Origin of the sequence: Onishia taeanensis (assembly GCF_013349955.1) — a bacterium.
In the GTDB taxonomy this organism is placed as follows: Bacteria; Pseudomonadota; Gammaproteobacteria; order Pseudomonadales; family Halomonadaceae; genus Onishia; species Onishia taeanensis_B.
In genome coordinates, this window is record NZ_JABVXC010000009.1 from 115076 (window position 1) to 165268 (window position 50193).

Annotated in this window: 41 protein-coding genes (1 of these 41 running past the window's edge); 9 read left to right on the forward strand and 32 right to left on the reverse strand. The window is 63.2% G+C overall.

Annotated elements, in window-relative coordinates:
• The 15 genes from sufD to HUS66_RS11840 all read right to left on the reverse strand — a co-directional run.
• A protein-coding gene (gene sufD, locus HUS66_RS11770) for a Fe-S cluster assembly protein SufD (protein WP_175071099.1) crosses the window boundary here: on the reverse strand, window positions 1–673 show its 5' portion. The gene continues 686 nt to the left of window position 1, outside the view; the window shows 673 of its 1359 coding nt (coding positions 1–673); its start codon is at window positions 671–673; the stop codon falls past the left edge of the window.
• A complete protein-coding gene (gene sufC / locus HUS66_RS11775) occupies window positions 670–1422 on the reverse strand; it encodes a Fe-S cluster assembly ATPase SufC (protein WP_175071100.1) in 753 nt (250 codons plus the stop codon). Before sufC ends, sufD begins: the two co-directional genes overlap by 4 nt.
• Window positions 1423–1504: 82 nt before the next feature.
• Window positions 1505–2947, reverse strand: a complete 1443-nt coding sequence (sufB, locus tag HUS66_RS11780) for a Fe-S cluster assembly protein SufB (protein ID WP_175071101.1) — start codon at window positions 2945–2947, stop codon at window positions 1505–1507.
• A gap of 50 nt (window positions 2948–2997) precedes the next feature.
• Window positions 2998–3465 (reverse strand): SUF system Fe-S cluster assembly regulator, encoded by a 468-nt coding sequence (locus tag HUS66_RS11785; protein ID WP_175071102.1) that lies wholly within the window; start codon window positions 3463–3465, stop codon window positions 2998–3000.
• Between the two features lie 342 nt (window positions 3466–3807).
• Complete coding sequence (locus HUS66_RS11790) at window positions 3808–5103, reverse strand: adenylosuccinate synthase (protein WP_175071103.1); 1296 nt, start codon at window positions 5101–5103, stop codon at window positions 3808–3810.
• A gap of 52 nt (window positions 5104–5155) precedes the next feature.
• Window positions 5156–6337 (reverse strand): ATP phosphoribosyltransferase regulatory subunit, encoded by a 1182-nt coding sequence (locus HUS66_RS11795; protein ID WP_175071104.1) that lies wholly within the window; start codon window positions 6335–6337, stop codon window positions 5156–5158.
• A gap of 273 nt (window positions 6338–6610) precedes the next feature.
• A complete protein-coding gene (hflC, locus tag HUS66_RS11800; protein ID WP_175071105.1) occupies window positions 6611–7495 on the reverse strand; it encodes a protease modulator HflC in 885 nt (294 codons plus the stop codon).
• Window positions 7495–8730 (reverse strand): FtsH protease activity modulator HflK, encoded by a 1236-nt coding sequence (gene hflK, locus HUS66_RS11805; protein WP_175071106.1) that lies wholly within the window; start codon window positions 8728–8730, stop codon window positions 7495–7497. Before hflK ends, hflC begins: the two co-directional genes overlap by 1 nt.
• 158 nt (window positions 8731–8888) lie before the next feature.
• Window positions 8889–10205, reverse strand: coding sequence for a ribosome rescue GTPase HflX (hflX, locus tag HUS66_RS11810; protein WP_175071107.1), 1317 nt, complete (start codon window positions 10203–10205; stop codon window positions 8889–8891).
• Window positions 10206–10219: 14 nt separating this feature from the next.
• A complete protein-coding gene (gene hfq, locus HUS66_RS11815; protein ID WP_136253071.1) occupies window positions 10220–10465 on the reverse strand; it encodes an RNA chaperone Hfq in 246 nt (81 codons plus the stop codon).
• A 124-nt stretch (window positions 10466–10589) separates the two neighbouring features.
• A complete protein-coding gene (gene miaA / locus HUS66_RS11820; RefSeq protein WP_175071108.1) occupies window positions 10590–11543 on the reverse strand; it encodes a tRNA (adenosine(37)-N6)-dimethylallyltransferase MiaA in 954 nt (317 codons plus the stop codon).
• A gap of 8 nt (window positions 11544–11551) precedes the next feature.
• Entirely contained in the window at window positions 11552–13534 is a 1983-nt protein-coding gene (mutL, locus tag HUS66_RS11825) for a DNA mismatch repair endonuclease MutL (RefSeq protein ID WP_175071109.1), read from the reverse strand.
• Between the two features lie 101 nt (window positions 13535–13635).
• The gene (locus HUS66_RS11830) at window positions 13636–15072 is read right to left on the reverse strand and encodes an N-acetylmuramoyl-L-alanine amidase (RefSeq protein WP_175071110.1); all 1437 of its coding nucleotides are present in this window, start codon (window positions 15070–15072) and stop codon (window positions 13636–13638) included.
• A complete protein-coding gene (tsaE, locus tag HUS66_RS11835; protein WP_175071111.1) occupies window positions 15069–15554 on the reverse strand; it encodes a tRNA (adenosine(37)-N6)-threonylcarbamoyltransferase complex ATPase subunit type 1 TsaE in 486 nt (161 codons plus the stop codon). The genes HUS66_RS11830 and tsaE overlap by 4 nt, the downstream gene beginning before the upstream one ends.
• A complete protein-coding gene (locus tag HUS66_RS11840) occupies window positions 15532–17037 on the reverse strand; it encodes an NAD(P)H-hydrate dehydratase (protein WP_175071112.1) in 1506 nt (501 codons plus the stop codon). The genes tsaE and HUS66_RS11840 overlap by 23 nt, the downstream gene beginning before the upstream one ends.
• Window positions 17038–17176: 139 nt before the next feature.
• On the opposite strand from HUS66_RS11840, the gene queG reads away from it, so the two are divergent.
• Entirely contained in the window at window positions 17177–18298 is a 1122-nt protein-coding gene (gene queG, locus HUS66_RS11845) for a tRNA epoxyqueuosine(34) reductase QueG (RefSeq protein ID WP_175071113.1), read from the forward strand.
• A 131-nt stretch (window positions 18299–18429) separates the two neighbouring features.
• Here the strand turns inward: queG and orn are convergent, their stop codons facing one another.
• Complete coding sequence (orn, locus tag HUS66_RS11850) at window positions 18430–19017, reverse strand: oligoribonuclease (RefSeq protein WP_092522396.1); 588 nt, start codon at window positions 19015–19017, stop codon at window positions 18430–18432.
• Window positions 19018–19075: 58 nt separating this feature from the next.
• Between orn and rsgA the strand changes: the two genes are divergently transcribed.
• The 3 genes from rsgA (at window position 19076) to asd (ending at window position 22016) form a co-directional block, all read left to right on the forward strand.
• Window positions 19076–20110 carry a small ribosomal subunit biogenesis GTPase RsgA gene (gene rsgA, locus HUS66_RS11855; protein WP_175071114.1) on the forward strand — a complete coding sequence of 345 codons (1035 nt, stop codon included), beginning with the start codon at window positions 19076–19078 and terminating at the stop codon, window positions 20108–20110.
• A gap of 154 nt (window positions 20111–20264) precedes the next feature.
• Entirely contained in the window at window positions 20265–21095 is an 831-nt protein-coding gene (locus HUS66_RS11860; RefSeq protein ID WP_175071115.1) for a sulfurtransferase, read from the forward strand.
• A gap of 66 nt (window positions 21096–21161) precedes the next feature.
• Complete coding sequence (gene asd / locus HUS66_RS11865) at window positions 21162–22016, forward strand: archaetidylserine decarboxylase (protein WP_282848743.1); 855 nt, start codon at window positions 21162–21164, stop codon at window positions 22014–22016.
• A 131-nt stretch (window positions 22017–22147) separates the two neighbouring features.
• Here the strand turns inward: asd and HUS66_RS11870 are convergent, their stop codons facing one another.
• The 5 genes from HUS66_RS11870 to efp all read right to left on the reverse strand — a co-directional run bounded on the left by HUS66_RS11870 (window position 22148) and on the right by efp (window position 27513).
• Window positions 22148–23443 (reverse strand): cytochrome c, encoded by a 1296-nt coding sequence (locus HUS66_RS11870; protein ID WP_175071116.1) that lies wholly within the window; start codon window positions 23441–23443, stop codon window positions 22148–22150.
• Between the two features lies 1 nt (window position 23444).
• Entirely contained in the window at window positions 23445–25046 is a 1602-nt protein-coding gene (locus HUS66_RS11875) for a GMC family oxidoreductase (RefSeq protein ID WP_175071117.1), read from the reverse strand.
• Window positions 25047–25048: 2 nt separating this feature from the next.
• Window positions 25049–25621, reverse strand: a complete 573-nt coding sequence (locus tag HUS66_RS11880) for a sugar dehydrogenase complex small subunit (protein ID WP_175071118.1) — start codon at window positions 25619–25621, stop codon at window positions 25049–25051.
• Window positions 25622–25767: 146 nt separating this feature from the next.
• Window positions 25768–26742 (reverse strand): EF-P lysine aminoacylase EpmA, encoded by a 975-nt coding sequence (epmA, locus tag HUS66_RS11885; RefSeq protein ID WP_175071119.1) that lies wholly within the window; start codon window positions 26740–26742, stop codon window positions 25768–25770.
• 204 nt (window positions 26743–26946) lie between these two features.
• On the reverse strand, window positions 26947–27513 hold the full coding sequence (gene efp, locus HUS66_RS11890; protein ID WP_092522334.1) for an elongation factor P: 567 nt from the start codon (window positions 27511–27513) through the stop codon (window positions 26947–26949).
• A 97-nt stretch (window positions 27514–27610) separates the two neighbouring features.
• Here efp and epmB point away from each other — a divergent pair, with 97 nt between their 5' ends.
• Window positions 27611–28654 carry an EF-P beta-lysylation protein EpmB gene (gene epmB / locus HUS66_RS11895; protein WP_175071120.1) on the forward strand — a complete coding sequence of 348 codons (1044 nt, stop codon included), beginning with the start codon at window positions 27611–27613 and terminating at the stop codon, window positions 28652–28654.
• Between the two features lie 185 nt (window positions 28655–28839).
• Here the strand turns inward: epmB and leuA are convergent, their stop codons facing one another.
• From leuA to HUS66_RS11910, 3 genes are all read right to left on the reverse strand, one after another.
• Window positions 28840–30546: a 2-isopropylmalate synthase gene (leuA, locus tag HUS66_RS11900; RefSeq protein ID WP_175071121.1), complete on the reverse strand. Its 1707-nt coding sequence runs from the start codon at window positions 30544–30546 to the stop codon at window positions 28840–28842.
• Between the two features lie 353 nt (window positions 30547–30899).
• Window positions 30900–31727 carry an ion transporter gene (locus HUS66_RS11905; protein ID WP_175071122.1) on the reverse strand — a complete coding sequence of 276 codons (828 nt, stop codon included), beginning with the start codon at window positions 31725–31727 and terminating at the stop codon, window positions 30900–30902.
• A 379-nt stretch (window positions 31728–32106) separates the two neighbouring features.
• Window positions 32107–32364, reverse strand: a complete 258-nt coding sequence (locus tag HUS66_RS11910) for a TIGR02647 family protein (protein ID WP_175071123.1) — start codon at window positions 32362–32364, stop codon at window positions 32107–32109.
• Between the two features lie 359 nt (window positions 32365–32723).
• On the opposite strand from HUS66_RS11910, the gene HUS66_RS11915 reads away from it, so the two are divergent.
• Complete coding sequence (locus HUS66_RS11915) at window positions 32724–34049, forward strand: sensor domain-containing diguanylate cyclase (protein WP_175071124.1); 1326 nt, start codon at window positions 32724–32726, stop codon at window positions 34047–34049.
• Window positions 34050–34179: 130 nt separating this feature from the next.
• Here HUS66_RS11915 and serB read toward each other — a convergent pair whose 3' ends face one another.
• The 5 genes from serB to pgi all read right to left on the reverse strand — a co-directional run bounded on the left by serB (window position 34180) and on the right by pgi (window position 42315).
• Entirely contained in the window at window positions 34180–35406 is a 1227-nt protein-coding gene (gene serB / locus HUS66_RS11920; protein ID WP_175071125.1) for a phosphoserine phosphatase SerB, read from the reverse strand.
• A gap of 89 nt (window positions 35407–35495) precedes the next feature.
• Window positions 35496–37754 (reverse strand): DNA topoisomerase IV subunit A, encoded by a 2259-nt coding sequence (gene parC, locus HUS66_RS11925; protein WP_175071126.1) that lies wholly within the window; start codon window positions 37752–37754, stop codon window positions 35496–35498.
• A gap of 188 nt (window positions 37755–37942) precedes the next feature.
• A complete protein-coding gene (parE, locus tag HUS66_RS11930; RefSeq protein WP_175071127.1) occupies window positions 37943–39823 on the reverse strand; it encodes a DNA topoisomerase IV subunit B in 1881 nt (626 codons plus the stop codon).
• Window positions 39824–39878: 55 nt separating this feature from the next.
• Entirely contained in the window at window positions 39879–40529 is a 651-nt protein-coding gene (locus HUS66_RS11935) for a YqiA/YcfP family alpha/beta fold hydrolase (protein WP_175071128.1), read from the reverse strand.
• Between the two features lie 28 nt (window positions 40530–40557).
• On the reverse strand, window positions 40558–42315 hold the full coding sequence (gene pgi, locus HUS66_RS11940; protein ID WP_175071129.1) for a glucose-6-phosphate isomerase: 1758 nt from the start codon (window positions 42313–42315) through the stop codon (window positions 40558–40560).
• 151 nt (window positions 42316–42466) lie between these two features.
• Between pgi and cmoA the strand changes: the two genes are divergently transcribed.
• Window positions 42467–43210 (forward strand): carboxy-S-adenosyl-L-methionine synthase CmoA, encoded by a 744-nt coding sequence (gene cmoA / locus HUS66_RS11945; protein ID WP_175071130.1) that lies wholly within the window; start codon window positions 42467–42469, stop codon window positions 43208–43210.
• On the forward strand, window positions 43211–44203 hold the full coding sequence (gene cmoB / locus HUS66_RS11950) for a tRNA 5-methoxyuridine(34)/uridine 5-oxyacetic acid(34) synthase CmoB (protein ID WP_175071131.1): 993 nt from the start codon (window positions 43211–43213) through the stop codon (window positions 44201–44203).
• A gap of 87 nt (window positions 44204–44290) precedes the next feature.
• Here the strand turns inward: cmoB and HUS66_RS11955 are convergent, their stop codons facing one another.
• Both HUS66_RS11955 and hmpA read right to left on the reverse strand, forming a co-directional pair.
• Window positions 44291–46378, reverse strand: a complete 2088-nt coding sequence (locus HUS66_RS11955) for an LTA synthase family protein (protein WP_175071132.1) — start codon at window positions 46376–46378, stop codon at window positions 44291–44293.
• Window positions 46379–46553: 175 nt separating this feature from the next.
• Entirely contained in the window at window positions 46554–47735 is a 1182-nt protein-coding gene (gene hmpA, locus HUS66_RS11960; RefSeq protein ID WP_175071133.1) for an NO-inducible flavohemoprotein, read from the reverse strand.
• 328 nt (window positions 47736–48063) lie between these two features.
• Here hmpA and norR point away from each other — a divergent pair, with 328 nt between their 5' ends.
• Window positions 48064–49641, forward strand: coding sequence for a nitric oxide reductase transcriptional regulator NorR (gene norR / locus HUS66_RS11965; RefSeq protein ID WP_175071134.1), 1578 nt, complete (start codon window positions 48064–48066; stop codon window positions 49639–49641).
• A gap of 91 nt (window positions 49642–49732) precedes the next feature.
• Here the strand turns inward: norR and HUS66_RS11970 are convergent.
• On the reverse strand, window positions 49733–50193 hold a 461-nt coding region (locus tag HUS66_RS11970; protein WP_425340085.1), incomplete at its 5' end, for an elongation factor 1-alpha C-terminal domain-related protein.

Sequence of the window (50193 nt, forward strand, 5' to 3'; positions counted from 1 at the left end):
CACGCTCCAGCATCACCTCGGAGACCAGGTTAGAGAAGTTGGCAGCCTCTTCCTCGCCCACCTGGTGCTCGATCACGGTGGCCTGACTGCGCGCACCGGCCTCGATCAGCACGCGCGGATGACTCATCAGCGGCGTGGCATTGGCCCGGGACAGGAACTGTACCAGGATCGGCGTCTCGACCACCGAGCCCGGTGCCAGGCGAATCACCGCCCCTTCTTCGGCGAAGGCGGTATTGAGCGCCGTGAACGGCGAGAAGTCGACGCCGGCCAGGCGACCCAGGGCGCCACCCACGGCTTCGTGGTTGTCGGCCAGCGCCTCGGACAGCGGCTCGACGCTGACGCCAGCCGGCAAGGCCGCCAGGTCGGACAGCTCGGGGGCGAAGATGCCGTCGACGAAGGTCAGACGCAGCGCCTCGAGAGGCAGCGTCAGCGCCGCCGCGGTCGCGGGCGACAGCGGTGCCAGGTCCTGCGCATCCTGAGCCAGGGTAAAGTCGCCGCGGGCGATGGTGCGCACATCGGTGTACTTGAAGGCCTCATCACGGCGGGTCGGGAAGCCCAGCGCCTCGAAACGCGCCGCACCAGCCTGACGGCGGGCGGCAATCCAGGTCGGCTCGGCGCCACGGCGCGTGCCGCGTGCGCTCAGTGCATCGAGAAAAGTCTGTTCGTCGCTCATGCCGCGGATTCCTCCAGGACCCATTCGTAGCCGCGCGATTCGAGTTCCAGGGCCAGCTCCTTGCCACCGGTCTTGACGATGCGCCCGTCGACCAGCACATGCACCACGTCCGGCACGATATGATCGAGCAGACGCTGGTAGTGGGTGACCATCAGGATGGCGCGATTGGCGTCACGCAGAGAGTTGACGCCGTCGGCGACCACCTTCATGGCGTCGATATCCAGGCCGGAGTCGATCTCGTCGAGCATCGCGAGCTTGGGCTGGAGCAGCAGCATCTGCAGGATCTCGTTGCGTTTCTTCTCGCCACCGGAGAACCCTTCATTGACGGCGCGCTGCAGGAAGCTCGAGTCCATCTTCATGAACTTGATCTTTTCCCGCACCAGCTTCATGAAGTCCGGCGCCGGCATCTCGTCTTCGCCACGAGCCGCACGCTGAGCGTTGAGCGCCGCCTTGAGCAGGTAGATGTTCTTCACCCCAGGGATCTCGACCGGATACTGGAAGCCGAGTAGCAGGCCGGCACAGGCACGCTCCTCGATATCCATTTCCAGCACGTCCTTGCCTTCGAAGGTGATCGTGCCGCTGGTGACCTCATAGCCGTCCTTGCCGGCGATGACCGCCGACAGGGTCGACTTGCCGGCTCCGTTGGGGCCCATGATGGCATGCACCTCACCAGGTTGGATGGTCAGCGAGAGGCCCTTGAGGATTTCCTTGCCTTCCACCGTGACGTGCAGGTCCTTGACTTCGAGCATGTTGACACCTTGATTCGGTTCGGGCCGCCACGCGGCCTTTAAAGATTCGATGACGAATGACGTATCGCTGGGCATCCGGCACTTAGCCGACGGCACCTTCCAATGTCACGTTGAGCAGCGCTTCGGCTTCAACGGCGAACTCCATCGGCAGCTCCTGGAAGACGTCCTTGCAGAAGCCGTTGACGATCATGCTGACCGCGTCTTCCTCGGAGATACCCCGGCTCTGGCAATAGAACAGCTGGTCCTCGCCGATCTTCGAAGTAGTCGCCTCGTGCTCGACGGTGGCGGAGCTGTTGCCGATCTCCTGATAGGGGAAGGTGTGAGCGCCACACTGATCGCCGATGAGCAGCGAATCACACTGGGTGAAGTTGCGTGCCCCCTTGGCCCGCGGGCCGATCTTGACCAGGCCACGATAGGACTGGTTGCTGCGCCCGGCGGAAATACCCTTGGAAATGATGCTGGAACGGGTGCCCTCGCCGATGTGAATCATCTTGGTGCCGGTATCGGCCTGCTGGCGGCCGTTGGTCACGGCGACCGAGTAAAACTCACCGATGCTGTCACGGCCACGCAGCACGCAGGACGGATACTTCCAGGTAATCGCCGAGCCGGTCTCAACCTGGGTCCAGCTGATCCGCGAGCGGTCACCGCGGCAATCACCGCGCTTGGTCACGAAGTTGTAGATACCGCCCTTGCCGTCTTCGTCCCCCGGGTACCAGTTCTGCACCGTGGAGTACTTGATGTAGGCATCTTCCAGCGCCACCAGCTCGACCACCGCGGCGTGCAGCTGATTCTCGTCACGCTGAGGCGCGGTGCAGCCCTCGAGATAGGAGACCTGGGCCTGCTTCTCGCAGATGATCAGGGTGCGCTCGAACTGCCCCGTGTTGGCGGCGTTGATACGGAAATAGGTGGAAAGCTCCATCGGGCAGGTCACGCCTTCCGGCACGAAGACGAAGGAGCCATCGGTGAAGACGGCCGAGTTGAGCGCCGCGAAGTAGTTGTCGGCGGCGGGCACGACGCTACCCAGATACTGCTTGATCAGTTCCGGGTAATCGCGGATCGCCTCGGAGATCGAACAGAAGATCACCCCGGCTTCGGCCAGCTTGTCCTTGAAGGTAGTGGTCACGGACACCGAGTCGAAGACCGCGTCCACGGCGACGCCGGCCAGTGCGGCCCGCTCGTGCAGCGGAATGCCCAGCTTCTCGTAGGTTTCGAGCAGCTTGGGATCGACCTCGTCGAGACTTTGCGGGCGGTCTTCGTCCTTCTTCGGTGCGCTGTAGTAAGAGATCGCCTGGTAGTCGATAGGTGGATAATCCAGATGCGCCCAGGAAGGAGACGTCATCTTCAACCACTGATGATAGGCCTTGAGACGCCACTCGAGCATCCACTCGGGCTCGCCCTTCTTCTTCGAGATGAAGGCGATGGTGTTCTCATCGAGGCCAGGCGGCATCGTGTCGCTTTCGATGTCAGTCACGAACCCTTGGGTGTATTCGCGACGGACAAGCTGCTCCATTTCTTCACTTGCCATGGTCTGTCTCCTCCCGGGCAATTGGAATCGAGGGATCCGGGCGTTTTACGTTAGCGACCGGCCTCGCTGGCCAGGGTCACGGATTGAATGGGAAGCCTGACCGGCAACTTGATCGGCGTGGTTTCGGCCAGATGCGCCAAAGTCACGCTGTCGAGCAGAGTGCGCACGGCAAGTGACACCCGCTGCCAGTTGTCGGACACCCCGCAGGTAGCGGCCAACTCGCAGTCGCCGTCGTCCTGACTGCACTCGGTCATCGCTACCGGGCCTTCGATCGCGGTAATGATATCGATAGCGCTGATCTCGGAAGCGGGACGCGCCAGCCGATAGCCGCCTTGGGCGCCGCGCTGAGACAGCAACAGCCCCGCGCGAACCAGCATCTTCAGGGTCTTGCTCACCGTTGGGTGCGGCAGCTGAACCGCCTCGGCCAATTCAGCGGCAGCATGCGGCTGCTCCGGATGACGAGCGATCTGCGCCATGACCACGGCGGCGTAATCGGTCAAACGGGACAGTTTCAGCATGGCGGCACTCCTTGTGCGCAATAGCGCGGTGGCGGTCTGCCTGGCGAGGTAGCCTCGGATTGAGGACCATTTTAGTCCTGTATAAGGACGATGTGAAGCCTCCCGCTTGGTATCGGCATGCTTGTCGACGGATCGGCGCACGATCGGCACCGATGGCATCAATAATGACAATTATTATCATTTGGGCAGGCCCCCTCCCCTTCGCCGGAATACCTCACCACTTGGCGCGTCTGACCAACCAGACACACTGACCCGGCAAGCAAGTCCGAAACGCAAACACCCCCGCCAGGAAACCTGGCGGGGGTGTCATCGCTCGATCAGCGCTCGGTAAAGCGCAACCGGTCAGGCGTCGAACGGGTTACGCAGAACGATGGTCTCGTTACGATCCGGCCCGGTAGAGATGATATCGATGGGCGTACCCACCTGCTCTTCCAGGAAGCGGATATAGCCACGGGCATTGTCTGGCAGATCCTCGACGCGCTTGACGCCCAGGGTCGACTCGCTCCAGCCCGGCAGATCGTGGTAGAGCGGCTCGATGGCCTCATAGCCTTCGGAGTCCACCGGCGTGTCCAGCACGTCGCCGTCTTTGCTGCGATAGCCGATGCAGACGCGGATGTTCTCCAGGCCGTCGAGGACGTCGAGCTTGGTCAGGCACAGGCCAGAGACCGAATTGATCTGTACCGCATGGCGCAGGGCCACGGCATCGAACCACCCGCAGCGACGCGCGCGACCGGTGGTCGCACCGAATTCGTGGCCTTTCTCGGCCAGATGACGACCGTGATCATCGAAGAGCTCGGTGGGGAACGGACCGGAGCCGACACGCGTGGTGTAGGCCTTGGTGATACCCAGCACGTAATCGAGATACAGCGGACCGACGCCGGAACCGGTGGCGGTGCCACCAGCCGTGGTGTTGGAGCTGGTTACGAACGGATAGGTACCATGATCGATATCCAGCAGCGAGCCTTGAGCCCCCTCGAAGAGAATGTTCTCGCCGGCCTTGCGGAAATCGTGGACCAGACCCACGGTGTCGCAGACCATCGGGCGCAGGTCTTCGCCCATCTGCATGGCCTCGTCGAGGACTTCCTGGAAGTTGACCGGCTCTTCACCGTGATACTTGGTCAGCACGAAGTTGTGATAGTCCAGCACCTCGCCGAGCTTGGACGCGAATCGCTCACGGTGCTGCAAATCACCCAGACGCAGGCCACGACGTGCGACCTTGTCTTCATAGGCCGGGCCGATACCACGACCGGTGGTGCCGATCTTGGCCACGCCGCGCGCCTTCTCGCGAGCCTGATCCAGGCGCACATGATAGGACAGGATCAGCGGGCAGGCCGGCGACAGACGCAGGCGCTCGCGCACCGGAACCCCCTTGGCTTCCAGCTCGCGGATTTCCTTGATCAGCGCCTCCGGCGACAGCACGACGCCGTTGCCGATTACACAGGTCTTGTCGTCCCGCAGAATACCGGACGGAATCAGGTGCAGGACGGTTTTTTCACCGTCGATGACCAGCGTATGACCGGCATTGTGCCCACCCTGGAAACGCACCACCGCAGCGGCCGATTCGGTCAGCAGGTCGACGACCTTGCCCTTGCCTTCGTCACCCCACTGGGTGCCCAGTACGACTACGTTCTTGCCCATTGCTCTCGTCTCTTGATCAAAGAATCCGTCAATCGAAGCCTCATCGCCGGCCTCAGGCCAGGTGAGACACCTGCCAGTCATCGCCCATGTGCACCAGCTGGCGATCGCAGCGGTGTTCGGCGGGCCCAGTGCGCTGGCCTGGTAGGGCCTGCACCACACGCTCGCCGGCCTCGCGCAGGCCTTGCACCGCCTGGGCCAGGCCCGGGGCATCGTCGGCCGGCGCCCAGATACCGTCGCAGGGAGGCTGCTGCTCGTCCAGCGTCGCCAGTAGCTTGAGGTCCATCGAAAAGCCAGTGGCCGGGCGAGCACGGCCAAAGGCCCGCCCAGTATCGTCATACCGGCCGCCCTTGGCCAACGCCTGGCCATAGCCCGGCACATAGGCGGCGAACATCATGCCGGTGTGGTATTCATAACCGCGCAGCTCGGCAAGATCGATGTAGATATCGAGCTGCGGGTCGGCCGCCGTCACGCCATCGCATAGCGCCGCCAGCTGGTCCAGGGCAGCGCCGACAGGCGCCGGCGCCTCGGCGAAAGCGCTACGTGCCTCGTCGAGCACTTCGCGACCGCCGTGCAGCTCGACCAGCGCAAGGAACATCTCGGCCAGCGCCGGGTCCTTGACGCTTGACTCTACGCAGACAGCAAGCTCGCCCGGCGACTTGAGCTCCAGGGCTGCGAAGATGGCCCGCTCCTCGGCGTGTCCCAATTCGGCGGCCTGCACCAGGCTGCGATAGAGGCCGATATGACCCAGCGCCAGATGGACTTCAGCGGCACCGGCCGCCTTGACGCTACCCAGCGCCAGACGAAGAATTTCCAGGTCCGCCTCGAGACCGGCATGGCCGAACAGCTCGACCCCCACCTGCACCGGGCTGCGGCTTCCTTGGTGCTGGTCGGACTTGGCCCGCAGCACGTTGGTGCAGTAGCAAAGCCGCACGGGGCCCTGGCGCTTCAATGAGTGGGCGTCCATGCGCGCCACCTGAGGCGTGACGTCGGCACTGGCGCCCATCATGCGCCCGGTGAGCTGGTCGGTCAGTTTGAAGGTCTGCAGGTCGAGGTCGGTGCCGGTGCCGGTCAGCAACGAGTCGAGAAACTCGAGGGGGGGCGGCATCACCTGGTCATACCCCCAGCGATGGTAGAGGTCGAGCAACGCCCGACGAAGCTCTTCCATGCGCGCCGCCTGGGGCGGCAACACTTCATCCATGCCGTCGGGGAGCAACCAGCGGTCAGCGATGGTCATGTTGTGTCCTGCCAAGGTTGAATGGCCTATCCGGGCGTCGGCCGGGATCACGAAGCCTTTAAAAGGCCACGACTTCCACGCCCCTAGGGTCGCTTGACCCAAGCAAACGGAGTCGCATGACCCGTGGAAACGCCCACAAAAAAACCGGGCAACGCCCGGTTTATAGATTCTATCACGTTTGCCTGTGTGATGAACCCTGAGCGGGGCGCAGATCGCCCCGCTCGCTGCACTGTGCATGCAGGACCACGCTAGCGTAAGTTCACGCCAGCGTTATCATTCCCCGCCTTGCGGTGACGGGCTCTTCAGATAGCGGAAGAAATCGCTAGATGGGTCGAGCACCATCATGTTTCCGCCGCCGCTGAAGCTCTGGCGATAAGCATCGAGGCTGCGCCAGAAGGAGTAGAACTCCTCGTCCTGCTGGTAGGCATCCGAGTAGATCGCGGCGGCCTCGGCATCGCCCTCACCTCGAAGAGTCTCGGAGCGCGACTGAGCCTGGGCCAACAGTACCTGACGGCGACGATCGGCATTGGCACGAATTCGCTCAGCCTCTTCCTGACCCTGCGCGCGCCATTCCCGGGCCTGACGCTCACGCTCGGAGCGCATGCGTGAATAGACCGCCGACGACACATCTTCGGGCAGGTCGATACGCTTGACGCGAATGTCGCGAATCGCCACACCCAGCTCGTCGCGCATCAGGCTGTCGAGCTCCTGGGTCGGAGTGGTCATCAGATCATCGCGACGCTCGGAGATGATCTGCTGTAGGTTCAAGCGACCGAACTCGTTACGCAGGCTCTCGTCGACACGGGGCTGTATCAGGCGCACGGCCATCATCTCATCCCCGGCGGTGGCCTCGTAGTAGCGGGTCGGGTTGACCACCTGCCACTTCACATAGGAGTCGACGATGACCGCTTTCTGCTCGAGCGTCAGATAGCGGCTGGCATCGGTATCCAGCGTCAGCACACGGGTATCGAAGGTCCGCACCGTCTGGGTGATGGGAATCTTCACGTGCAGGCCAGGCTGGATATTCTCCTCAACGACCTCACCAAAGCGCAGCTTAACGGCGCGCTCGGTCTCATCGACGATGTACAGGCTGTTGCTGGCCAGCCAGGCGACGGCGGCGAGGCCACCGACGATCAGCAGGGAGCGATTATTGATCATTACCGGCCCTCCCTCTGGATACCGCTGGAGCTATTGCTGGAACTTGAACTGCGATTGGACTGCTGGCCCTGGCTGCGCAGGCGCTCCAGCAGCTGAGGATCGACATCCTGGGCATTGGCATCCTGATTGTTCTGGCCGTTTTGCCCCGACTTGCTGTCCGAGCGCAGTTTATCCAACGGCAGGTACATCATTGGGCTCGATTCGGCATCGACCAGCACCTTGTCGGTACGGCCCAAGACCTCGCTCATGGTATCGAGGTAGAGACGCTCGCGCATCACACTCGGTGCCCCCTCGTACTGGGTCAGCAGCGAGTTGAAGCGGTTGGCCTTACCCTGAGCCTCGGCTACGACCGATTCGCGATAGCCCTGGCCCTGTTCGATCAGGCGCTGCGCCTGACCCTGGGCGGCGGGAATGATTGCATTGGCATACGCCATCGCTTCGTTGATGGTGCGCTGGCGATCCTCGCGGGCCCGAATGACGTCATCGAAGGCATCCTGCACGGCATCCGGCGGCGCAGTCGATTCGATGTTGATGGTCTGCAAGAGCAGCCCCGTGCCGTAGCTGTCCAGGTAGGACTGCAGACGGCTGCTGACCGCACTGCCGAGGATCTCACGACCGGAGGTCAGGATATCGATCATCTCGGTACCGCCGACCACATGACGCAGAGCGGAGTCCAGCGCATTCTCGAGGCTCACCTCGGGATTGCGGACATTGAGCACGAAATCACGCGGATTGGAGACCTGATACTGGGCCGAGATCTCGACGGAAACGATGTTCTCGTCCTCGGTCAGCATCGACTGTGTCTGGGTCAACGAACGGACACGCGTCACGTTGACCATGCGCACGTCATCCACCAGCGGCGGATTCCAATGCAGACCCGGCGTGACGATCTCCTGGAACTTGCCGAAACGCAGTACCACGCCACGTTCGGACTGGTCGACCAAATAGAACCCCGAGGCTGCCCATACGGCCAACGCGATCACGATCAGCAGCCCGGGCAGAGCGAAGGTGTTGCGACGCCCGCCACCCGGCTTGCCGCCGCCACCGCTGCGCTTACCGCGACCGCCCAGCAGGCCGTTGATCTTGTCCTGGAATTTCTTCAGGGCTTCATCGAGGTCAGGAGGCCCCTGATTGTTGCCTCCACCTCCATTGTTGCCGCCGCCATTACCACCGCGTCGGCCACCCCCACTCCAGGGGTCATGCTGCTTGCCGCCACCAGGCTCATTCCAAGCCATACGTATTCTCCACTCTGCGTTGACTGCGTCGAGGGCCGAGGTTTTCGCGCCTCGACCCGACATGCGATGGAATCGTCATGTCCTGTTCGGTGCCCCGGCCATCCCGCCGGCAGCGTCAGGCTGCCATCTTGCCCTCAATGACGGGTATCAGAAAACCCTCAAGGCTCCCAGACTGGCTTTTCCTGCTCTTCGGGGGGCAGGTAGGTCTCGGCTTTTTCGCCGAGGCGCGCCATCAGCTGCATGAATTCACGCCTGGGCAGACGGATATCGAGCAGCGAACGCCCCAGCTCATCGAAATGCTCCTCGCGAACGGCTCCCAGCTCATGCAGGCCGGCACGCAGCTTGCCCTGCTCGGGCGAGAGCGCCAGAGAGGTGTCCAGCACGTCCTCGGCGAGGCACTCGGAAAGCGCCTGCTGCAAAAGATCCAGCCCCAGTCCTTTCTGGGCCGATACCCAGACCGACATGGGGCGACCCTCGCCATCGCGCTCGATGCGTGGCGCGCTGTCGAACAGATCGATCTTGTTCATCACCCTCAGACACGGCACCTCATCGGCACCGATTTCCTCGAGCACTTCTTCGACCTGAGCCACGTTGAGCTCACGATCCGGGTCGGCGGCATCGATCACATGCACCAGCAGGCTGGCCTCGGCGGCCTCCTGCAAGGTGGCACGAAAGGCTTCGACCAGCTTGTGCGGCAGGTGGCGGATGAAACCAACGGTATCGGCGAGTACCACCGGCCCCACATCGTCGATCTCGAGCCGGCGCAGGGTCGGGTCGAGCGTCGCAAAGAGTTGGTCGGCGGCATAGACGCTGGACTCGGTCACACTATTGAACAGCGTGGACTTGCCGGCGTTGGTGTAGCCCACCAAGGAAACGCTGGGGATCTCCGCCCTGGCGCGCGCCCGGCGATTCTGCTCACGCTGGGAGCGCACCTTGTCGAGCCGTTTATGGATCGACTTGATACGTCCGCGCAGCAGGCGACGGTCGGTCTCGAGCTGGGTTTCACCCGGCCCGCGCAGGCCGATACCGCCCTTCTGGCGCTCGAGGTGGGTCCAACCACGCACCAGGCGCGTAGACATGTACTCGAGCTGGGCCAGTTCGACTTGCAGCTTGCCTTCATGGGTCCGCGCACGCTGAGCGAAGATATCGAGAATTAACCCGGTGCGATCGAGCACCCGGCATTTCAATGCCTGCTCGACATTACGCTGCTGGGAAGGGCTCAGAGCATGGTTGAAGATCACCAGTTCGGCATGGTGAATCTCGCGCAGCTCCTTGAGTTCCTCGAGCTTGCCACTACCGATGAAGGTGCGGGAATCAGGCCGACTCCGGCTGCCCTGCATCAGGGTAGCCGGCTCGGCACCAGCGGAGCGCACAAGCTCGAGGAATTCACCCGGATCTTCGCGCTCCCTCTCATCCTGGAAGTCTACGTGGACCAGGATCGCCGTCTCTCCGGCGTCGGGACGTTCAAAAAACAATCAATACCTCGTAATCAGCTTTCCTCGGCCGCCGCAGGGTCTTGGGCGGGCAGGCGCACGTTACGCGACGGCACAACCGTCGAGATAGCATGCTTGTATACCATCTGGCTGACGGTATTGCGCAGCAGGATCACGAACTGATCGAAGGATTCGATCTGACCTTGCAGCTTGATACCGTTGACCAAGAAGATCGATACCGGAATGCGCTCCTTGCGCAGGATGTTCAGGTAAGGGTCTTGGAGGGACTGCCCCTTGGACATTTTGCTCTCCCTAATCTGTCTCTTTGATGTCGTTTTTATCGGCCTCGGCGCGGCATATACCACTCCTCGGCTCGAATAGTGTGCGGCTCGAAAAGTGCGAACCAATCCAACCGTCTATCTTACGCTATGTGCTGCACTGGCGCACGAGATTCAGAACTTCTTCGAGCGGGTCTACACTCTGGCTATCGACCCAGTGCAGGTCGGGCCAGCGGCGCAGCCAAGTCAACTGACGCTTGGCCAACTGACGGGTGGCAATCACCCCTCGCTGGCGAAACGCTTCCCAGCCATAGCGACCGTCCAGATGCTCCCAGGCCTGCCGGTAGCCGACGCTCTTCATCGAAGGCAGCCCAGGATGCAGGTCGGCACGCTCACGCAGGGCGGCAACCTCGTCGAGGAAATCGCCCGCCAGCATGGCATCGAAGCGCTCGGCGATGCGCGCGTGAAGCAGGGCACGATCCGTGGGCGCCACGGCGATTGACAGCGTGCGGTAGGGAAAGGTTTCACGGCGCTGCTCATCCCAGAGCTCCGTCATCGCGCGACCGCTGATGCGCTGCACTTCCAGCGCCCGCATCAGCCGCTGGGGATCGTTGACATGGATGCGCTGCGCCGACGCCGGGTCCACCGCGGCTAACGCCTCATGTACGGCGGAAAGTCCGCCCTCGGCGGCCAGTGCCTCAATCTCGGCGCGCACCTCGGGGTCGCTGCTCGGCAGGTTGGCCACCCCTTCGGTGAGGTGCTTGTAATACATCATGGTGCCGCCGACCAGCAGCGGGATACTGCCGGCCTCGCTGATGGCGGCCATCTCGCGCAGGGCATCCTGGCGAAAATCCTCCGCCGAATAGGGGTCGGCCGGGTCGCGAATATCGATCAGCCGGTGCGGCGCCCGGGCTAGCTCCTCGACGCTTGGCTTGGCGGTGCCGATATCCATGCCACGGTAGACCATCGCCGAGTCGACGCTGATCAGCTCGCAGCCCAGGCGCTCGTGCAACTGGATGGCGAGATCGGTCTTGCCGGCGGCGGTAGGGCCCATCAGCAGGATCGCCAGCGGGCGGTGGTCCGCCTCGCCGGCCGTTGTCATGGCGCTCATCATTGCCCCCGCAGGAAACGCTTGTCCAGCTCGTGCATCGACATCTCGAACCAGGTCGGGCGACCGTGATTGCACTGTCCGCTGCGCTCGGTGCGCTCCATGTCCCGCAGCAGGGCGTTCATTTCGGCGATCGACAGCCGCCGGTTGGCGCGTACGCTGCCATGGCAGGCCATGGTCGAGAGCAGCTCGTTGATATGGGCCTCGAGGCGATCCGAACGACCGTACCGCTCGAGATCGCCGAGCATGTCGCGAATCAGCGGCTCCACATCGGCATCGGCGAGCAGGGTCGGCACCTGGCGTACCAGCAGCGTCTCGGGGCCGGCCACGTCCAGCTCGACCCCCAGTCGAGTGAAGGCTTCACGCTCTGATTCGGCGGTGGCCACCTCGGCGGGGCTCGCCGCCAGCGACACAGGTACCAGCAGTGGCTGCGCCTCAATGGCCTCGCCATGCACCTGCGCCTTCATGCGCTCATAGGTGATGCGCTCATGGGCCGCGTGCATGTCCACGACCACCATGCCCCGCTCGGTTTGAGCGAGAATATAGACGCCATGCAGTTGGGCCACGGCATAGCCCATGGGCGGTGCCTGGGTGGCATCATCGCCGGGCATCGGCGGTGCCGGCGCTCGGGCGGCTCTGGTCTCTTCCCGCTCGGCGAGTGCCGTACCGGCGGCCACACCGCCCGGCGGCGTGGCCTGTGGGGTCAAAAGGCTCTCTTCATGATCCGGGTGCAGGGCATGATAGCCGGCCATGAACTCGCGAACCTTGTTGGCGCCGGGGTGGCGCTCGTCGCTTGACGGACGCAGCGCCATTGGCTGCTGCTGCCAGCGGCCGGCATCGCTAGGCTCCCTCGCGCCACCGTCCCCCGGCCCCACCTGAGATACCCCCTGGGCGCCCCCCTGGCCGTCGACCGTAGACGCGGCATTTGCCTCACCTGTCGCTTCACCGACCCCGGCGGCATCGCTGTTGGGGCGCACTTCGCCCAGCGCCCGGTGCAGGCTCGAGAACAGGAAGTCATGCACTAGCCGGCCATCGCGGAAGCGCACCTCATGCTTGGTGGGGTGCACATTGACATCGACCACCGAGGGGTCGAGCTCCAGATAGAGCACGAACACCGGGTGGCGGCCGTGAAAGAGCACGTCGCGATAGGCCTGACGGACCGCATGGGCGACCAGGCGATCGCGTACTACTCGGCCGTTGACGAAGAAATACTGCTGATCGGCCTGGGCGCGGGAATGCGTGGGCAGCCCCACCCAGCCCCACAGCCGCAGGCCGCTGGCCTCGATATCCAGATGCAGGGCGTTTTCCAGAAACTTGTTGCCAAGCAGCGCGCCGATGCGACGCTCCCGTGACGCCCCGTCATCGCCGGGGCGAAGTTGGTGCAGGGTCTTCTGGTTATGCCTAAGCGTCCAGCCAATGTCGAAGCGCGACAGGGCCAGGCGGCGGAAACTTTCTTCGACGTGACCGAACTCGGTCTTTTCGGTACGCAAAAACTTGCGCCGCGCCGGGGTGTTGAAAAACAGGTCGCGCACGATGACCGAGGTACCGCGAGGATGCGGCGCCGGCGTGACCCGGGGCTCCATGCGCCGCCCCTCGGCCACGACTCGCCAGCCCTCGCGCGGGTCGTCGGTGACGTTCGAGGTCAGCTCCAGCCGCGACACCGCGCTGATCGATGCCAGCGCCTCGCCACGAAACCCCAGGCTCGCCACCCCTTCCAGGTCATCCAGAGAGGTGATCTTGCTGGTCGCATGGCGTGCCAGCGCCAGCGGCAGGTCATCCTCGTTGATACCCGATCCATCGTCCCGCACCTTGATCAGACGCGCACCACCCGCCTCGAGCTCCAGCTCGATACGACGGCTGCCGGCATCGATGGCATTCTCGACGAGCTCCTTGATCACCGAAGCCGGGCGCTCGACCACCTCACCGGCGGAAATCTGGTTGGCCAGGCGCGGATCGAGCACCTGGATGGCATGCCTGTCTGTCATAGCCTCTCTTCAGTACGCATATTCAGTACATGTCTTTTAGTACATGTCTTTCAGTATCTGGAATATCTGGAAAGGGTCGCCTTGCACCGCCACCTGGCGGCTCAGGAACGCGGAATGCGCAGCACCTGGCCCACCCGGATATTATCACCGTCGATCTGGTTGACCTGCTTGAGCATGGCAACCGGTACCTGATGGCGGGCAGCGATTTCCGAGAGGGTGTCACCGGGCTGGATGCGGTACTCGTTACTGGCCTGCCCCCGCCCCTGATCGCGTTGCCAGGCCAGCAGGCTGCCCGGTGGCGGGTTACGGGTGAAGTGCGCCTCGATCCCAGAGAAGACGGCTTGTGCCAGCTTGCGTTGGTGCGAAGCGTCACTCAATCGGCGCTCTTCCTGAGGATTCGAGATGAAGCCCGTCTCGACCAATAGCGACGGAATATCCGGCGACTTCAGCACCACGAACCCCGCCTGTTCGACCCGAGGTTTGTGCAGCGGGTTAACCTGTTTGAGGCGATCCAGCACCTGCCCCCCAATGGACAGCGAGTCATTGAGCGTCGCCGTCATGGTCAGGTCGAGCAGCACGCCCTTCAGGACTTCATCCTTGTCACGCAGCGACAGGTTACCGTCGACCCCGCCGATCAGGTCGGCGCGGTTCTCGCTGTTGGCGAGCCATTTGGCGGTCTCGGACGTCGCGCCACGCTGGGACAGCGCAAACACCGAGCTGCCATTGGGCCTGGCACTCGAGAAGGCATCGGCATGAATCGAGACGAAGAAGTCGGCCTTCTGTTCGCGGGCGATGCGAGTGCGCTCTCTGAGGCCGACATAATAGTCACCGTCGCGGATCATCACCGCGCGAAAGCCCGGCGCAGCGTCGATGATGCGCTTCAAGGAGCGGGCGATATCCAGCACAACATCCTTCTCGCGTGTGCCACGGCTGCCGATCGCCCCCGGGTCTTCGCCGCCGTGACCGGCATCCACCGCGATGATGATGTCGCGCTTGGGATGCGGCGCTGCCTTGGCCTGGGCGGTCGCCTGAGGCGGCTGAGCGCCCTGCTCCTGAGCGCGAATCATGTCCTCGATCGGGTCCTTGACGGCGCTCTCACCCGGGTACTCGAGATCCACCACCAGGCGGTGGCCATACTGATCGTTGGGACTCAGGGAAAAATGGCGCGGCTCGATGCGACGCTCGAGGTCCAGCACCACGCGCAGATCGTTACCGCCGCGAACGCCGGTTCGGACCTTACTGATGGCACTGCCGTCGAGGTTCAGCGACGCGCTATCGGTCTGCAACTGGCTATCCGCGAGATCGATCACCAGCCGGTCAGGGTTGTCCAGGGTGAAAACATCCGCTTCGACCGGCGCAGACAGGTCGAACACCAGCCTGGCATGATCGGGTGCCGCCCAGAGACGCATGTTGTCGACGTCGGCGGCCAAGGCAGGCCCCGTCAGAGCGCACCAGCTTATTGCCAGCAGCAGCGCGGTGCTGGCTATAGGCTGCAGATAGCGCCGCCCGACGCCTGAAAGGGTAGCAATCACATTCATGGTGTCGTCGAAACATCCTTGTTGGAGGACCAGGCAACCAGGTGCGCAAGCACCGCCCGGCCTCTCTCAGTGTCGGCATCAAGCGAGGCGCTGCGCCCGGAGGACAACACCGTGAGACGGATGCGCAGATCCGGCGCCGGCAGCCAACCCGAGCCACGGCTCGGCCACTCGATCAGGCTCAACTGGTCATCGCCCAAGAGGTCTCGGGCGCCCATGAATTCGAGCTCTTCGGGATCGCCAAGTCGGTAAAGGTCGAAGTGCTGTATATGGACGTCACCGAGCTCATAGGGTTCGACAAGCGTATAGGTCGGGCTCTTGACCGCCCCCTGATAGCCGTAGGCGCGCAGCACACCGCGCGTCAAGGTGGTCTTGCCAGCCCCCAGCTCACCTTCCAGATGCACCTGCCCACGGCCCTTGAGAGCCACCCCCAGCGCCTCGCCGAAGGCAACCTGAGTCTGTTCATCCGGAAGTATCACGTGCATCGTCTGTCCTGCCATTGATCAATCGTCGCGCATAGGATGCCAGATCACCGGCCAGCAAACCACGCTCCCCGCCGGCCGCCGCGGCCTGGTCAGCGGCGCGGGCGTGCAGCACCACACCAAGCCGTGCAGCCGCGGGCAGAGTAAGCCCCTGGGCGATCAAGGCCCCCAACATACCGGATAGCGCATCCCCCATGCCGCCACTGGCCATGCCTGGGTTGCCAAAGGGACATACCGCCAGGCCCTTGCCATCGGCGACCAGGCTGCCGGAGCCCTTGAGCACCACCACGCCGCCATAGCGATCGACCAGGGCCCGTGCCGCCGCCGGACGGTCGGCCTGAACCTCTGCCCCGCTGCTTTCCAGTAGCCTCGCCGCCTCGCCGGGGTGCGGTGTCAACAGCCAGTCCTCTCGCCTGAGCGAGGGCCAACGACTGACCAGCAGGGTCAAGGCATCGGCGTCCAGCACCATCGGCTTGCCAGCGTCCAGCGCCACCCGCAGCATGGCTTGCCCCCAGGCGCCTACGCCAAGCCCAGGGCCCACGACCAGTACCGTGGCAGCATTCAGAAGCTCGCCCAGATCATTGGCGCTGTAAACGCCATGCACCATGACCTCCGGGCAGGCCGCCAGACTCGCCGTGACGTGCTCAGGAGCAGTGGCAAGGCTCACTTTGCCGGCTCCCAGCCTTGCCACGGTTTGACTCGCCAGCAGCGCTGCCCCACCGAAGCCCGGCGCACCGCCGATCACCAGCACATGGCCGAAATCCCCCTTGTGGCTGTCATGGGCTCGAGGCGGCAGAGCCGTTTCGGCCCCCAACCGCCAGGCCGCCGGTTCGATATCGTCATGATCCAGTGGTGCGACACCCAGCGACTCCAACTGCACCTCACCGCAGCAGGCCGGGCCGGCACCGGTCTGCAAACCCAGTTTATCGGCAATAAGGGTGATGGTCAGACTGGCCCGCACCGCCGAGCCCAGCACCGCGCCGGTGTCCGCCGAGAGCCCGGAGGGAATATCCACCGACAGCACCGGTCGCTGACTTGCATTGATCGCAGCGATGGCCACGGCAAAGGACTCGCGCACCTCACCGGCCAGCCCCGTACCCAGCAACGCATCGACGATCAAATCGCCATCGAGCGCGGACTGAGACTGCCAGGCACTGATGCTGACGCCAGCCTGGCCGGCCATCGCCACTGCCCGGCCCGCATCACCCTTGAGCGACGCCGGGTCGCGCAGGCTATATAGCTGCACCTGGAGACCATCGAGAACCGCTAGCGCGGCGATCACATAGCCGTCGCCGGCATTGTTGCCAGCGCCACACAGCACGCTCAAATACCTGGCCTCAGGCCAGCGCTGTCGCAGCCCGCGATAGGCCGCCATGGCAGCGCGCTGCATCAGCGCAAACCCCTCGATGCCCGCCGCGATGGTGCGCTTGTCCAGCTCTCTTACCTGAGCGGCCCGGTAGAGCGGGCGTCCTGAATCGGTCTGCATGCCTGGCTCCTCAATGACGACTTCCTGAGACTAGTGTAGGGTGTGGGCGCCTGTCGCCCCATAGGCGCTGACGCCGCTCGACTAGCCCCGGTGTTAGCTCCCGGTATTAGCCCTTCATTCAGCCGTGACAAAGGCTCTCATGTCGACCACTGCCTCCTCGCAAGCGCCATCAGCCCCACAGGCGCTATCCGATGCCGATTTGGCCGCACTCGCGGCCAAGATCAAGGTCTGGGGCCGCGAACTGGGCTTTCAGGAGCTCGGTATCACCGATACGGATCTCTCCAGCCACGAGCGCTATCTGGAGCGCTGGCTGGCAGCGGGATATCATGGCGAGATGGGCTTCATGGAGAAGCACGGCACCAAGCGCACCCGCCCGGCAGAGCTGGTGCCCGGCACGCTGCGGGTAATCAGCGCCCGCATGGACTACCTGCCCCCCGAGGTCGAGACCACCAAGGTGCTCGGCAAGCCAGACATCGCCTATGTGTCGCGCTACGCACTGGGCCGTGACTATCACAAGCTGATCAGAAAGCGCTTAGCGACCCTTGCCAAGCGCATCGAAGCCGAAGTGGGCCCCTTCGGTTACCGCGCCTTCGTCGATTCGGCCCCGGTGATGGAGCGGGCCCTGGCGCAGAAGGCCGGGCTTGGCTGGTTCGGCAAGAATGCCATGCTGCTCAACCCAAAGGCGGGCTCGCTGTTCTTCCTCGGCGAGCTCTATACAGACCTGCCGCTGCCGACTGATGAGCCCTTCGAGAGCGAACATTGCGGCAAGTGCTCATCCTGTCGCACCGCCTGCCCTACCGGGGCCATCGTCGAGGACAAGGTCGTCGACTCCCGGCGCTGCATTTCCTACCTGACCATCGAGCTGCACGGCGCCATTCCCGAGCAATACCGGGAGGCGATGGGCAACCGGGTCTACGGCTGCGACGACTGCCAGCTGGTCTGCCCTTTCACCCGCTTCACCCGGGCGAGCCAGGAAGAGGACTTCGCGCCCCGCCATGACCTCGACCGCATCGAACTGACGCGGCTGTTCGCCTGGAGCGAGGAAGAATTCCTGGACAAGACCGCAGGCAGCGCGATTCGCCGCATCGGCTACGAGCGCTGGCTGCGCAACCTGGCCGTGGGGCTCGGCAATGCACCCTGGAGCGAGACCGTGGAGGCCGCACTCAAGGCGCGGCTGGCCTATCCCTCAGACCTGGTGCGCGAGCATGTGCGCTGGGCGCTTGAGCGTCAGCGTGATAAGCGCGCTCAACGCATTATCTAGGCTCTGCGCGAACACTACCTGCACTAAATACCTGCACTCGCTGACTTTGCGCACCACCCCTTGCCACCGCAACCCGAAAGCGCCGCCCTGGGGCGGCGCTGAGTGCTTGCGAGGTATCGCTTGGCTACGGGTTACTCTTCTTCATCCCGTACCAGATTCGGCGGCTGCAAGAAGGTCCGGCGATAGTGGGCAAGCTCGGCGACGGATTCGCGAATATCATCCAGCGCCTGGTGAGTCCCCTTCTTCTCGAATCCGGCAAGAGCGCCCGGATTCCAGCGCTTGGCCAGTTCCTTCAGGGTCGAGGGATCGATGTTGCGATAGTGGAAGAAGGCCAGCAGCTCGGGCATCTCGCGCTCCAGGAAGCGCCGGTCCTGATGCACGCTGTTGCCACACATCGGCGAACTGCCCGGCACCACGTGGGCGGCCAGGAACTCGAGGGTCTGGCGCTCGGCGGCGGCAGTATCGACAGGGCTCTGCTTGACGCGCTCGATCAGCCCCGAGGCGCCATGCGTTTTCTGGTTCCAATCATCCATGCCGTTCAGCAAGGCATCAGGCTGATGAACGGCCAAGGCCGGGCCCTCGGCGATCAGGTTCAGCTCGCTGTCGGTGATCAGGGTGGCGATCTCGATGATGCGCTCACGATTAGGGTCCAGACCGGTCATTTCCAGATCGATCCAGATCAAGAGGTCATTACGCGGCGCACCTTGCTCATCGGCCATGGTGGGGTGTCTCCTGGGTGGGTACAATGAGGGCCATTGTACAGACCCATGGGCCCGCATGAGCAAACGCAAGTTAACCCGCCAGCAGCGCTGGCGCATCGAGAAGATCCAGGCCGAGCGCACCAAGCGTGCCAGTCGCCACGACGTCGATGATAACGCCGCCCTAGGCGCCGGCGAATATGGCCCCGAGCGCGAGGGCCGGGTGATCGCCCACTTCGGTCGCAGCCTCGATGTCGCTGCCGGCGAAGACGGCACCCACACCCGCTGTCACCTGCGCGCCAACCTGGAAAGTCTGGTCACCGGCGACCGGGTGATCTGGCGTCTGGGCGAGGAAGGCAGTGGCGTGGTGGTCGCCCGGCGCGAGCGGGCAAACGTCCTCGAACGCCCGGATGCTCGCGGCTTGCTCAAGCCAGTGGCGGCCAATATCGACCAGATCCTGATCGTCTTTGCCGTCGAACCCGCGCCGCATGCCAACCTGATCGACCGCTACCTGGTCGCCGCCGAGGCCACCGGCATTGCACCGGTGCTGGTGCTCAACAAGATCGACCTGCTGCCTGACGATGGCGGCGAACTCAAGGCATTGCTCGACCGCTATGAAGCGCTGGGCTATCCGGTGGTCGAGGCGACCACCCAGCGCCCGGACGGCCTGGATGCCCTGCATGCCCGACTGACCGAGCGAACCTCGGTGTTCGTCGGCCAGAGTGGGGTCGGCAAGTCCTCGCTGATCGACCGCCTGCTACCCAATGAGGCCTTGCGCATCGGCGCACTGTCCGAGGACTCCCGCAAGGGCACCCACACGACCACCACCGCCCGCCTGTATCGACTGCCCTCGCCTGTCGCGGATGACGGTGGTGAATTGATCGACTCGCCGGGCATTCGCGAATTTGGTCTTGGTCACCTGAGCGAAGACGAGGTCACCCAGGGGTTCATCGAGTTTCGCGACCATCTCGGCCACTGCCGCTTTCGCGACTGTCGCCATCGCCAGGAACCTGGCTGTGCCCTGCTGGCCGCCGTAGAGCGCGGCGACATACAAGCGGCGCGTTTCGACAGCTACCGGCGTATCCTGGCTAGCCTGACGTCCCAAGGCCACTGAAGCGGTCCATCAAAACCGTCCATTGAAACGGACCATTGAAAGAGGCCATTGAGTGTAGAGACAGCAGCGCGGCCTGGGTGCCGCGATATTAGAAACCGGCCCCGCGGCTGTGACATGATCCTGGCATTCCCTAATTCACCATGAGGCGTGACCCATGAGCTCCGAAGACAACCTGCTGCCGTTGATCGTCGAACCCGAGCAACTCGAGGCGCGGCTTGGCCACCCGGATTTATTGATCATCGATGTTGCGTCGAAGGCAGAGAGCTACCTGGAAGGCCATGTGCCCGGCGCGGTCTTTCTCGATTACCAACACCTGCTGTTAGGCAGCGGTGAGGTGCCCAACGACACGCCGAGCGTCGAGCAGCTCTCGGCCCTGTTCTCCTCGCTGGGACTCGATCGCGATACCCATGTGGTGGCCTACGACGATGAAGGCGGCGGCTGGGCCGGACGCCTGCTGTGGACCCTGGAGCTGATCGGCCACAACCGCTATTCCTATCTCAACGGCGGCATTCATGCCTGGCGCCAAGAGGGCCTGGCAACCGAGAGCACCCCTAACGAGCCCAGGCTCAGCGATTATGAGGCCGAGATACGCCACCCCGAGGTGAGCATCGACGCCGAGGGAATCCAAGAACGCCTGAGCGACAGGAATTTCGCCGTCTGGGATGCCCGCTCCCGCGCCGAATATGACGGTGAAAAGGGCCAGAACAAGCACCTGGGCCATATCCCGGGCGCGGTCAACATGGACTGGCTGGATGTCATGGATCGCGACAATGCGCTACGCATCCGCGACTATGCGGAGCTTGTCACCGAGCTCGAAGCCCTGGGCCTGACGCCCGACATGGACATTGTGACCCACTGCCAGAGCCACCACCGCAGCGGCCTTACCTGGCTTGCCGGCAGAGCACTGGGCTTTACCAAGATTCGCGCCTACCCCGGTTCCTGGAAGGACTGGGGCAACCGCGACGACACCCCGATCGAGCACTGACCGATCCCCTTTGCGGACCGGTCGCATCATGATCGACGCCTTATCGAACACCAACGGATACCCTAAGTGACCCGCGACAAGCTGTTTGCCCTTATTCAGTACCCCCTGCCCCACCATCTGATTTCCCGGATGGTGGGCTGGTTTGCCGAGACTCGCCTGAGCTGGCTGAAGAATGCCCTGATCCGCGCCTTCATCAAGCGCTTCAAGGTCGACATGGACGAGGCGGCCGAGCCCGACCCGACCGCCTATGCCTGCTTCAACGACTTCTTCACCCGCGCACTGCGCAAGGGCGCACGCCCGGTGGCCGAAGGGCTGGTATCGCCCGCCGACGGCACCCTATCGCAGTTCGGTCGCATCCATCACGGCACCTTGATTCAGGCCAAGGGCCAGGCCTATTCGCTGACGAGCCTGCTGGGTGGCGACACGCACCTGGCGGCGCCCTTCCGCCAGGGCAGCTTTGCCACCGTCTACCTGTCGCCCAGTGACTATCATCGCGTGCATATGCCGCTGACCGGCACCCTGCGGGAGATGGTCTATGTGCCGGGACGTATTTTCTCGGTCAATCAGGCCACCGCCGACCATGTACCGGGGCTCTTCGCCCGCAACGAGCGGCTGGTGTGCATCTTCGATACCGAAGAAGGGCCGCTGGCCATGGTGCTGGTAGGCGCGATGATCGTTGCGGCCATCGAGACGGTATGGGCCGGACAGATCACTCCGCAGAGCGATCAGGTGCAGAGCATCCGCTTCGATGAACCGATCACCCTACAAAAAGGCGCCGAGATGGGCCGCTTCAAGCTCGGCTCGACCGTCGTGATGTGCTTCGGCCACGAGGCCAGCTTTGACGCTGCCGGGCTCGATTCCAGCGTGCGCATGGGCGAGCGCCTCGGCGAGATTCCCCACCACGCGACTCAGACCTCCTGACGACGCCCCCGTTTAGACTGCCGGGAGTGCCGACACACCCCGACAAAGGGGTAAATCAAAAACGCCCCCGCAGAGGCATCTGCGGGGGCGTTGTCGTATCAGCCGCTGTCAGCGTGGCGAGTGCCAGACGCCTAGTGCTCTGCCTCACGCCACTCGGCGATTCGTTCTGCCGACGGCGCCTGCGCATCCGGATGACCGAACTGCTCGACCAGGTACGCCATCAGGCTTGCCGCCTCATCATTGCTGATGTCCTGATCCAGCGCCGGCATCAGCAATTCACCCTCGTTGGTCTCGCGATGAATGCCGTGCAGCACCACCTGGGTCAGGTTGCCCAGATGCGTAGTGCCCATCACGCTGTTGTTGATCAGCGGCGGATAATGCCCATCCTGGGATCCTTGTCCCGAGGCCCCGTGACAGCTTGCGCAGGCGCCCAGATAGAGCCGCGCCGCCTGGTCTTGCGACGCATCCTCGCTAAGCTCGACACCACGCAGCCTGGCGACATCATCGGCCGGCTGGCCCTGCGCAAAGCGGCTCGGTCCCGGCTCGCTGACCGCCGGCACCGACTTGAGGTAGGTGGCGATGGCCTTTAAGTCACCAGGCTTCAGGAAACGCAGGCTGTGCTCGATGGCTTCGCCCATCGGGCCGGCTGCTTGAGCCTTGCCGGGCACGCTTCCAGACTCGAGATAGGTGACCAGTTGCTCGTCACTCCAGCCACCTACCCCATGGTCCTCGTCACTGGTGATATTGAAAGCATACCAGCCATCCAGCTCGGCGCCGGCGAGGTAGTCCTCAGCCCCGGCCGCATAGCCTTTCTCCTGGAAGGCGATACCACGCGGGGTGTGGCAGGTGCCGCAGTGGCCCAAGCCTTCGACCAGATAGGCCCCACGATTCCACTCATCGCTCTGCGAGTCATCCGGCGTGAAGCCGACCTCGTCCGGGGCAAACATCCAGGCCCAGATATTCAGCGGCCAGCGCATGTTCAACGGCCAGGAAATATCGCTGTCGCGGTTCTCTTGGGCCACCGGCTTGACGCCATGCTGGAAATAGGCGTAAAGCGCCGCGACATCCTCGTCGGTGAGGGTCGAAAAGGACGGATAAGGCATGGCCGGATACAGCTGATGCCCGTCCTTTGCCTCGCCATTGCGCAAGGCGTTGGCGAAGTCTTCCACCGTATAACGGCCGATGCCGGTCTCTTTGTCCGGCGTGATGTTGGTCGAATAGATGGTGCCGACCGGGGTCGACATCGGCAGGCCACCGGCGAAGGGTTCACCCTCCGGCGCCGTATGGCAAGCCGTGCAGTCGCCGGCCTTGGCAAGGTAGGCGCCCTTCTCGACCTGGGCGTCATCGACCGGTTGCTGGGCGTGAGCGGTCGTTACGGCCAGCGCCAGGGGCGGCAGGACGGAGCTCCACTTGGCAAAGCGCGTCATGTCATACCTCCCCTTGCAGACGGTCGGCGATGCGCAGGGCCAGCGCGGCGATGGTCAGGGTGCAGTTCACCGAGCCCACCGTCGGCATGGTGCCGCTGCTGGCGATCGACAGATTCTCGTGATCGTGGCAGCGGCAGTCACCGTCGACCACCGAATCCGTGGGGTCATCGCCCATCAACACGGTGCCGCAGATGTGCTGGTTGTTCGAATAGGCGTCACGGAACTGCACATCGGTGCCCCCCATCAGCTCGGCGATACGGGCGTACTGCTCGCGGGTATGGGCAGCGCTGCGCTTCACGTAATCATCGATGGCGTAGTGGAATTCCGGCTTGGGAATACCCAGCGCATCCTTCTCGCTGCTCGGCACAATGCGGTTTTCGGGGTGCGGCAATAGCTCGTGGAAGCTGTCGAACTGCACATAGCGCGAGGCCCGGTCGCGGATCTCCTGGTCCAGTTCCGGCCCCAGGCGCAGGGTGTCCTCGGCGAGGACTTCGTTGGTCATCGGCGTCGTGCGGGAGATGTTCGACATATGCAGTTTCTTGGCGGCGAAGTCACTACGGAAATCGCCGTCGCGCCAGCTGACGATCGAGGTCATTTCCTGAGGGCCACGACCCGCCCATAGCTTTTCGTTGGCGAAGAAACGCACCCCGGTGCCCGGGTGGTCCATCAGGTTGCGGCCGACCATACCGGACGAATTGCCGATGCCATCCGGGTAGGCGGCACTGGTCGAGATCAGCATCAGCTTGGGAATCTCGATGCCGTTGGCGGCCAACACGAACTCGCTGCCTTCCACACGGTGCTCAACGCCCTGTGGATCCTTGTAATGCACCGCCGTGATGCGGCCTTTATCGCCTGCTTCGATACGATGCACCACCGCCTGATCGATCAACTGGGCGCCGGCACGTTCGGCCTTTTCGACGTGGAAGATGCCGTTGTACATGGCCCCGATCGGGCAGATCGGCATGCAGTTGTTGTTGCCACAGCAGGTCGGCCTGCCGTCGTAGGGCCGGCTGTTACGAGCCACCGGCTCGGTGACCATATTGAAGCCATTGCCGTTGAGCACGGCGGACACCCGCTGATCGTTGTAGGATAGCGGCAACGGTTCCATCGGATAGGGAGCGCTACGCGGCGAGCCCAGGTCGATATCGTTGGGTCCCCAAACGCCAAGTGCTTCCTCGGCGCGCTGATAATAGGGCTCCAGGGTGTCGTAATCGATTGGCCAGTCTCGACCCACGCCATACAGGCTCTTGAGCTTCAGGTCGCTTGGCAGAAAGCGCCAGGCCGCTGCGGCCCAGTGCCAGGTCGTACCGCCGACGGCGCGGATGTATTGGGCGTCGTAGGCCTGCTCACCTTTCTGCACCAGGTAGCCGTTGTCGGGGCTGACCATCGGATGCGGCGCATAATCACTGGACGGATACGGCGCCATGAAGTCCATCTTGTCGGGCTGGTTGCGAAAGCGTTCGACGATCTGCCAGCGCGGCATGCGCGGCCCCGCCTCGAGCATGATCACCGACTTGCCGGCTTCGGCCATACGGTGGGCGATCAGTGCCCCGGCTACGCCGGAGCCGATCACGACGACATCGGCGGATGCTGTTTCAGCCATGCTCAGGCTCCCTGCTTGGTGGTGATCGAGGCGGTCGTTGCGCTGGCGTTCAGGGCCGGGGAGGGTGGTTCTTCGGCCCAATACCCCGGCCGATTGGGGCAGTAACTGCGGATCACCAACACATCGGAAACGGCATCAAACATCAGCGACTGCTGGTAGGTGACCAGTTCGGCCTGCGGCATCTTGCCGACCACGCCCGTGTACCACGCCGACAGCAGACGATTGGCCACGCTGCGATGTGCCGTTGTCAGGCTGATCGTGTCGGCCTGAAAGGCCTCATCCAGGTAAGCAAGATCGTCATCGAGCGTGGCCCAGTGACGTGACAGCACCTCGAAGAGCCGTTTGCCCTGCTCTTCATCGAGACGCGCACGGGTGGTCAGTTGGCGCGACAAGCGCATGAAACGTTCAAAGGCGGCATCAGCCCCATTCCCCTGCTGAGCCAGCGCCAGGCCAGGCATCAGGGGAATGGCGCCGACGCCCAGGGAATGTTTGAGCAGGCTACGGCGACTCAGCGCGAGTCGCGATGCGCGGCCGTCGCTCGAGGCAGGCGGCATATGGCGAGACGAGGTCGTCATCCTGTCGTCCTCTATGAAATGCGGTGGGGAGTGCACGCCGTAAGGCGCATGCGACCAAGGTATTAGTCGTTAGCATGCTATCAGGAGCTGCCAGGAACTTCCATTGCCCTGCTCCACAGCAACTTTACTCCTCCATCGACTCTCGATCAGGCCCCCGGAGTAGCAAACGCCATTACGTCGGCAACGCGACCCTTGCCTAGCGCCAGCTGAATCAGTCGGTCGAGGCCCAGCGCTACCCCACTGCCCGAGGGCATGCCTGAACGCAGTGCCGCCACAAGGCGCTCATCGACATCCACCTCTGGCTTGCCAAGCGCCCGGCGGGCGCTATTGTCCTCATGAAAACGCACCTGCTGTTCGCTGGCGTCGGTCAGCTCGTCATAACCGTTGGCGAGCTCCAGCCCGTGGCGATACACCTCGAAGCGCGAGGCCACCCAGGCACCGTCTTGCGGGTCCTGGTGGCGTCTGGCAAGCGCGGCCTGGCTGGCCGGGTAGTCAATCACCACATCCAGCCCTTCGCGGCCCAGGGTCGGCTCGATGACCAGGCTCATCAGCAGGTCCAGACAGTCATCTCTCTGTGCATCCTCCATGTCGAGCCCGCCTTTTTCACTGGCCATCCTGCGCAGCCCATCGAGGTCTTCTGTGAAGGGGTCGATGGCAAGCCGCTCGCGAAACAGATCGCGATAGCGGTGACGGTGCTGTGGGCCGGGATCATCGGGCAGTACCTCGCGAATCAAGGCATCGGTCTCATCGATCAAGGCGCCAAGCGAGAAGCCCGGGCGATACCACTCAAGCATGGTGAACTCGAGGTTATGGCGGCTTCCCACCTCGCCATCGCGAAAGCTGCGGGCGAGCTGAAAGATCGGCCCGCTGCCGGCCGCCAGCAGCCGCTTCATGTGGAATTCCGGCGAGGTCTGCAGCCATAGGCGCTCTTGACCCGAGGGCATCATCGCCTCGCAGTATAGGGAGTCGAGGTGTACGTCGGTGCTGCCACCATGGCCGAGCACCGGGGTCTCGACTTCGAGTACATGGCGAGCGGCGAAGAAGGCCCGCACCCGCCCCATCAGGCGGGCTCGCTCGCGAAGGGTCGCGATCTCGGCGGTAGGCTGCCAATCAATGCTCATCGATAGTTCTCCGGACAACAAAAGGCCACACCCGAGAGAGTGTGGCCATCGGAGCTGGAAGCTGGAAAACAGCTTGCCACCCAACACTGGAGTCAAGGTTTTTCTTTCCGCTTCAAGCTCTCGGCGAAGCCGGGTCGGGTTTTCTTCCAACCTCCAGGCGCGAAGCGCCGCTCATCCAGCTTCAACCTCCGGTCAAAGCCCGGCTCAAGCGCGGGAGACGTACTCGCCGGAGCGGGTGTCGATCTTCAGCACTTCGCCTTCATTGATGAACAGCGGCACGCGCACCACGGCGCCGGAAGACAGTGTCGCCGGCTTGGAGCCGCCCTGGGCGGTATCACCCTTGAGGCCGGGATCGGTCTCGGTGACTTCGAGCTCGATAAAGTTCGGCGGCGTTACGCTGATGGCATTGTCGTTCCACAGCGTCACGGTATAGGGCACCTGCTCCTTGAGCCACTTCTCGGTGTCTGCCAGGGCGCGCTTCTCGACCGCATACTGCTCGAAGGAGCCGTCGGTCTTCATGAAGTACCACATGTCGCCGTCGGAGTAGAGGTACTCCATTTCCAGCTCGAGTACGTCGGCACCCTCGAGGGAATCACCAGACTTGAAGGTGCGTTCCCAGACGCGACCGGTCATCAGGTTGCGCAGCTTGACCCGGTTGAAGGCCTGACCCTTGCCCGGCTTGACGAAGTCGTTCTCAACGATCGCGCAGGGGTCGCCATCGAGCATTACCTTCAGACCGCCCTTGAATTCGTTGGTAGAATAGTTCGCCATGATTCCTCACCGATAGTTGGTCACGCCGGCCCTGAGACGGGCGTGAATCGAAAATGTGACGCGGGCTCAGCCCCTCGCCCTATGATAGTGTGCGCGCATGATAACCCGAAGCCCTGCCAATGTGCAGATTGCAAGCGATCTCTCCTCGCCCTCCTCTCCTCCCAGCGCGCCTGCATGGCAGCGCCAGCTGGCCGAGGTCGTCCGCGACCCCGTCGAGTTGTGCCACCGGCTGGGGCTTGGCGAGAGCACCCTGCCCGGCGCCCGAGACGGTCACGCCCTGTTCGAGGTGCGCGTCCCCGAGGCCTATCTCTCCCGCATCCGTCCCGGCGACCCCGACGACCCGCTGCTGCGGCAGGTACTACCGCTGATCGCCGAGACCGACGCGGTGGACGGCTTCGTCGCCGATCCCCTCGAGGAAGCGGACCACACGCCGCGCCGGGGGCTGATCCACAAATATGCAGGACGTGTGCTGTTGATCGCCAGCCCTGCCTGCGCCATCAACTGCCGCTACTGCTTTCGTCGCCACTTCCCCTACCAGGAAAACTCGCCCTCCCGGGCGCAGTGGCAAGCGACCCTGGACTACCTGCGCGACGATACCTCGATTCAGGAGGTCATTCTCTCTGGCGGCGACCCACTGGCCGCCAGCGACCGCCAACTCGCCTGGCTGGTGGCACGCCTCGAGGAGATCCCGCATCTCAAGCGGCTGCGTATTCACACCCGGCTGCCGGTGGTGATTCCCGCCCGCATCGATGCAGCGCTGCTCGAATGGCTGGGTAGCAGCCGGCTGCAGAAGGTAGTGGTACTGCACGCCAACCATGCCCAGGAGATCGACGAGGAAGTGGCGGCGGCCTGCGCGCGACTCAAGGCGGCCGGCGTCACACTGCTCAACCAGAGCGTGCTGTTGCGCGGCGTCAATGACCACGTCTCGGCCCTGGCCGATCTCTCGGAGCGACTCTTCGAGGCCGGCGTGCTGCCCTACTACCTGCATGTACTCGACCCGGTGAGCGGTGCTGCCCACTTCGACGTGCCCGATGAGGAAGCGCGCTCGCTGGTGGAAGCCTTGCGAGACCGCCTACCTGGCTTCTTGATGCCACGACTGGTGCGAGAAGTGCCCGGCGCGGGCAGCAAGACGCCCCTGTAAGCTGGAAACTGGAAGCTCGAAACTCGAAACTCGAAACTCGAAGCTCGAAGCCCGAAGCCCGAAGCCCGAAGCCCGAAGCCCGAAGCCCGAAGCCCGAAGCCCGAAACACAGTCTGAGTTCAGAACCAATGAAGACACCCCCACCGAGACCTTCGATGGGGGTGTCGCTTCTTCGAGCTTCGAGCTTCAGGCTAAGCTCTCGGCGGTGACGTTGGCCGCCACCGGCTCGTCGGCCAAGTGACGGTTGAGTGCGCCCATCACGCCTTTCATGGAGGCGGAGGTGATGCTCTCGTCGATGCCAACACCGAAGATCGATTCGTCACCGGCCCTTACTTCGACGTAAGCAATGGCCTCGGCGTCGGCACCCTGGCCGCGGGAGTGCTCGTGATAGTCGATGATCTCGACATCCTCTCCGTATGCCACCAGTGCCTTGATGAAGGCGGCCAGCGGCCCATTGCCTTCGCCTTGAATGGTCTGGCGCTCCCCCTTGTGCTCAATCAACGCTTCGAGGTGCACCCGCGGGCTATCCGGCTCGGACGACAGGCGATGATTGATCAGGGCGAAAGGCGCGGCCTTTTCCAGATATTCGTCACGGAAGGCCTGGTAGATCATCTGGGAGGTAATCTCGCGACCGGTGCGGTCGGCCACTTCCTGCACCACCTGACTAAACTCGATTGACAGGCGGCGCGGCAGCTCGATGCCGTGCTCCTGCTCGAGCAGATAGGAGATACCGCCTTTGCCTGACTGACTGTTGACGCGGATCACCGCCTCGTAGCTGCGGCCAACGTCCATCGGGTCGATCGGCAGGTAAGGCACTTCCCAGACCGCATCGGGGTTGTCGCGGCGCACGGCCATGCCCTTCTTGATGGCATCCTGATGGGAGCCGGAAAAGGCGGTGAACACCAGGTCGCCGACATAGGGGTGGCGAGGATGCACCGGCAACTGATTGCAGTGCTCGACCTCGCGCATGATCGGCGTGATGTTGGAGAAGTCGAGCGCCGGATGTACGCCCTGGGTGTAGAGGTTCATGGCCAGGGTGACGATATCGACGTTGCCGGTCCGCTCGCCGTTGCCAAACAGGGTACCCTCGACCCGATCGGCGCCGGCCATCACGGTCAACTCGGCGGCGGCCACGCCGGTACCCCGGTCGTTGTGCGGATGCACGCTGACAATCAGATGATCACGATGGCTGATATGGCGGCAGAACCACTCCACCTGATCGGCGTAGTTGTTGGGCGTCGCACACTCAACGGTCGCCGGCAGATTGACGATCATCGGCTTCTCGGCCGTGGCACCATAGGTTTCCATAACCGCATCGACGATCTCGACGGCGAAATCCATCTCGGTGGTGGTAAAGAGTTCCGGTGAGTACTGGAAGGTCCAGTCGGTCTCCGGCGCCTCTTCCATGCGCTGACGAATCAGTGCAGTGGCATCACAGGCAATCTTGACGCAGTCGCTCTTGTCGACGTTGAACACCACGCGGCGGAACACCGGGTCGGTGGCGTTATAAACGTGCACGATGGCCTTCTTCGCGCCCTTCAAGGCCTCGAATGTGCGATCGATCAGGTGCGGTCGCGCCTGGGTCAGCACCTGGATGGTCACGTCGTCCGGCACCAGATCATCTTCGATCAGCTCGCGAGCGAAATCGAAGTCGATCTGCGACGCGGACGGGAAGCCGATCTCGATCTGCTTGAACCCCACCTGAACCAGCAGATCGAAGAAACGCTTCTTGCGCTCGAGGTCCATCGGGTCGATCAACGCCTGGTTGCCATCGCGCAGGTCGACGCTGCACCACAGCGGCGGCGTCTCGATGCGCCGGCTGGGCCACTGGCGATCGGGCAGATCAACGGCAACGAAGGGACGGTATTTACTGGACGGGTCGGCGAGCATCATGGCGTGAACTCCTGGCGCGGGGTGAGTGATGGCATGCAGATACGACGACGCCCCGGTTGCTGTAAGCAAGCCGGGGCGTCGGTCAGGCAAGGATAGTGAGATACAGTAGCGATGCGTCGAGCTCGAGGAAATGAACCCCAGCAAGACGGGATGACGCATACGCTTGAAAACATGTGGCTAAATGACATCTTGCTACCTCAACGACCTGAACTGTCTAGACTCTATATTCATCGCGACGCACAGCGTCGCCCGGCGGGCTCAAAGGCCAGCTAGTAGTAGTCGTAGGTCTAGGCGGAGGTCAAAAGATGTCGTGTTCATGTCCATAGCAAATCAGTCTGGCGAGCGCTTGTCAACTAGCGATCCCGGGACAGCCCCTCCTCCAAGCGGGTGATCTGCTCGCTCAGCGCCCTGACATCACGCCGTAAGGCATGCAGCTCGCCGGCCTCGCCAGTGCCATTCTCGATCTCCATCTGCACGCTCTCCTTCTGCATCACGTCGAGCACGATACCGATCATCATATTGAGAAAGATGAATGCGGTCAGGAAGATAAAGGTCAGATAATAAATCCAGCTCCAGGCATACAGCTCCTGGGTCGCGTACATGACATCGGTCCAGTCCTCGAAGGTGGCGATACGAAACAGCGTCAGCATGGCCACCGAGATGTTATCCCACAGGAAGGGATCGACGTCATGAAACAGGAAACTGCCGAGTGCGGCATAAATATAGAAAATGATGAACATCAGCAGGGCCACGTAACCCATGCGGGGAATCGACTTGATCAGTGCCGCCAGCAGAATGCGCAGCTCAGGAATCAGCGATACCAGGCGCAACACCCGGAAGACCCGCAGCAGGCGCGCCAGTAGCACCATCTCCGAGTCATCCAGCGGAATCAGGCTCGCCACGACGATCAGGGTGTCGAAGACGTTCCAGCCGCTCTTGAAGAAATCCTTTACCGAGCGTTCGGCGGCCAGGCGAATCAGGATCTCGACAAGAAAGAACAGCGTCACCGCCCAGTCGAAGTAGTACAGCGCCTGCTCGAAGCGACTCGTCTGTTCTTCGTAGGTCTTGGCACCGATCAACAAGGCCGAGACGAGAATGATGGCGATCACGCAGGTTTCGAACAGCTTGTTGGCGCGCAGCCGCTCGAAGCGGGCCTGCCAGGTGATGAAGGGTTCGCTCATCGGGGATGGCATCTCTTTCCGGGGGCTCTGTCTGGGTAACGTTTTATTGGGGAGTTCTTGCCAAGGCGATCGGCTCAACCGAGCCCAGGCATTATGCATGGGCGCCACCATCGGCCAAGCTCACCGACCTCGGGCCGAGAACGCAGGCGAGCATAACACGGTGTCTTGGTGGCGAGCAGGCCCGGCCTGACTACCCAGCAATGACAGGGAGACGATACCCATCGTCTTTCCGAGCGAACTGTTCGCTCCCTTTGTATGGCCAAACGATATCAGGCAAGGGCGTCACAATCGGCTGAAGGCCTGAAGATGCCACGATCACAAGCAAACGCCCCACCCCGCAGCATGGCGAGATGGGGCGTGTAACGATACCCGCAGCGCTCTAGCTGGCTAACTTCTCAGTTACTAGGATGGTCAACAAGTCCTGAGCATGCTGAGCGGCTTCGTGACCGAGGCTTGTCAGATAACCGCCGTCGTCCTGCGTAATCAGGCCCTTGTCATAAAGCCTTTGAGCAGCCGAAATGGCTTCCGGCGCGGCACTCGAATGTACCTTGATGCCTTCTTGGGTCGTGGTCAGATTGAACAGGCCAAGGATCTTCATTTCCTCGAACAGCTCCGGCGAGAAACGGGATGTGGGCATGGCGACCTCATACAGGTAAGTGACACTCACAACCTAGTCCGCCATCCGCTCTGGCACCAGAGCCAGCGCATCCACGAACGCCATTTCCTGCCCACCAGGCACAGGCCCCATTGTTCGACATGACCGTTCAACGAAATAGTCACGGTACACAGGTAAATATGGGGGCAATGTACCACGCTGTCTCGAAGAACACGGTGAATAGAATAGCGCCGATACAGCATCCGGCACCGATAAGGGGGAGATGCGTATCATCAGGCAAAGCTGACAGCAAGGAGTGCGCTGTGACTTCCCCAAGGAATAACCAGAAACATGCCGGTGAGGCTTGCCTTGACGCGGGCCAGCGTGCAGGCCAGGACCGGATGCAGCAACTGCTGGCTGATCTTGAGCATATGAGACACGAGCGCGATCGGTGGCAGCAGGAATCGGATCAGCTCTTTGAGGCCATGTTCCATCAAAATACCGCACCCAAGTTATTGATCGCGATCGATACTGGTCAGATCATCGATGCAAACGACTCGGCGCTGGCGTTTTACGGCTACTCTCGGCCAGAGATCGAGCACCTGAATATTGGCGACATCAACACCCTCGATGACGACGCACTCCGTCAAGAGCTCCAATTAGCCCACTGCGCAGAGCGGCGTTTTTTCCGTTTTCAGCACCGCCTGGCCAGCGGTGAGCTGCGCGATGTCGAGGTTTACAGTAGTCCGATGATGCGCAATGGATGCCAACTGCTTCATTCAATCATTCACGACGTGTCTGAACGCACTCGAGCAGAAGTCCAACTGGCTGCCCTGAAGGCCGAGTATGACCTGATGGCTGTTGCGTTCCATACCGGGCAAGGGGTGATGATCGTCAACCGGCAACAGATTATCGAACGCGTCAACGACGCCTTCACCACGATCACCGGCTATGCGCATCAAACAGTCGTTGGCAAGTCTCCACAATTGCTGCAATCCGACCAGCATGATGGCGTCTTCTACCAGCGTATCCAATTCACCCTGTCGGTCAGTGGGTACTGGGAGGGGGAATACTGGTACCGAGATCACAACGGCGAACTCCTGCCTTTGTGGCAATCCATCTCTACCCTGACCAATGACCAAGGCGAGATCGAGCACTACGTCTATGTCTTGCATGACATCCGCAAGCAGAAAGCATTGGAAGAAGAGCTCAAGCACCTCGCCGAACACGACCGCTTGACCGGCATTTGCAACCGCACTCGACTCTCTCGACTGAAGGAACGGGCCATCAACGACCTCGAACGTTACGACACACCTTTTTCCTTGGTCATGCTCGATATCGACTGTTTCAAGCACATCAACGATGAGTACGGGCACGATGTCGGCGACACTGTGCTCAAGGCACTCACCGATGTCATCACCCGGCAGCTGCGTGACAGCGATGAAGTCGGTCGATGGGGGGGCGATGAATTCATGCTGCTGGCCGGCCACACCTGCCTGGACGGCGCTATTACGCTGGCGGAGCGGGTGCGCGCCAGTATCGAAGCGACACCCTTCGAGGTCATCGGCAAGGTGACCGTCAGCCTGGGGGTAGCGGAGGTCCAGCGCGGCATGACCCTAGCGGAGTCCGTGAAAGCCGTCGATGAGGCACTCTATCGAGCCAAGCGGCGGGGGCGTAATCGCGTGGAAAGTTTCCCCATGGCACCGGACGCCCCCGCCGGGACATGATGTAAGCCTGCACGTTCAGGCGTGGCGGGCTAACACCACGTCCTCTGCGGCCGCCAGTTGAGCGACCTACCCATGGCACACCAAAGGATAGGGCTCGCGCCAGCAGCCCCCAACCTTTCAGCGCCGACCTTCACTCCTCAAGATCGCTCTGGCGATAGCCGATCAGATAGAGCACGGCATCGAGTCCCAGGGTCGAGATGGAGTGGCTGGCCTGCTCGCGGACCAATGGTTTGGCGCGGAAGGCGATACCGAGTCCCGCTGTCGCCAGCATTTTCAAATCGTTGGCGCCATCACCCACGGCAATGGTCTGCTCCAGTGCCAGCCCCTCGCGGTTGGCGATCTCGCGCAGCAGATAGGCCTTGCGCTCGGCATCGAGGATCGGCTCACGCACTTCGCCGGTGACCTTGCCGTTTTCGATGACCAATTCGTTAGCATGCACCTCATCGAAGCCAAGTTTCTGCTGCAGGTAATCGGCGAAGTAGGTGAAGCCGCCGGAGAGGATAGCGGTGCGATAGCCCAGCCGCTTGAGGTGGCTCATCAGTCGTTCAACGCCGTCCATGAGCGGCAGATTCTCGGCAATGTCGGCGAGCACCGCCTCGTCCAGGCCCTGCAACTTGCTCATCCGCTCGCGAAAGCTCTGCTGGAAATCCAGCTCGCCGCGCATCGCCCGCTCGGTAACCGCTGCCACCTCGTCGCCTACCCCATGGCGCCGAGCCAGTTCGTCGATCACCTCGGTCTGGATCAGCGTCGAGTCCATATCGAAACACACCAGTCGGCGATGGCGACGCCAGATCGAATCCTCCTGAATGGCGATATCCACGCCATGCATGGCGCCCAGCGCCAGGGCCTTCTCGCGCAAGGCGGGGAGGTCGATATCGTCGCCGCGCAACCAGCACTCGATACAGGCGCCCATGGGATGGCGTTCATGGCCCTCTCCGGCCACACTGCCGTCCAGCGGCTCACGGCCGGATAAACGATGGATCAGCTCGACGGTCAGGCCATGCTCGGAAGTCAGGGCACCGACCTCGGCAAGAATGCCCGCCGGCAGGTGCGGCGCCAATAGGGTCAGGATCAGCCGTGGCCGACTTTCCTGGGCGCTCCAGCGCTGATAGTCCTCGGCGCCGACCTGGACCGCCTGGACATCGAGGCCCAAGGCGTCGCCAGCCTCGGCGAGAATCGCCTCCAGGTCGCTGTCATGATCCAGTCCGACTAACGCCTCCAGCGAGAGGATATCGAAGGTCACGCTCTGATTGATGTCCAGCAGGCGGGCCCCGGCCCGGGCCAGGGCGCTACCGAGGCCGGCGAGCTGGCCGGGATGGGCCTGGCCCGTGGCGCGAATCAAGAGTCGTCGTGTCATAAAACCCCTAGATCGAAGAAGAAAGAGCGGCGCTTCGCGCCTGGAACAAGGAAGATAACCACTATACCCCAGCTTCTGACTTCTCTCTTCTAGCTTCCCTCTTCCGTCGCGAGCCGGTCGACCTTCTGGAAGCCGCGAGGCAGCTTGCTGCCGCGACGCCCGCGTTCACCGCTGTAATAATCGAGATCATTCGGCTTGAGCGTCAGCTTGCGCTTGCCCGCATGCACCACCAGCGAGGCCCCTCCCGGTAGCAGCACCAGGTCGCGCATGAACTCTTCTCGCTGGGCGGCTCGAGTGCCGGGAATATCGAGCATCTTATTGCCCTTGCCCTTGGCCATCTCCGGTAGCTGTTCGAGGGCAAATACCAGCAGGCGCCCTTCATTGGAGACGGCGGCCACTTTTACGCCCTCGCCGCTAGGCACCGCCAGCGGCGGAACCACCGCGCAGCCCTTGGGCACCGAGAGGATCGCTTTGCCGGCCTTGTTCTTGCCGATCAGGTCCTCGAGCCGGGCAATGAAGCCATAGCCACCGTCGGAGGCCAGCAGATAACGCGTCTCGGGTGGGGCCAGCATCAGCCCGGCCATATGCGCCCCGGCCGCCGTGTTAACGCGCCCGGTAATCGGCTCACCCTGACTCCTGGCGCTGGGCAGATTATGGGCGGCCAGGGTATAGGCACGCCCGGTATCGTCGAGCAGGACCAATGGCTGGTTGGTCTTGCCGCGGGCCGCCAAGTGGAAGCGGTCGCCGGACTTGTAGCTGAGCCCGGCGGGATCGATCTCATGCCCTTTGGCCGAGCGAATCCAGCCCTTCTCGGACAGCACCACGGTGATCGGATCGGCGCCGAGAAGCTCGACTTCGGACAGCGCCTTGGCCTCGCCGCGCTCGACCAGCGGCGCACGACGATCATCACCGTGCTCCTTGGCCGCCTCGCGCAGTTCATCTTCGATCAGGTTGGTGAGCGCTTCCTCGCTACCCAGCAGGGTCTTGAGCTGCTTGCGCTCGGCGGCAAGCTGGTCCTGCTCGCCGCGAATCTTGAACTCCTCGAGTTTGGCCAGGTGGCGCAAACGCAGCTCGAGGATGGCTTCTGCCTGGCGCTCGGAGAGATCGAAGGCGCTGATCAGCGCGGCCTTGGGCTCGTCTTCCTCGCGGATGATGCGGATCACCTCGTCGATATTGAGGTAGGCCGTCAGCAGGCCCTCGAGGATATGCAGGCGATCCTCGACCTTGCCCAGGCGATGCTCGAGGCGCCGGCGTACCGTGACGCGCCGGAAGTTCAACCATTCGCCGAGCATGGCCGGCAGCGGCATGACCCGCGGCCGACCGTCGAGGCCGATCACGTTCATATTGACGCGGATATTCTTCTCGAGATCGCTGGTGGCAAACAGGTGCGCCATCAGCGCCTCGATATCGACCCGGTTGGAGCGCGGTTCGATGACCAGCCGAGTCGGGGTCTCGTGGGTCGACTCGTCGCGCAGGTCGGCAACCATCGGCAGCTTCTTGGCCTGCATCTGCGCGGCGATCTGCTCGAGCACCTTGGCCCCGCTGACCTGGTAGGGCAGCGCGGTGATCACCACCTTGCCCTCTTCCAGGCTATAGCGGGCACGCAGCTTGACCGAGCCACGGCCACTCTCATAAAGCTTACGCAGATCGGAGCGCGGGGTGATGATCTCGGCGGCAGAGGGAAAGTCCGGCGCCGGCACGTATTCGAGCAGGTCGGCCGTGGTCGCCTCGGGATTGCGCAACAGATGGCAAGTCGCCTCGACCACTTCGTTGACGTTATGAGGCGGAATATCGGTAGCCATACCCACCGCGATGCCGGTACCGCCGTTGAGCAGCACATGGGGCAACTTGGCCGGCAGCACCACCGGCTCGTTCATGGTGCCATCGAAGTTGGGCGTCCAGTCGACGGTGCCCTGCCCCAACTCACTGAGCAGCACCTCGGAAAACTTGGACAACCGCGCCTCGGTGTAGCGCATGGCGGCGAAGGACTTGGGATCGTCGGGGCTACCCCAGTTGCCCTGGCCATCCACCAATGGGTAGCGATAGCTGAACGGCTGGGCCATCAGCACCATCGCCTCATAGCAGGCGCTGTCACCGTGGGGGTGGAACTTACCGAGCACGTCGCCGACGGTACGCGCCGACTTCTTGTACTTGGCGTTGGCGTTGAGCGAGAGCTCGCGCATGGCGTAGACGATGCGCCGCTGCACCGGCTTCATGCCGTCGCCGATGTGGGGCAATGCACGGTCGAGAATGACGTACATCGAGTAGTCGAGGTACGCCTTTTCGGTGTACTCGCGAAGGGACAGACGCTCGACGTCTCCCTCCGCCACCTGGATATCCATACTCATAGCACGGTAGCCTTGTTCACACTTGTGGAGTCATCGAGGACTGCGCCCCCTTCAACTGCTGTGATGAGCTGTAAGCCGTAAGCTTTAAGCTGTAAGTAACCCCATAACTGCACCGGTTTTTTCTTACAGCTTACGGCTTAAAGCTACAGGCGAAGCCTGGTTGGCTTACAGCTCCCGGCGAAGCCGGGTCAGACCTCTATGTCGGCGAGATTGCCGTAATCTTCCAGCCAGCTCTTGCGATCGCTGGCGCGTTTGCGGGCGAGCAGCATGTCCATCATCTCGAGGGTGCCGTCGTCATCCTCGCGCGTCAGCTGCACCAGACGGCGCGTATCGGCGGCCATGGTGGTCTCGCGTAGTTGCAGCGGGCTCATCTCGCCCAGGCCCTTGAAGCGCTGGACGTTGACGGTGCCGCGCTTGCCTTCCAGGCGCTTGAGAATCGCCGCCTTCTCGCTCTCGTCGAGGGCATAGTGGACCTCCTTACCCAGGTCGATGCGATATAGCGGCGGCATGGCCACGAACACATGGCCGGCGGCCACCAGCGCCGGGAAGTGGCGCACGAAGAGCGCGCAGAGCAAGGTGGCGATGTGCAGGCCGTCGGAGTCGGCATCGGCGAGGATGCAGATCTTGTGGTAGCGCAGCTTCGAGAGGTCATCGCTGACCGGATCGATGCCGATGGCCACGGCGATGTCGTGAACCTCCTGGGAGCCGTAGATGTCGTGGGACTCCACCTCCCAGGTATTGAGGATCTTGCCGCGCAGCGGCAGGATCGCCTGGGTTTCGCGATCGCGCGCCTGCTTGGCGCTGCCCCCGGCGGAGTCGCCCTCGACCAGGAACAGCTCGCTGGCGGCCGGGTCCTGACCCGCACAGTCGGCGAGCTTGCCCGGCAGCGCCGGGCCGGAGGTGACCTTCTTGCGGGCAACCTTCTTGGCACTCTTCTGGCGGCGCTGGGCGGCGCTGATCACCAGCTCGGCCAGCGCCTCGGCCTGATCGACGTGGTGGTTGAGCCATAGCGAGAAGGCATCCTTGACCACACCTGAGACGAAGGCCGCCACTGCCCGAGAGGACAGCCGCTCCTTGGTCTGGCCGGCGAACTGTGGGTCGAGCATTTTCACCGAGAACACATAGCTGACCCGCTCCCACAAGTCGTCGGCGGTCAGCTTCACGCCCCGGGGCAGCAGGCTCCGGTACTCGCAGAATTCACGCAGCGCCTCGAGCAATCCCGAACGCAGGCCATTGACGTGGGTGCCACCGAGCGGCGTGGGAATCAGGTTGACGTAGGACTCCAGCAGCGGCTCGCCGCCCTCCGGCAGCCACTGCAGCGCCCAGTCGACGCCCTGCTCGTCGTCGGCAAAGTGGCCAACGAACGGCGAGGCCGGCAATACCTCGAAGCCATCGGTGGCCTGGGCCAGATAGTCACGCAGGCCGTCTTCGTACTGCCACTCGCTCTGGCTGCCATCGGTCTCGGTAAGCGTCACCTTGAGCCCCGGACAGAGCACCGCCTTGGCACGCAAAAGGTGCTTGAGGCGCGGCAGGGCCAGCTTGGGGCTGTCGAAATAGCTCTCGTCAGGCCAGAAGCGCACCAGGGTGCCGGTGGCACGCTTGGCGCAGCTGCCGATAACGGCCAGGTCCGAGACCTTCTCGCCGTGCTCGAAGGCAATGGCGTGGCGGCTGCCATCACGGCAGACCTCGACCTCGAGTCGCCGTGACAGGGCGTTGACCACCGACACGCCGACGCCGTGCAGGCCACCGGAAAAGCGGTAGCTGGACTGGGAGAACTTGCCGCCGGCATGCAGCTTGGTAAGGATCAGTTCGATACCCGAGACACCGTGCTCGGGGTGAATATCGATGGGCATGCCGCGGCCATCATCGGCGACCTCGATGCCGCCATCGGGCAACAGGCGCAGCTGAATATGACGGGCATGCTCGGCCAGAGCCTCATCGACGCTGTTATCGATGACTTCCTGAGCCAGATGATTGGGTCGCGAGGTATCCGTGTACATACCCGGGCGTTTTCGCACCGGTTCGAGCCCGGAAAGAACCTCGATGGAACTAGCACTGTATTGCGTCATGCGTTGTCCAGGTGTTTGGCAGTGAACGGGGCGGACGGCACGCCGCCAGACTTCGTCACGCGTGATGAAAGATCGTGGTCACCCGGCCCGGCGCTAGGCGGCGACCGCCATGGGCCAGCACCGCCGGCAGATAGTCGGCAAGGGCACTGAAGCCGTGGTCGCCGCCGGGATGCAGTATCGTCGAGCATCCCGCGTAAGCCGCGAAGGCATCGCGGCAGTCCAGCGTCTCGTCGGCAGTGCCCAGCAACAGCAGATAGTGCGCAGGCGTTAACCCGGGCGGCGTCAGGGCTTCGAGCGCCTCATGGTGACGGCGGTCGATGACGAAGCGCTCGCCGGTGTCGCCGTTGACGAACTCGTCGCCGATCCAGCTCTGCATCAAACGCGCCGGGCGCACCGCCGGGTTGATGACCACCGCTGGCAGCTCCAACCGCTCGGCAAGGCAACTGACCAGAAAACCGCCCATGGAGCTGCCCACCAACAGTGGCCGAGGCCCCAGTGTTCCAAGAGCCGTCTCGGCGGTGGCCAGGGCTTCGTCGGGGCGGTGCGAGAGCTGCGGCGCCTCACAGGGCAGCGGCGCGCCTTCCACGGCGCTACAGGCCGCGCGCACCAGCTGAGACTTGGGTGAACTGACACCGCTATTGAAGCCGTGCAGATAAAGCAGGCCGCTGGCCGGGGTCGCCTCTCGGTCGATGGCGGGGCTCAGCATACCGCACATCCTGTATACGCATCCAGCATCAAGACACCTCGCGTCGAGTCGCGCCTGTCGGTGAGGTTGCTGACTTGGCTTCGCAGCTCGCCTGATCTTCGGCAGCCCACAGCGCTTGGATCAGGCCCTGGCTGGAATCGTCCATGGTCTCCAGACCTTCACGGGAGCCCAGGATGCGTTGGGTCTCGCCGGCGATCTGCTTGCCAAGCTCCACCCCCCACTGGTCGAAGGGATTGATGTCCCAGATGGTGGCCTGCACGAACACCTTATGCTCATAGAGGGCAATCAAGGCGCCCAGGGTGTGAGGCGTCAGGCGGTCGAGCAGCACGGTGCTGGAAGGCTGGTTACCGCGATAGCGTTTGTGGTTCGGCCGTGGGCCATCATCCTCGATGGCGTCATCGCCCAACATCAGCAGCCGCGACTGGGCGAAGCAGTTGGCCAGCGTCAGACGGTGCTGGGCCTTGAGATGCGTGCGGGTCTCGGCGTCCTCGACACGATCGTAGCGGCGCAGCGGGGCGATGAAGTCGCACTCGACGGCCTGGGTGCCCTGATGGAGTAGCTGATAGAAGGCGTGCTGGGCATTGGGCCCGAGCTGGCCCCAGAGGACCGGGCAGGTGGAGTAAGCGGCCACCTGGCCCGCGTTGGTTACCGATTTGCCGTTGGACTCCATCTCGAGCTGCTCGAGATAGCTCGCGAAATACTCGAGCCGACCGTCGTAGGGCAGGATCGAATGCGCGCGGATATCCAGGAAGTTGACGTTCCAGATCCCGGCGAGGCCCAGTAGCACCGGCAGGTTGTCCTCGAGGGGCGCCTCCTGAAAGTGGCGATCCATGGCGTGAGCGCCGCCCAGCAGGGCGCGGAAGTTCGCCATGCCCACCACCAGCGCGATGGGCAACCCGATGGCGCCCCACAGCGAATAACGCCCGCCGACCCATTCCCAGAACTCGAGCTGGTTAGCCGGGGCAATGCCCCACTCGGCCATTTTCTCGGGGCTCGCCGAAACGCCGATAAAGTGTTGGCGCATGACCAGGGCCCGGTCGATGGCACTGGGCTCCTCGTGATCATCGTGAACCAGCCGGGTCAGCAGCCAGTCCCGAGCCGTGCGGGCGTTCGACAGGGTGTCGATAGTGGTGAAGGACTTGGATGACAGCACGAACAGGGTCGTCTCGGGATTCAGCCGCGTCAGGTAATCGGCGAGCTGTGAGCCGTCCATGGTCGAGGCGAAGTGCACCTTGATCTCGTGTACGTCACGGGGCCGATAGTCGGCCAGTGCATGGGTGACCATCAGCGGGCCCAGGTCCGATCCGCCGACCCCCAGGTTGACGACATCGCTGACCGCCTTGCCGGTGGCGCCGCGCCACTGGCCGGCGTGAAACTTGTTGACGATCGCCTCCATGCGATCGAGGGTTGCGTGCACGGCGGGCACCAGGTCCTGGCCCTCGACCTCGAGATGGGCGTCAGCCGGCAGGCGCAGCGCAGTGTGCAACGCCGGACGATCTTCAGAATGGTTGACCCGTTCGCCGGCCAGCAACCGCGTAATGGCCGCCGGCACATCCGCCTCGCGGGCCAGTGCCATCAGCCCCTCGAAGGTCGCGTTGCTGAAGCGCTGCTTGGAAAGGTCGAGCGTCAGCCCCGAGGCCCGCCGGCAGAAGCGCGGATAGCGGGGCTCGCCGGTCGCCGCGGCCTCATGAAACAGGGTCTTCAGATGCACCTGGCGCATCTGCCGCGCATGCTCCGCCAGCGCCGCCCAGGCGGGCCGCTGATCGATCGGGGTCGGGTGGCTCATGAACTCTCTCTCCTTGACGAGCGCGGCGCCTTGACGAACACCGTTGACGAACATCTTTTACGAACACATCGGTCTCCCGGTGCAGCGGGTGCAGCCGGGCGGCGCGGGGCGTAGAATGCCGGAAATTCCGCTATGACCCTGACATGACGCCATGAGTGACGCATCTTACCGTGACGCGATCTTTTCGACACCCCTGGACCGAGTGGCCCGCTTCTCCTTCGACGAACAGGTAGTGGCCTGCTTCCCCGACATGATCCGCCGCTCGGTGCCGGGCTATGGCCAGATACTCGGCATGCTCGGGGTGATCGCCGAGCGCCACCTGCGCCATGGCGCCCATGTCTATGATCTCGGCTGCTCGCTGGGCGCAGTGGGCCTGGCGCTGGCCGGGCGCCTGCCGGCGGACGCCTTCCGCCTGACCGGCGTCGACCTGTCGCCGGCGATGGTCAGCCGCGCCCGCGAGACCTTCGCCGCCGAGTGCCCTGAACATGCCTTTGAGGTCATCGAGGCCGATATTCGCGCGCTCGACTACCGCTCCTCGGGCATGATCGTGCTCAATTTCACCCTGCAGTTTCTGCCACCCGCCGACCGTGAAGCGGTGATCAAGGCACTTTTCGATGCCCTGGAGCCCGGCGGTGTGCTGGTGCTCTCCGAGAAGATCGTCGCCGATGACGAGCAGGAGAATGCCTGGCTGGTCGAGCGCTACCACGACTTCAAACGCGCCAACGGCTACAGCGACATGGAAATCAGTCAGAAGCGTACCGCGCTGGAGAACGTGCTGGTGCCGGACACCCTCGCCGCCCACCACCAGCGCCTTGCCCGCGCCGGCTTCCAGCGCAGCCACACCTGGTTCCAGTACCTGAACTTCGCCTCGATCATCGCCTTCAAGGACGCCTGAGTGTTGTCACCGGATTCCCACCGCCGCCTCTACCACGCCTTCGTCGACCAGGGCCTCGACGCCTGGCTGGCCCGCCTTCCCGAACAGCTGGCCCGTGGCCTTGACCGCAAGCGCCACGGCGACCTGCCTGCCTGGGAGAAGGCAGTGACCAAACTGCCCGCCCTGCCCGATGAACGCCGGGCAGACCTGGATCAAAACACGGTCAGCGTTGAGGTGGCGCTGAGCGAGCCTCAACAGCGCCAGTGCCATAACCTGCTGAAGAAGCTCGCGCCCTGGCGCAAGGGCCCCTATGCACTGGGCGGCATCCATATCGATACCGAATGGCGCTCGGACTGGAAATGGCAAAGAGTCGCGCCGCATCTCTCGCCGCTGGCCGGTCGTCGGGTACTCGATGTGGGCGGCGGCAGTGGTTACCACGCCTGGCGGATGGCCGGGGCCGGCGCCGCCTTCGTGCTGGTGATCGACCCCTCGCCGCGCTTCTTCTACCAGTTCCAGGCGGTGCGCCACTTTGTCGGCGACGCCGATGGCGGCCGCACCCACTTCCTGCCGGTGGGCATCGAGGATGTGCCCGAGCGCATAGAGGCCTTCGATACCGTGTTTTCGATGGGGGTGCTCTATCACCGCCCCTCGCCTCTCGAGCACCTGCAGCAGTTGAAAGACGCGCTGCGACCCGGCGGCGAGCTGGTGCTGGAGACCCTGGTGGTGGAGGGCGACGCCACGACCGTGTTCATGCCCGGCGAGCGCTACGCGGCGATGCCCAACGTCTACTTCCTGCCCTCTTCCGCCGCCTTGAGCCACTGGCTGGAACGCTGCGGCTTTCGCGACGTGCGGGTGGTCGACGAATCCATGACCAGCCTAGACGAGCAGCGCGCGACCGAGTGGATGACCTTCCAATCGCTGGCCGACTTCCTCGACCCCGAGGATCGGCGCCGCACCATCGAGGGCTATCCGGCCCCGCGGCGCGCCGTACTGATCGCCACCAAGCCAGCCTGATACGCCGCGCTATCGCACAGCCATCGCCCAGCACACATAGTGCTTACTCCGGCCCCGTCGACGCACAGGGGCCGGCTGTGAAGCTTTTTAGTCTGAGGGGCCGACCTCGCCCAACGCCTGACGGCGAATGCGCCAGTCTTTCAGCGCCAGCGCCGCCCGGGCCTGACGCGCTTGTTCACGCAGGGCATCGGAGGGTGCCTCGGTGGCGGCAAGCTCGCGTCCATCCTGCCAGGCGTAAAAGGTCGGCTGCGCCAGGTTGGTCGCGGCGCCCTGCTCGCTCACCATCATGCCAGCGCCGCCGTCTTGGCGATTGAACGACAAGGCCATTGGCGCCTCGGTCGCGGCGAAGAGATCACGCCCTTCCCAGGGAATCTCGGCCTGGGAGAGCGAATGCGCCCAAAGGGTGGGAAAGATATCCCGATGGCTGGTCCAGTCATCGCGCTGAGCGGTGCCGCCCTCACGGTAGCGCGGCGGCAGCCACATCAGAATCGGCACCCCGAACTGATCGAACAGATCATGGGCATCCGGGTACTGGATGATCGAGCGCGAATTGTGATCGCCGGTGGCAGCGAACAGGGTGTGGTCCAGCAAGTCCTGTGACTCGAGACGATTCAAAAAGCCGCCCATCGCATCGTTGGCGTATTGGTAGGTCTCGAGAATCGAGGTGCCAAGCTCGGGCGATACCGCCAACGCATCCCCCAGCGCCGCGACATCCAGCGGCGCCGGCGTGTAATGATCGGGAACATGATAGGGAGGGTGGTTGGTGATCGAGAGCATCACCAACATTACCTTTTCGCCCCTGGCGTCTGCCTCGCGCAAGAGCTCGGCGCCGGTGCGGAACATCCACTCGTCATCCAGGCCCCAGGTACCACCGGTCGCCTCGGGGAAGCGCTCGCGAATCGCGCTGGAACCGAGCACCTCATCGAAGCCCTGGCGCTTCAGAGCACCGTCGAGATCCCGCCACTGCACCGAACCCGCGGTCAGAAATACCGTGCGATAGCCGGCTCGCTGGTAGGGTAAGGCCGCCGAGGTCGAGAAACGCCGATAGCCATAGCGACTTTGGGTCAGCGGGCTGATCGGCGTATCCAACAGCAGTCCTTCGAGGCTCGGGTGGGTGCCATTCTCAGCCGACAGAGCCTGGGGAAAATAGTCCGCCTTGCCCTCGAGCCAGGGCCGCAACCGCCCCAGCAGGTCGTTGCCATGGGGGTCATCGAAATCCAACGGTCGGCGCCCCCAGCTTTCCATCAGGCTGACGACCACATGGGGCGGCGTCTCTTCGGCCGCCGGACGGCGAGGTGTGGTCAGCGTCATGCGCTCGAGCACCTCATCGCCATCGTCGACATCCGTCCAGCCCAGCGCCCGAGCCGCCTCCACCGGGGATGAAAAGCCGTAATGCTCTAGCCCCGACTGAGGATTGTCGCCGATATTATTGAGTTCACGCTCCTTCCATGCCAGGTACAGCGCCTGCGGGCCGCTTGGCACTAGATCGTTGACGAAGGCATTGGCCGAGACGGCCATGTTCATTTCACGCAGCGGGAAGGTGCCGAGACTGCCGCGCCCCAGCCCAATGAGGGCAACCAGGCTCACGACAACCAGCACACTCGCTCGCGGCCAGCCAAGGTGACGCGAGCGGCGTGAGCTAGCGCGACTACCGCCACGGCGCATCCAGGCAAGCTGAGCGCCGGTCATGCCGGCCAGCGCCACCAGCAATGCCAGCAAGGGGTAATCGCTCCACACCGTATCGATCACCGCCCGAGTGTCGTCCTCGAACAGGCCAAAGATCAGTGAATTGATCGGCCCCTGATAGAAGCTGAAGAAGAAGTGATTGACCAACGACAGCAAGTTGACCAGCACCATGCAGACCAATGCCCAGGGGAACCACAGCTGCCGCCATAGGGCGATGAAGGGCCGCGGCAGTGCCAACAGCAGGGTCGCGATCAGCAGCCAGGGACCGAGCAGTACCGTCATGATCTTGGCGTCGAAGCGCAGGCCCATCCAGAACGCCTGCAGCAGGTCGAAGGCAGGCGCGGTGAGCGGCGTCGGGGCATTCATCCACAGCAGCAGGCCACGCATCAGGGTCAGCGTTGCCACCCCGACCAGCCCAAGGCGCCACAGCTGGCGATTGATCTCGCGCCAATGCTGCCAGCGCGAGACTGTCATTCCATTGTCAATCATTGGTCATTCCATCGTGTTAAGCGACGCGTACTATAACGGCCCATTCCGGGCCTGACGATCCTCAAGGGCTCTCGAAAGCCTCCTCGAAAGGCCTCTAGAAAAGCCATGGCCAACGCAGGCCGGCCGACACACGATGAAAGACAGGCAAGGCAGGCGCCTCGCCCGAGCCAAGGCCTCAGGCATCAAGCGGGCGGGAAGGCCCGAAGTGCTCATAGTGACGGTGGTCCCCGTCAACCCCTAGCGATGCCAGTGCCTGGTCCATCGCCGTCATGAACCCCTGCGGGCCAACGAAGAAGCAGTGCGGCTTACCCGCCGGCAGATAGCGAGCCAGCAAGTCGCCATCGATACGGCCGACATGATCGGCAGCGGCATCCCCCGCTTCGGCGCGCTCGTACACGACCGCGCTGGTCAAATGCTTCGGATAGCTCGCCTTCAGAGACGCCAGCTCCTCGGCAAAGGCGTGCTGAGCCCGCTCCTGTGCGGCGTGCAGGTAAACGACCTCACGCCCCTGCTCCAGCGCCTGTGCTGCCAGCGGTAACATCGGCGTCTGGCCGACACCGCCACTGATCAGCATCAGCGGCTCATTGCCCTCGGCGAGGGTCAGCTCCCCCGCCGGCGGCAGCAATTCAAGGGTATCGCCGACGCCAAGCACATCATGCAGATGACGGCTGACCCGCCCCTCAGGCTCACGCTTGATCGACAGCCGGTAACGCTCGCCATTGGGTGAGGCCGAAAGGCTGTAATGGCGATAGACAGGAACACCCTCGATCGTGAGCTTCACCCCGATATACTGCCCCGGCATGAAATCGGCCACGGGCTTGCCATCCTCGGGAACTAGCACGAAGGAACGAATCACCGAGCTCTCCTGATGCGTCGCGTCGATGCGGAAGGTACGCGTGCCTCGCCAACCGCCCTCACGCTGGGCGAATTCATAGTAGCGATGGTCCTCGAGCTCGATCAGAAGCCCCGCCAGCTCCTCGTAGAGCGCTCCCCAGGCATCGGCGATTTCTGGCGTCACAGCATCGCCCAACACTTCGCCGATGGCCGCCATCAGGCATTCGCCGACGATCGGGTACTGGTCGGGCCGAATACCCAGCGACACATGCTTGCTGACCACCGTGGCCAACACCTGGCGGGCACGGGCGGGCTCGCGGCGCAGTTGCACATAGGCCAGCACCGCCCCGGCAAGCGCCTGAGGCTGCGCCCCATTGGTCTGGTGGGTCTGGTTGAATAGTGGCGCAACCTCCGGGTAACGCTCGAACATCAACGGGTAGAAGCGTGATGTAATCGTATTGAGGTGCTCGGCTACCACCGGCGCAGTCGCATCGATCAGACGTTCCTGGTCTTTCGTCAGCATGCAGGCTCTCACTCTTGGTAAAGACGGTTGATAACGACGGTTGATAACGACAGTTGATAACAACGCTTGGCTGTCATCCCCTGGCTTACCGCCATAACGGGGCATCGAGATAACACTCGGTACCCTCCCTCTTTACCAATCAGCAATCTTCGTGCCAGAAGTGCGCCAGAGATTAGCTTATCCTTCGCTGGCCAGGCTTCACGCAGGTTGCGGCAATATCCATCCCTAGCGATCAATGATTCCAGGCATGAGAAACACCAGGCGTAATTGACAAATTGACAGTCAAAATGATGTCTTTATGACCATGAATTGTCATAAGGACATTTACATGGCCGACTTTCTCGATGCCCTACGCGATCTGCTCGCTCGGCTTTCCAAAGGTGATGGCGAGGATGCTTACCATGATGAGTGGACCAGGCTGCTGCATGCTCTGGTCGGTGATACTCAAGCCGATGCCAGCACGCTAATGGTGATGGACCAGGGCAGCCTGCGACCGGTGGCGGTCCTGGGCCTGCCCGATGACGTTCGCGGCCGCCCCTTTCGGCTGCAGGAACACCCCCGCCTGGCGGCCATCGCCGCCCATCCCGGTATTTGTCGCTTTCCGCCTGACAGTGAGCTTCCCGACCCCTTCGATGGCTTGCTCGACGAGGAAATGAGCCAGGTTCACGACTGTCTGGGCGTCGCTCTGCGAGACGGTGATCGGCTCATCGGCTTGCTGACCCTAGACGCACTGAACGTTCAGGGACTGGCGAACCTGGATGAGGGTGAGCTGCTTGCCGCCGCGCGCCTGCTCGGCACCTGTCTGCGAGTGGCCGAACAGCTCAGCACCACCCGCCAGCAGCTCAGCGAGGCCCTGGAGGAAGAGCAACGTAGCGCCCCTCTGCAACAATGGCACAGTCCCGTCATGGGGCGCCTGATGAACGCCCTGTCACTGGTGGCACCTACCGACATGAGCGTGCTGCTGCATGGCGAGACCGGCGTTGGCAAGGAAGCTGTGGCGCGCGCCCTGCATGCCCGCTCCCAACGCCACCGCGGCCCACTCGTGCAGGTCAACTGCGCCGCCCTTCCCGAGCATCTGATCGAAAGCGAGCTGTTTGGCCACCGCCGCGGCGCCTTCTCGGGCGCACATGCCGAGCGCCGCGGGCACTTCGCCATGGCCGATGGCGGCACTCTGATGCTCGATGAGGTCGGCGAGCTACCACTGAGCCTGCAGCCCAAGCTGCTGAGAGCGCTTCAAGAAGGCGAAATTCAACCGTTGGGCAGCGAGCGCGCTGAACGCATTGATGTGCGCATCATCGCCGTCACCAATCGTGACCTGTCAAGCGAGGTCGAGGCCGGACGCTTCCGCGAGGACCTCTACCACCGCCTGAATGCCTTTCCGCTTGCCGTTCCGCCACTACGCGAGCGGCCTGAGGACATCTCACTGCTGGCCGGTCACTTTCTTGAGGTCAACCGGATACGGCTCGGGGTCGCCAACCTGCGCCTAGACGCTGACGCCATGGCCGCGCTGACGGCCTGGCAGTGGCCGGGCAACATACGCGAGCTCGAACACACCCTGGGCAGAGCGGCGCTGAGGGCCCTTGGCGAGCAGGGAACCGCCAGCCCTCAAGTGAGGCGCCAGTCAGTACTCCGCCTGTCGCCCCACCACCTGGCACTGCCCGACTTGCCCGAAGGCGAAAGTCACACCTGCGGCGAGACGCCAGCCATCCCCCCGGGTGCCAAAACAGCCACGCCGAGCGGTGCAAGCGCCTTACCCCTGCGCGAGGCCACCGACGACTTCCAACGCCGCCATATCCAGGCCCACCTAGAGGCGAAGTCCGGCAACTGGGCGGCTACCGCCCGAGGGCTTGGCATCGACCCCGGCAACCTGCACCGTCTGGCCAGGCGCCTGGGCTTAAAGGACTAGCTCGTAAGGACTAGCTCTTAAGAACAATAAAGCCCCGCCACCCAAGGATGACGGGGCTTTCGGCTGGCAAGGGGTTGGCCTGGGCGGCGCCTTAGCGGCCCAGCAGGGTGCTCACATCCTTGGCTTCCCAGTGCGGGAAGTACTTGCGCACCAAGGCGTTGAGCTCGACTTCGAAGCCCTGCCAATCGACATCACCGCCGATCTGGCCGCTGCCCTTGGCCGTGCCGCGAATCATGCCGGCCCCGACGGTGACGTTAGTCAACCGGTCGACGACGATAAAGCTGCCGGTACCCGGGCTCTTGCGATAGTCGTCCACCGGCACCTCGGCGGTCAGCTCCACCTGGCAGCGGCCGATAGCATTGAGCTCCAGGCGCTCGGCATCCTTGTGCTCGAGGGTGTTGACGTCAACCTGATAGTCGATGTGGCTCACCTGACCGGTCAGGTCGCGAGTCGCGAGCTTGAGGTCATAGGGACGGCCGGGTTCGAGCGCCGTCTCGTGCATCCAGACGATGTCGGCCTCGAAGGCGTTGGACATCGGCACCTCGGCATCGG

Bases quoted from the DNA above. Each gene is read 5' to 3' on its own strand.
- sufC (WP_175071100.1), bottom strand. From the start codon at position 1,422: ATGCTCGAAGTCAAGGACCTGCACGTCACGGTGGAAGGCAAGGAAATC.
- sufB (WP_175071101.1), bottom strand. From the start codon at position 2,947: ATGGCAAGTGAAGAAATGGAGCAGCTTGTCCGTCGCGAATACACCCAA.
- HUS66_RS11785 (WP_175071102.1), bottom strand. From the start codon at position 3,465: ATGCTGAAACTGTCCCGTTTGACCGATTACGCCGCCGTGGTCATGGCG.
- HUS66_RS11790 (WP_175071103.1), bottom strand. From the start codon at position 5,103: ATGGGCAAGAACGTAGTCGTACTGGGCACCCAGTGGGGTGACGAAGGC.
- HUS66_RS11795 (WP_175071104.1), bottom strand. From the start codon at position 6,337: ATGACCATCGCTGACCGCTGGTTGCTCCCCGACGGCATGGATGAAGTG.
- hflC (WP_175071105.1), bottom strand. From the start codon at position 7,495: ATGATCAATAATCGCTCCCTGCTGATCGTCGGTGGCCTCGCCGCCGTC.
- hflK (WP_175071106.1), bottom strand. From the start codon at position 8,730: ATGGCTTGGAATGAGCCTGGTGGCGGCAAGCAGCATGACCCCTGGAGT.
- hfq (WP_136253071.1), bottom strand. From the start codon at position 10,465: ATGTCCAAGGGGCAGTCCCTCCAAGACCCTTACCTGAACATCCTGCGC.
- miaA (WP_175071108.1), bottom strand. From the start codon at position 11,543: ATGACAACGGCCGGCGAGGCGGACCACCGCCCGCTGGCGATCCTGCTG.
- mutL (WP_175071109.1), bottom strand. From the start codon at position 13,534: ATGACAGACAGGCATGCCATCCAGGTGCTCGATCCGCGCCTGGCCAAC.
- HUS66_RS11830 (WP_175071110.1), bottom strand. From the start codon at position 15,072: ATGAATGTGATTGCTACCCTTTCAGGCGTCGGGCGGCGCTATCTGCAG.
- tsaE (WP_175071111.1), bottom strand. From the start codon at position 15,554: ATGCACGTGATACTTCCGGATGAACAGACTCAGGTTGCCTTCGGCGAG.
- HUS66_RS11840 (WP_175071112.1), bottom strand. From the start codon at position 17,037: ATGCAGACCGATTCAGGACGCCCGCTCTACCGGGCCGCTCAGGTAAGA.
- queG (WP_175071113.1), top strand. From the start codon at position 17,177: ATGTCGACCACTGCCTCCTCGCAAGCGCCATCAGCCCCACAGGCGCTA.
- orn (WP_092522396.1), bottom strand. From the start codon at position 19,017: ATGGCCGATGAGCAAGGTGCGCCGCGTAATGACCTCTTGATCTGGATC.
- rsgA (WP_175071114.1), top strand. From the start codon at position 19,076: ATGAGCAAACGCAAGTTAACCCGCCAGCAGCGCTGGCGCATCGAGAAG.
- HUS66_RS11860 (WP_175071115.1), top strand. From the start codon at position 20,265: ATGAGCTCCGAAGACAACCTGCTGCCGTTGATCGTCGAACCCGAGCAA.
- HUS66_RS11870 (WP_175071116.1), bottom strand. From the start codon at position 23,443: ATGACGCGCTTTGCCAAGTGGAGCTCCGTCCTGCCGCCCCTGGCGCTG.
- HUS66_RS11875 (WP_175071117.1), bottom strand. From the start codon at position 25,046: ATGGCTGAAACAGCATCCGCCGATGTCGTCGTGATCGGCTCCGGCGTA.
- HUS66_RS11880 (WP_175071118.1), bottom strand. From the start codon at position 25,621: ATGACGACCTCGTCTCGCCATATGCCGCCTGCCTCGAGCGACGGCCGC.
- epmA (WP_175071119.1), bottom strand. From the start codon at position 26,742: ATGAGCATTGATTGGCAGCCTACCGCCGAGATCGCGACCCTTCGCGAG.
- efp (WP_092522334.1), bottom strand. From the start codon at position 27,513: ATGGCGAACTATTCTACCAACGAATTCAAGGGCGGTCTGAAGGTAATG.
- epmB (WP_175071120.1), top strand. From the start codon at position 27,611: ATGATAACCCGAAGCCCTGCCAATGTGCAGATTGCAAGCGATCTCTCC.
- leuA (WP_175071121.1), bottom strand. From the start codon at position 30,546: ATGATGCTCGCCGACCCGTCCAGTAAATACCGTCCCTTCGTTGCCGTT.
- HUS66_RS11905 (WP_175071122.1), bottom strand. From the start codon at position 31,727: ATGAGCGAACCCTTCATCACCTGGCAGGCCCGCTTCGAGCGGCTGCGC.
- HUS66_RS11910 (WP_175071123.1), bottom strand. From the start codon at position 32,364: ATGCCCACATCCCGTTTCTCGCCGGAGCTGTTCGAGGAAATGAAGATC.
- HUS66_RS11915 (WP_175071124.1), top strand. From the start codon at position 32,724: ATGCAGCAACTGCTGGCTGATCTTGAGCATATGAGACACGAGCGCGAT.
- serB (WP_175071125.1), bottom strand. From the start codon at position 35,406: ATGACACGACGACTCTTGATTCGCGCCACGGGCCAGGCCCATCCCGGC.
- parC (WP_175071126.1), bottom strand. From the start codon at position 37,754: ATGAGTATGGATATCCAGGTGGCGGAGGGAGACGTCGAGCGTCTGTCC.
- parE (WP_175071127.1), bottom strand. From the start codon at position 39,823: ATGACGCAATACAGTGCTAGTTCCATCGAGGTTCTTTCCGGGCTCGAA.
- HUS66_RS11935 (WP_175071128.1), bottom strand. From the start codon at position 40,529: ATGCTGAGCCCCGCCATCGACCGAGAGGCGACCCCGGCCAGCGGCCTG.
- pgi (WP_175071129.1), bottom strand. From the start codon at position 42,315: ATGAGCCACCCGACCCCGATCGATCAGCGGCCCGCCTGGGCGGCGCTG.
- cmoA (WP_175071130.1), top strand. From the start codon at position 42,467: ATGAGTGACGCATCTTACCGTGACGCGATCTTTTCGACACCCCTGGAC.
- HUS66_RS11955 (WP_175071132.1), bottom strand. From the start codon at position 46,378: ATGATTGACAATGGAATGACAGTCTCGCGCTGGCAGCATTGGCGCGAG.
- hmpA (WP_175071133.1), bottom strand. From the start codon at position 47,735: ATGCTGACGAAAGACCAGGAACGTCTGATCGATGCGACTGCGCCGGTG.
- norR (WP_175071134.1), top strand. From the start codon at position 48,064: ATGGCCGACTTTCTCGATGCCCTACGCGATCTGCTCGCTCGGCTTTCC.